Consider the following 57671-nt stretch of genomic DNA (forward strand, 5'->3'; position numbering starts at 1 on the left):
TCCTTCCAGCAAATCAATTACACGTACCGATCTTCATCGGTCATATCAAAGTGAGTAAGAGTAAGAAAGTTCAATCCGATAAAAGCAAAAGAAAGGCCGATCGAAGAGAGAAACGCAATCCATACCATTGTCGGAGTAGCTTCTGCGATCTCTTTGCCCCGTTTGTATCTCTGCCAGTCCTGGCTGCTGGATCTTGAAAAGCCATAGAGCATGACTGCAGCACAGACCAGCGACAAAAATGTTTCCATTACCCCCTCACTTCCACCTGCACCAGCGCCGGTAAAACCGTCTCACAGAAACCGCCTGCGGCAGCAGACGGGTTCTGTTTAGCCAGCATTTTTGCGCTGAACATACCACCGCGCATTTCTCGAGTCAAATTCCTCCTTTTTCCCGGTTGGGTCGGCCGGGGGCTCGGTTTTTCTTCGCCAAATTTCCTCACCTTTGAAAAAACGGCCGCGGTAGAGATGCCGGTTACCCGGCACCCCCCGCACGGATCCCGGCGAGCGGAATTCCCACAACCGGGCTCTTCCCTTGGGTGTTTGGCGTAAAAGCGCTGGTTCGGATGAGGGTGGTGGTTTCCCGGGATACCGTGGTATTGGAAGTAGCCCTGAACTGCCTTTTGGGAATTCCGGGGAATTCCGGGGACGTGATACCGAACTTAATAGTTCGGTATCACGTCCCCAGAATTGGAACACCCCCGAAGCCTGGCGGCTCCGGGGGTGTTCTATAGAATTCTTCATTTATTTGGGACTGGGGCGGGAACAGCAGCGGATGCCGGGGCGGCCGGTGCGGAAGCGGTCGCGGCCTGTGGTGGTTCGGGTTTCTTGCGGAGTTCGTCGGCGAGGTTGAGGATCGAGCTGTGAAGGAGGCGGGGGATGCGATACAGCTCCTTTTCCCCTTCGAGCTGAATAATCACTTCGATCTCCTCGTGTGCGCCGAAGAAGACGGTTCGCTCGGCCTTGTCGGATTTCAGAACAAGGCGGTCGCAGGTTTTCACATCGTCGAGTCCGTGCGCCTTTTTTTCGTCGTCAGAGAGGAACTCCTGGACCCGGCAGTTGGCGTAGGCCTGCAGCACGCTTTCGACATGGCTCTTGTCAATGGTACGGCCGTCGAAACTCCAGGTGTTGCTGGCGAGCGCGAGTTCAAACGTTTCGGTTCCGACACGCATCGACAGGTGCTTCACCTCGAGGGGCGGCATCGCGGGGAGGTTCTTGTTGCGCAGGGCCGTAAAATCCTTTTTCACCCGGGCCAGGGATGTCAGGGAAACGAGATACGCTTCATCGTCGCCCGAACGTTTCACGGCGGCGAACCCGTCTTTCTCGGCCCCGACAGCGAACTCGAAGGTCTTGCCGGCCGGCGTGCGCATCACGACCTTGTAGGAAGGTGTATCGAAGCCCTTGACCGCCGATTCCGGCGTGGACTCCTCGACGAACCGGTCGACTTTCAGATCGTGGATGCCGAAGATCAGGGACGACACCTCGCCTGCATCGGCAGGCATGGCGACCGGCGCCGACATGTCCCAGCCGGTGGAGGTCTTCGCGAGTTCGAACGTCGTCGATCCGTTCACGACGGTGACCGACGCGATATCGGTGAAGTCCTCGGTGAAGATCGCCTTGTCGCGAAGGTCTGACAGGCTTTTGCGGAAGGCCGTCACGACGCTGTTGTCGACGACGTAGACGTTCGGGTCATCCTTCCGCTGGACGTAAACGGAGCCGCCGACCGGGGCCTGCTGACCGAGAGTCAGCACCGTCGTGGCGCTTCCAGTCTCGATGGTGAGCCGGGGCGAGTCACTTCCGAAGCCAAACGAGAGGGTTTCGGTCGCCGTGATGGTCAGGTCGGACTGGAGGTCCGAGAAGGCCCGGATGATCCCGGCCGCCACGTCATTGTCAGCGCGAAGGGCGCGAGGCTTGACGATCGAAAACTTCTTCTCGGACCCCGTTCCGACGGCCTCGATGCGAATCTCCGGGGCGCCGCCCGCCTGCCAGGCGAGTGCGCGCACATCGGCGTTCGCGGTGGCGGCGAGCTGAACGGGCTTGTCCTTCCCGGGCTCGGGAATGACGTCGGCCTCGTAGATGTTTGCGTAGAGGAAGAGAAGAATGAACGCGATAACGGCGATGACGGTCGTCAGATATCGTTTCTTCACGGCTCACACCCTCCTGCGAGACCACCAGACGGCGCCGCCCAGCAGCATGACGAGCAGCGGGGAGACGACGACGCAGATGATCATGATGCGCTGTGACGCCTCGGCGTCGAGGACGATCTGGGCGAACTCGATCTGCTTGGGCCTGATCGAGATCAGCTGTTCCTGGCCGGCGAGCCAGTTGAACGTGTTCACGACGAGGTCGGCGTTGCCCTGCACCTGCAGCAGCATGTTCGTCGCGAAATCGGCGTCGCCGTAGACAACGACCCGGCTTCCGCTCGCCGTCCCCTTCCCTTCGAGGGCAAGGCCGAGACTGAGGGGGCCGCGCACGTCGGTGTTCGGGTCGAATTGGATCTGGCCCTGGAGCACGGCCGAGGGCGGCCGTTTTCCGTAGCAGTTCTCGTCGGTCCGGAGGAACGCGAGCGACGAGTAGGTCTCGCGCTGTTCGATGTTGAGGCCACGCGCGACCTGCATCAGGACGGCGGAGTTGCGTTCCATCTGTTCCTTCACGATCGGGTGTGGGCTGTAGCGGGGAATGACGATCGACAGGTCGCCGTTCATGCCGCGCGGGCTGATGATGATCTCCGAGTTGCAGGTGACGCTGAAGGTCTCACTCAGAAACTGCTCAAGCTCGGCGGCCTTGTTGTCCGGGTTCAGCGCGACCAGCAGGGCGCCCTTGCGTTCGGTTACATACTGCCTGAGATTTTTGATCTCGTCAGGGTGGAAGCCTTTCGCCGGAGACAGAATGGCGAGCACGGTGGTGTCGGTCGGAATGCCTTCCATCAACGAGATCTCGACCGTATCGTAGTTTTCGCGGGCGAGGAACTGCTGGGCCGCGGCGAGGCCGTCGGGCTTGTAGGAGGTCAGACCGGGCTCTTCGTGGCCTTTCACGAAGGCGATCTTGCGTTTGGCGCCGCTCGTCACGTTCAGCAGGGCCGAGGTGATGGCCTGTTCGCCCTGGAACTTCGGCGGTTCGCGTTTCTGCGCAAAGGGCGGCGGCTGCAGGAACAGCTCGTTCGCCGGGATATCCTTGCGTTGGTTCTCGCACTGGACGACGACGGTGCCGGCCGCATGCACGTTCATGGCCTTGGTCGTCATCGGGTCGCGGAACGGATCGACCATCTTCACGGAAAGTCGGTCGGTGTTGCGGCGGCACTCCCGCAGCAGATCGTCGACCATCGTGAACTCGAGCGAACCCTTCGGGTAGAAGGCGGTGATCTTCACGTCCTTCTTCAGGCCGCGCAGGACCTTGATCGTCGAGTCGGAGATCGAGAACAGCCGGTCGCGGGTGAAGTCGTACCGGATATGCCGCCGGAACCCGATGTAGGAGAGCAGCACGCCGATGCCGATGATGGCCAGCACCAGGATCACGTCGTTCACCACGAGCCACGAGGTGCGGCTGGTGGCGATCTCCTTCAGTGTGCGCGGCGAGGCGACGAACGCGCCGAGAATCAGAAACGCGCCAGCGGCAAGAATACCTAGCGCTATCGTTCCCTTGCTGGGGAACATCAGATACCCGATGCCGGAGGCGAGCAGCAGAAGAAGCCCGGCGATCAGGGCAAGAACGGGAAGAACGGAACGAGTGTCACGTCTGTGCGTCGTCATGGCTCATCACCTCCAGCGATCCGATTCGACGACGCGCGTGGCCATGAACAGCCACAGCACGATGAATACGACGAAGAATACGACGTTGCCCGAATCGACGACGCCTTTCAGAAACTCGGAATACCGCTCGAACAGCGAGAGCTGGCCGAGGACCTCCCCGAGCGCATTGTCGAGGGCGTATTTCGCCCAGCCGAAGACCCAGAAGCAGAGCATGGCGCCGAAGCTGAGCATCGCGGCGATCATCTGATTCTCGCACAGCGAGCTGGCAAACAAGCCGACCGAGATGAACGCGGCGCCGAGCAGGATCAGGCCGATATACCCGCTCATGATCGGGCCCATGTCGAGCTTTTCGGCATACATCGACATGATCAGCGGATACTGGAATGTCAATAGTATCAACAATAAATACAGAATGAAGCAGGCCAGGAACTTGCCGATCACGATTTCGGACGGCGAGATCGGCGAGGTGAGCAGCAGCTCCATCGTGCCAGCGCGGCGCTCCTCGCTGATGAGGCGCATCGTCAGCACGGGCGATACGAGCAGCAGCACGAACGCCGCGTTGTACAGCAGAGGTTCAAGAGTCGCGAGTTTGCTCGAGACGAGGACGATCCAGAACAGGTAGCCCACGACGAGCAGGAACGAGGCGAAGACGAGATACGCGACGGGCGAGAAGAAGTAGGTCTGCAGCTCTTTTTTCGTTATCGCGAAGACTTTCATGCCGCCTTCCCTCCTTCCCCATTGGCGTCGCCGTTGCCGTTGCCGTTCTCCTCGCTGCGCGTCAGGCGCAGGAACACCTCTTCGAGCGAGGCGCGCGCCGGCGTGATCTCGGTGAACACGTGGCCCTTCGCCACCGTGGCTTTGAAGACGCCGTCATAGGCCGCGTGATCCGGCAACGAGAGGTTGAACCGCACGACGGGCCCGTCGTTCTGCTCGCCCTCGACCTTGACGCCCTCGGTGCCGGTGAAGCAGGCCTTCCAGTCGAGCGAGGCGGGCCGCAGACCGATGCGGAACGATGTCGCCGCCCCGCCCTGGCGTTCGAGGTTCTCGACGCTGTCCTCCGCGACGATGCGGCCCTCGTTGATGATGACCACGCGCTTGCAGGTCATGCTGACCTCGGACAGGATGTGGGTCGAGAGAATGACCGTGTGGTCTTTCGAAAGGTCCTTGATCAGGTTGCGGATCTCGATGATCTGGTTCGGGTCGAGGCCGACGGTCGGCTCGTCGAGAATCAGCACGGCCGGGTCGTGAACCAGCGCCTGCGCGAGGCCGACGCGCTGCCGATAGCCCTTCGACAGCGTGCCGATGACGCGCATCTGGTGGTCGACCAGCCCCGTGCGCTCGATCACCGTGTCGACGCGCCTGCGGCAGTCTTTCGCCGGAACCTCGCGGATGTCCGCGACGAAGTTGAGATACGATCTGACGGTCATCTCGGGGTAGACGGGCGGCGTCTCGGGGAGATACCCGAGCCTGCGGCGCACGTCCATCGAGTCTTCGAACACGTCGAAGCCGTCGACGGTGACGGTGCCCGTCGTCGCAGGCAGGAAACAGGTGAGAATCCGCATCGCGGTGGTCTTTCCCGCCCCGTTCGGGCCGAGCAGACCGAGAATCTCACCCCCCTGCACCGAGAAGGAAATCCCGTCGAGCGCGCGGAAGTTCCCATAATACTTGGTGACATCCTTCATCTCGATCACGAATAGGTGCCTCCTGAGGGTGTGTAAACGGACGAATCGATCTCGTCCGGCGTGCATTGACTGCCGTCAGAGAAAAAAGTTCCAGAATTTTTTTGCGCTTCGGAACGGCCGCACGATCCTGTTCCCCGCCTTGCGGGTCCGGGGCGGATACGTTCTCATGCGCCGCGGTATCAGGCCCCGGCAGCGGTCTCCAGCTTGTCTGCCACGGTCGCGAGCTTGTCGATCGAGGCCAGATACCGCTCGAAATACGCCAGGAGATTGTGCTTCTGGGAAAGGCGCAGCAAGCCCATCTTGTGTCGCAGCGCGTCCGTCAGCACCCCGGTTTCGAGGCCAAACGCCTCTTCGGCCATGGCGACGACGACTTCCTTGCGGATCGACAACGTCTTGCCGGTGAGGGAAAGGAGCCCGCGAAGCACCGGATACAGGCTGTTGAAGGATTTCGCGATCATCGCCTCGAAGGTCTTGAGTGACTCGCCGGAAGCCAGGAACTCGGTGCGGGCCTCGGTCACCTTCCCCTTCAGCATCTGCTCGACCTGGAGGCGAAGCAGCGATTTGTCGATTTTCAACGTCATGAAGGGGTCGTCGCCCTTGATCATCTTGTGATTGTCGCGAATTTCCTGGAACAGCAGGGGAAACACGTCCAGAGAGCGTTCGAGATCCTCGGTCGTGAGAATCAGCGGGGCGGCAAACCCCTTGACCATCCATTTCTCGACGGGAATGGCGATCTGCTTGAGATGCCCGACGGTCACGCTCTTGAACAGCAGGGCCATGTTGATGTTCGAGTGGCCGTAGACGTAGTCGCCCGATGCCGCGCTTCCGTAGACGGCGATGGCGGTGAGGTCCGCGCCAAGCAGATTCGACATCTCCTGGGCGAACGGCTCGAAGGTCGTCTCCGGGTTCTGCGGCACATTTCTCAGCTTCAACAACAATGTTTCGAACATCTTGTCTCCTCCTGGGTGATTCTTCTCGTGATCAGACCGGCAACGCGCTCATCGGCCTGAATTCGGCGAGTTGGCGGGCGCATTCGACATATCGATGAGCGCATCAAACACGCTGCCGACATACTGGACCGACAACAAACTTCCAACGTAGCTGACATTATCGCGAACCGCTCGGCAATACCAGTCCCGTGTGCGGTGGAGCAGTTCCACGATCTCGCCTCGTGCGACGGTCTCTTCGCCGATGCGCATCAGCACATCGTTCAGGAACACGAGAAATTTCGCACCCGCACAGAGAATCGTTTCCTGCTGCAGGAAAGATACCGGCGGTAGAATTTGCTTGAGCCCGGGAGCGAGCACCAGGCCGCACCCCGCGCAAAAGATCTTGTCGACCCCCGGCAACCCGATATTTTCTGCGAGAACCAAGCCCGATGCGAGATGACTGAGCGACCAGGGGATCAAGTCTTTTTTCGTGGACGTCGTGTTGCGCCCCGAGCCCAGGTTCGCCGTCAGACGGCCTCTCCAGAAAGGGGCGCTGAGCCCCAGCGTGAACATGTTTTGCCTCCAGCCCTCAAACTCGCCAGGTTCGACCAGTCCGACGCGATTCGTCAGTTCGTGGAGTCGGCTCTCGAGGAGCGTGCGCAATTCTTCGCCAAACGATGCGGGAAAGCCGAGTTTCTCGGATACGGTCCGGAGAACGCTGCTCCGTATCTCGGGGCTGATGTATATGCCCTTGCAATAGTCGTCCCCGGTCGCTTTCGGCCAGTATCCCTCGGCCGACGCAAATTCGACAAGTAACAGGCCGGCGCGGAGATGGTTGCCTGGAGTCCGAAGTGTTTCGAGAGACTCCTCGAATTCAGGCATCGTGTCGGTAAAGAATTTCGGTTTATCGTCCGCTATCAGGGCGACGAGACCGGCCCTGGCATTGTTTTCCCAGTCTCCGATCCAGACCGACTTGTGCTCGACGACGTCCATCGGGCAGAGACCGATCCAGTCGGGAAAGTCGGCCCCTTTGTGATAATCGGTGTCGAGCATGAGGGAGATCAGGGAGGCGAGCACAGACATATCTCGCGGTTCGAGCGCCCATTCCCGCAACACAGACGGCAGGTTTGCCATGAGTGGTCCTCTGTATCGTATCAGATGGTCTCTTCCAGACAGCAACCTTAGTCGATACCCGCATCCCGTGTCAACCGCCTTGAAGATGCACTTCCGTTCTGCGATACTACGCGCGATACCTTGCGCGGTTTCATTTTGCAGAGACGGGAGCCCTTCGCTTCATGCCCACCATCGGAGTTTCGATCATCGCCCACAACGAGGAAGCGCACCTCGCCGGCGCCATAGAATCCGCCGCGTTCGCAGACGAGGTCATCGTCGTCGATTGCGCCTCGACGGACCGGACGTCGGAGATCGCCCGCTCGTTCGACCGGGTGCGGTTGTTTTGGCGGCCGAACGACGCCAATCTCAACGTGAACAAATCCTTCGGGTTTGACCAGCTCTCCACCGACTGGATCTTCTACCTCGACCCCGACGAGCGAATCCCCCCCCCTCTCACCGAGGAGATTCGCCGTTCGATCGCCGATACGCCCCATGCTGCGTTTCGTCTTTCCAGGCGCAACCACTTTTTCGGCCGCATGCTCGCTCACGGCGGCCAGTATCCCGACGCCCAGCTGCGCTTGTTCAGGCGCGGCAAGGCCAGCTTTCCCAACAGGCACGTTCACGAAAGCCTCGAGGTGCAGGGAAGCATCGGCATGCTCCGGGAGCCGTTCGACCATTTTCCCTACCCGTCGCTCGATGATTACCTGCGCAAAATGAACTTTTACACCTCCTTCCAGGCTGATTTCTGGCTCCGGGAAGGGCGTAGACCGGGCTTCGTCGATTCCGCCCGGTTCCTGTTCGCCCGCCCGCTCAGTCGGTTCCTCCGCAGATATCTGTTCAAGGGGGGCTGGCGCGACGGCTGGCAGGGCTACGTCGCGGCGCTCGGAGACGCGTTTCAGATCGTTGCCGGCTATGCAAAGTTTCTCGAAAGGAGCGGCCGGGGCTCATGAGAACGATTCAGATTCTCAACTCGCCCAACTGGAGCGGTGCGTCGAACTACTGCATCACCCTGTGCCGCAAGCTGATGGGCCACGGCCACGAGGTCCTCCTGCTCACCGAGCCCGGCAAGCCTCTCGAACGGGCACGGAAAGCCGGTATTCCCTGCGACGACACCATTCGGCTGAATCATCGGAACCCTGGCCTGTATCTTCATGCCATCAAGCGCATGGCGCGACTGTTCGCGGATTTCAGGCCAGATATTATATCAAGCCATATCAATGAAGGGGCCTGGATGGCCGGCATGGTAGCGCGCCGCGCGGTACCGGAAGCCACCGTCGTGCGAGTACGGACCGACATCGACCCGCCCAAGGGGCATTTCATCAACCGGTATGTCCATCATGCCTGGACCGACCATCTCATCGTCGGCTCCCAGCTTCACAAGCGGCTGTGTCGCCAGATCCTCGGGTTTCCCGACGAGGGCATCGACGTCGTCTACGGCGCGGTCGACACCGACGAGTACAGCCCCAATCCGAGCGCGGCGCACCGTCTGCGCGACGAACTCGGCATCGCGAACGGCAGTTTCGTGATCGGCCTCGTTGCCCGCCTCGATCCGGTCAAGGGCCACGAGTATGCGCTCGACGCGCTCCGCCTGCTTCTCGGGCTTCCGACGCCGGTCGTGCTCGCCTGCATCGGGTATGAGAGCAACCGCACGGTCGCCTGGCTCAAGGGCGAGGCCGAACGCCTCGGGGTTGCCGACCGACTCCGGGTCACGATGACGCGCCGCGATGACCTGCCCGTTCTGATCAACGGCTGCGACGCGGGCCTCGTCACCTCGATCGGTTCGGAAGCCAACTGCCGGGCGGCGCTCGAGTTCATGGCCTCGGGCAAGCCCGTCGTCGCCACGACGGTCGGGGTCATCCCCGAGATCATCCAGGACGGCGAACAGGGGTTTCTCGTCCAGCCCCGCGACGCCGTGGGCCTTGCGCATGCCCTCCAGAAGCTCGTCATCAACCCGGCGCTGCGCCGCCGCGCCGGCCTCGCGGCCCGTTCCCACGCCCTCGCGAACTTCAACCTCGACCTGTTCGCCAGCCGCACCGAATCGGTGTACCGCAAGGCCATCGCCCGAAAACAGCCTCGGATGTGAGCCTCGGGGCGGGTTTGAAACCCGCCCCCACACCCGATTGGGCTATGGTGCGTCCCCGGGTGAATGCATGGCGGGGGTTTGACAATTCGGGCGGGCTCGCCTAGAATCCATCAGCCGGAGGGCTGTGCACAGGTGGAACTGTTCCGCAACATCGGCATCAAAGGCCGTATCATCATCACGACGCTTCTGATCATGGCGCTGCCGATCGGGGTTTTCTGCTACATCCGCTGGATGGAGCTCGACGTCAACCTCTCAGTGTACATCTTCATCGGAAACGCGTTCCTCCTGCTCGGCCTCGCCACTTCCTGGATCATCGCGGTTTCGATCACCCGGCCCCTGGCCCGTATCAGGCACAGGCTCGACACGTTCATCGAAAAACGCGTCGCGAATCCGGTGAACGACACCGGCGACGACGAGATCGCCGACGTCGCCTCGAGCGTCTCGCGCGTGTTCGGCATCTGGAACGGCGAAATCAGCCTCATCACGAAAAAGCAGCGCTTGAAGAGCGAAGATGCCGCCAAGATCGAGGCGTCCCGCTCCGAAACCGACCGCCAGCTCCAGCTCACACGCTCGTGCCTGAAGGTCGCCCAGCTGCTCAACACCACGTTCGACTTCCAGAGCAACCTCAAGACGATCCTCGACGAGGCGGTCCGCACGATGAACGTCCAGTGGGCTTCGATCCTGCTGCTCAACCGCGAGAACCTCGAATTGACCGTCGCCTGCATGCGGGGCATGGAGCAATCTCTTCTCGACGACCTCGCCGAAGACCAGTATCCCGCCATCAAGCTCAAACCAAACGAAGGCCTCGCCGGCCAGGTTCTCAAAGGTGGCGTCCCGCTTCTCGCGAACAAGGGCCATAAGGATCCGCGGTTCAAGTCGTTCACCGAGTTCAAGGCCCGCGAGGAGAAGGTCGCCAGCATCCTCTGCGCCCCCATCAAATCCTCGGACGGAACGATCCTCGGGGTGATCAACTTCATCAACCGCATCTCGCCGCCGTTGTTCCGGAACGAGGACATTCCCTATGCCGAAGACGTCGCGATGCTCGCAGCTCTCGTGATCGAGCGTAATCGGCTGTACCGCAACATGTTCTGCGATGAGGCCACGGGCATGATCAGCCACCGCATCTGGAAAGGCTACTTCGAGGAAGAGGCCTCCCGCTCGGTCCGCTACGCCCAGCCGCTTTGCACCGTCGTCATGGATCTCGAGAACTACCGGGCGATCCTCGAACATACCGCTCCCGAGTTCGCCCTCCAGGTCGGGAACGACGTCGCAAAGGCTGTCCAGAACGCCCTGCGCGACACCGACCTCGCCTCCCGCGTCCAGGATCGCATCTACATCCTCCTGCCGAACACCGACGCGGCCGGCGGCGTATTCCTGATCGGCCGCCTGAAGGACTCGCTCGAACGGATGGCGTTCGAATACGGCGGAAGATCGTATACGCTCGGAGCATCGGCCGGCATCGCCGCGTTCCCTGAAACGACCCCCGACGCCCGCCAGCTGATCGCCCTTTCGATGGTCGCCCTCGACACCGCGAAAGCCGGCGGGCGCAACCGAGCGGTCATCCACCCTCCCGCGGGCTCGAAGGCCGTCGCACCCGCCAGCGCATGACGCCGCCGCCGGTTTGACGGCTACCTATATATTTATTATTATACAACACTCATCGAGGTGAACCGATGCATCCTGAACGCCCCTTTTATATCACGACCCCTATTTATTACGCCAACGCCGAACTGCACATCGGGCACGCGTTCACCACGCTCGCGGCCGACACGGCGAGCCGGTATCACCGGCTCATGGGCCGCGAGACGCACTTCCTGACGGGTTCCGACGAACACGGCCAGAAGGTCGAGCAGGCGGCGAAGGCGAAAGGAATCACGCCTCTCCAGCACACCGACGGTCTCGTCGAGAAGTTCAAGGCCCTCTGGAAGCGCCTCGACATCACGAACGACGACTTCATCCGGACCACCGAGGACCGGCACAAAAAGGGCGTCCAGAACGCGCTTTCCCTGCTGAAGGAGCGCGGCGAGATCTACGAGGACCAGTATCAGGGCTGGTATTGCACCCCCTGCGAGCGATTCTGGACCGAGAAGGAAGTCCCCGAAAAGCTGTGCCCCGACTGCAAGCGGCCGGTCGACCAGATCACCGAGAAGAACTACTTTTTCCGCATGTCGAAGTACCAGAAGGCGCTCATCGACTACATCCAGGCGAACCCCGGCTACATCAGGCCCGAGAACCGGCGCAACGAGGTGCTCGGCTTCCTCGCCCAGCCGCTCGGCGATTTGTGCATCTCGCGGCCGAAGAAGCGCCTGGCGTGGGGCATCGAGTTGCCGTTCGACCCCGACTACGTCACCTATGTCTGGTTCGACGCTCTGCTCAACTACATCACCGCGATCGGCTACCCCGAACACCCGGATACTTTCAAGAAGTTCTGGCCCGCCAGCGTGCATCTCGTCGGCAAGGACATCCTCACGACCCACGCGGTGTACTGGTCGACCATGCTGATGGCCCTCGATCTGCCCCTGCCGCAGATGATCTTCGCGCACGGCTGGTGGATCTCGTCGGGCGGCAAGATGTCGAAATCGGTCGGCAACGTCCTCAGCCCCCTCGATCTCGTCGACAAGTACGGCCTCGACCCGTTCCGCTACTACCTGTTCCGTGAAATGACATTCGGTGCCGACGCGCAGTTCACCGAAGACTCGTTCATCACCCGCTACAACGCCGACCTCGCGAACGATTACGGCAACCTCTGCAACCGCATGCTCCCCATGATGCGCAAGAACCGCGACGGCGTCTTTCACAAGGCCGAGCCGAAACTGCCCCAGACGCATGAGGTGGTCGCACTCGCGAAGGCCGTCATTCCCGAGTATCACACCGCGATGGACAACCTGCTGTTCCACCAGGCCCTCGAACGCACGTGGGACCTGATTCGTCGTCTCAACAAATACGTCGACGAGACCGCGCCCTGGGCCTTGGCGAAAGCCGGCAACACGGCGGCCCTCGACGAAGTGTTTTACACGGTCGGCGAAGGCGTCCGGCTCGTGACGCATCTCGTCCAGCCCTTCATGCCGCACCTCGCCCCGAACTTCCTCGATCAGCTCGGGCTGGGAAACCAGTTCACCCCGCTCCACCTCGTCGAGTGGGGCCAGCTGCCGGACGGCACGCGGTGCAACGAGCCCGCCCCCCAGTTCCCGCGCATCGAGACGGCCCGCATCGAGGCCCTCAAAAAAGGGGAAAAAGCGCCCAAACCGGAAAAGCCCGCAAAGGCCGAAAAAGCCGTTGAAGCCGCGATGGCCGCTTCCGCCCCAGCCGCCCCCGCGTCCGACGGACTCGTTGAGTATGACGAATTCATGAAGACCGAGCTGGCCGTGGCGAAGGTCGTGACGGCCGAAAAGGTCGAAAACGCCGACAAGCTGCTGAAACTGACGGTCGATCTCGGCACCGAGACCCGCCAGCTCGTCGCGGGCATCGCCCTCTTCTACAAGCCCGAGGAGCTGATCGGAAAGCAGGTCGTGATGGTGAAGAACCTGAAGCCGGCCAAGATCCGCGGCATCGTCTCGCACGGCATGATCCTCGCCGCGCAGACCGCCGATGGCGGACTGGCGCTCGTTCAGCCTGAAAAACCCGCCCAGGTCGGCTGCCGCGTCAAGTAGGCGCACAACACCTTGGGTTGCAGGACCCTGAGTGATCCGCAGATTACGCAGATGAGCGCAGATAACATAGAATACATTATGATATAATATTTTTGAGATATTCTCACCCCGGCTTGCGTCAAGCCCTGCAGGAGGAATACTTCCGGTTCGCCCCGAGCTTGCCAAAGCGCGTCATGAGCCCGCCGAAGGGGGCAAGAACTTCTTGGAATTTTCGAGCTTCGACGAGCTCGGCACGAACGGGAACACGAAATAGCCTTTTGTCATACAGGAATCCAAGAGGTATGAACGGATTGATCGACACACACGCACATCTGCAGGACGAAGCGTTCTCCGGTGATTTCGAGGCGGTCGTCGAAAAGATCGCGGCGTCGAAACCGGCGGCCGTCATCAATGCGGGAACGGATCTCGCGACCAGCCGCCGGGCGGTCGAGATCTCGCGCATGCGACCTTGGTTCTGGGCGCTGGCGGGGGTGCATCCGCACGACGCGAAAACGTGGGATGCCTCTTCGAGCGGTGAACTCAGGCGCCTTGCCGGCGATCCGCGTACGGTTGGCATTGGCGAGATCGGCCTCGATTACCACTACGACTTTTCGCCCCGCGACACCCAGCGCGAGGTGTTTCTCGCCCAGTGGCGACTCGGCGCTGAACTCGGGATACCTGTCGTCATCCACATCCGTGAGGCCTTCGACGACTTCTTCCATTTCATCGAGGGAGAGCCCCGGCCGTCCCGGGTGCTGCTGCACTGCTTCTCGGGCGATCTGGACACCGCGCGGAAAGCGCTCGATGAAGGGTTTTCCTTCTCGATCGGCGGGCCGCTCACCTACCCGAAAAGCGAGGAAACGCGGACGATCTTCCGGTTCCTGCCGGACGAACGGATTCATCTCGAGACCGACTGCCCCTATCTCGCGCCGATTCCCTTCCGGGGGAAGCGGAACGATCCGTCGCTGATCGAACATACGTTCAGGAAACTGTGCGAGGTGCGGCGCGCCGAACCGGAAGAGATGGCCCGCATCCTTCGCGACAATGCCCTGAGGTTTTTCGCCCCGAAGCTGACATTGCAGGGGTGAAACACGTTTCCGGGGCGAGATTTCGGGCGTTTTGCGAAGCGCCCTTACGTCGCGGATGTGCGAAGAGAGGGGGCAAACCCGCCCTCACAGACAATTTAGCGGGAAAGGGTACAATTCTCTGTTTCTTTGTGGCTCCGTGGTGAGGTTTGTCTCCCCGGGTTGGTCGAACCATTGCGCAAAATCGGGAGAATGGAGTATCTAAGGGGGGTATGGAAAGACAGAAACTTTCGTTCACGAGACAGATGTCTCACGATATTCTTCTCGGTCATGACATCCTTGGTGAGATCGTCGGCCGCATGTCGCGGCTGGGGGTACACAAAAAGTGCGTCGTCGTCACCAACGAGACCGTCGCCCGCTGGTATCTCCAGCCGTTGATCGCCGAACTCCGCACCAGAGGCTTTGAAGCCCATGCGGCGGTCCTTCCCGACGGAGAGACGCACAAGACGCTCGAAACGGCCCAGTCTCTGTTTCCGACGTTTCTCGAGGCGGGGCTCGACCGCAAGAGCCCGGTCATCGCGCTCGGCGGGGGCGTCATCTGCGATCTCGCAGGCTTCGCCGCGTCCGTCTACATGCGGGGGGTTCCGCTCGTCCTGATGCCGACCTCTCTGCTGGCGATGATCGACGCATCGCTCGGCGGCAAAAACGGCGTCAATCTTCCCGAAGGCAAGAACCTCATCGGCACCTTCCATCAGCCCACACTGCTCGGCATCGACGTTACGTCCCTCCGCACCCTCCCGCTCAACCAGCTCTCCTACGGCATCGTCGAGGCCGTGAAACACGGCGCGATCGCCGATGCGCCGTATTTCAAGTTCATCCAGAAGAATTGCGCCTCGATCAAGGCCCGCGACCTGCCGCTCATGCAGCGGCTCGTCCGCCGCTCGCTGCACATCAAAAAAACCTTCGTTGAAGCCGACGAACTCGACACGACGGGAAGCAGGGCAGCCCTCAATTTCGGGCATACGTTCGGTCACGCCTACGAAGTGCTCGGCGGCTATCTCCGTCATCACCACGGGGAAGCCGTCGGCCTCGGCATGCTGACCGCGCTGGCCGTCTCCCGCGCCCGCGGCCTTCTCAAGGAGGACTACACCGAAAGCCTCACCGGTCTGCTGAAGGAGTTCAATCTCCCTGTCGAGCTTCCCCGCGAGTACACGCCGGATGCCATCGTCAACGCTATTCTTCACGACAAGAAGCGCCAGCGGGATGCGATCAAGCTGATCCTGCCGGTTTCCCTCGGGACCGTGGAAAAAATCCTGGTTCCGATCTCGGAGCTCAAGCCCCTTCTCGAATCCGTCATGCGCTGATTCCTACGCGCGTGTTTTTCCCGACCGCCCAGACGTCATACAGGAGACCGACATGACCGCCACCGCCTCGACAAGCCTGATGCCCCGGATTTCGGCCAACGCCCAGAAGGTGCTCGCCAAGCGCTATCTCACCCGCGGCCCCGACGGACAGCCGACCGAAACCGTGGAACAGCTGTTCCATCGTGTCGCGAAGGCGATCGCGGAAGCCGAAGACCGATTCCCCGGCTCACCCTACAAGGCCGACCAGCTGGAACCGATGTTCTACGAGCTGATGACCGGCATGGACTTCCTTCCCAACAGCCCCACCCTCATGAACGCCGGAAAGCCGCTCGGACAGTTGTCCGCCTGCTTCGTGCTGCCGGTGGAGGATTCGATGGACGGGATTTTCGACGCCATCAAGCAGGCCGCCCTGATCCACAAGTCCGGCGGCGGAACCGGCTTCAGTTTCTCGCGGCTCCGGCCGGCGAACGATGCCGTGGCCAGCACCAGCGGGGTCAGCTCCGGCCCGATTTCGTTCATGAAGGTATTCAACGTCGCCACCGACACGATCAAGCAGGGCGGCGCCCGGCGCGGGGCGAACATGGGCATCCTTCGCGTCGACCATCCCGACATCATCGAGTTCATCAAGTCGAAGGAAGACAACAACAGCCTGACGAACTTCAACATCTCGGTCGCCGTGACCGACCTGTTCATGGAAGCCCTCGAGAAGGACACCGAATACGACCTGATCAACCCTCGCACGAAGGCGACCGTCGGCTCGCTCAAAGCGTCCAAGGTGTTCCACATGATCGTCGAGCGGGCCTGGCGAAACGGCGAGCCCGGCGTCGTTTTCATCGACCGGATCAACCGCGACCAGCCGACCCCAAACGTCGGGATGATCGAATCGACCAATCCCTGCGGCGAACAGCCTCTCCTGCCGTACGAATCCTGCAACCTCGGTTCGATCAACCTCGCCAACTTCGTCGTCCGTGAAGGCGGCGCCGCCCGTGTCGACTACGAGCGGATGACCGGGGTCATTCGGCTCGCCATCCGGTTCCTCGACAACGTCATCGAGGTGAACAAATATCCCATCCCGGCGATCGACACGATGACGAAGGCCAACCGCAAGATCGGCCTGGGGGTCATGGGCTGGGCCGACCTGCTTCTCCGCATGGGCGTTCCCTACAATTCCGAGGCGGCACTGACGCTGGCGGAAGAGTTGATGCGGTTCTTCAAGCGCGAAGCCTGGAACGCCTCGATCGAGCTGTCGCGCGAGCGCGGCCCGTTCTCCAACTACGCCGGCTCTGCGCTCGAGAAGCGCGGGATGCCCCCGGTGCGCAACGCGACGACGACGACGATCGCCCCGACCGGCACCATCAGCCTCATCGCTGGTTGTTCCAGCGGCATCGAGCCGCTGTTCGCGGTCGCCTACGAGAAACACGTGCTCGACAAGGAGCACCTGATCGAGGTCAACGAGGATTTCCTCGCGATTGCGAAGGAGCAGGGCTTCTACACTCCCGAACTTCTCGAAAAGATCGCGAAGCAGGGCCATCTCCACGATCTGACCGATGTTCCCGAAGCCGTGCGGCGGGTGTTCGTGACGGCGCACGAAATCTCGCCGGAGTGGCACGTGCGCATGCAGTCGGTATTCCAGAAATACACCGACAACGCCGTCAGCAAGACGGTAAATTTCCCGCACGACGCCACGATCAAAGACGTCGAGACGGTGTTCCGCCTTTCTCACACGCTCGGGTGCAAAGGCATCACGGTATACCGCGACGGCTCCCGCGAAGAGCAGGTGCTGAACCTCGGCGCGGGCCAGGGAAAAACGGCGAAGCCCGGACAGCCCGTTTCCGAAAGCCTGCCCGCCGGCGTTCAGATCAGCATCATGCCTCGGCCCCGCCCCGAGCGGACGATCGGCGCGACCGAGCGGTACAAGATCGGGTGCGGCAACCTGTATGTGACCGTCAACGCCGATGAGACCGGCCTTTGCGAGGTGTTCACCAGTCTCGGCCGCGGCGGCGGCTGCCCGTCACAATCCGAAGCGTCGGCCCGTCTCGCCTCGCTTGCCCTGCGCGCCGGCATCGACGTGCAGGAGATCATCGACCAACTCAAGGGCATACGGTGCATGTCGACGCTCAAGCGCGGCGGCCCGGCGAACGGCATCAAGGTGCTTTCCTGCCCCGACGCGATCGGCCGCGCCATCGAGGAATACTACCTTTCCTGCAAGGCGAACCGGCTGCGTCCCCAGACGCCCCCGCCCGCATCCGGCGCCGCCGCCGGAAAAGGCCAGCCGGCCGAGAGCCTGATCGACGGAGACCGAGCTCCGACCGGCTGTCCCGACTGCGGCGAGCGGCTCGAGCATGAGAGCGGCTGCGTCATCTGCAAGCGATGCGGGTATTCGAAGTGCGGCTGAACTTCGAGTGACGGGCAACCTTTTTTCATGTAACATACCGCCAAGACAATTCGTTTTTTCATTACAAGCGTGATAAAACACATGAGCCCACACAGGAAAAACAACGAAGGCCCTGCGACGAGTACGTTTCTCTTCCATGGAACCAACGCGGAAAGGGGGAACCCCATGAAGGCGATTCGCGGTACATATCGATCGACCATACGGCGGCTCCTGGCTTCGTATCTTGCCGTTCTCCTGGTCGGGTTCGGAAGCATCGGCTTCGCGTTCGACGAAGGGCTGGGCGGATTCGTTCCCGAACAGAACTCCTCCGAGACACAACAGACCTCAACCGTCACTTCGACCGGCGGTTCCGCCGGAACACCCGCAAATCAGTCCGATTCCTCCGTTCATTCCGCGTCATCTCAGTCCGTATCATCCGTTTCGACCCTCGTTACTTCCCTGATCAATTTTCTCGATGCCCTTGCCAACCTCTTCAACGAAATAGGGAATATCATTTCCGCTACCGGAACTCCGCCGGCTTCGACAACGGAACCCAGGACCCCGGCAACGACCGGCGGCACGCAGCGCTCCCCGGCGCCGGTCACTCCGACAAAACCTGCACAGGCGAATCTCGGCGTCGATTCGGCGGAACTCAACGCCTGGAAGGGCGGGAAACTCCCTCCCGAAAAGTTCGTCAGGCTCATCGGTCCGGCCGCGAAGCAGTCGATGGCCCGCACGGGCGTGCCCGCGTCGGTTACGATCGCCCAGGCAGCGCTCGAAACCGGTTGGGGCGGCTCGACGATCGGCAACGCGAAGAACCTGTTCGGCATCAAGGGAACCGGCCCGGCCGGCTCGGTGAGCAAGCCGACCCGTGAGTATATCAACGGCAGATATGTCACTGTCCAGGGAACGTTCCGCGCCTACAACACCTGGTCCGAATCTATCGACGACCACTCGAAACTGTTGCAAAAAGACCGCTATCGCCCGGCGATGGCATACAAGGACAACCCGGACATGTTCGCCGCACAGCTCCAGCGGTGCGGCTACGCGACGGATCCGTCGTATGCGAAAAAACTCGTGAGCATCATGAAAACCTGGAATCTGTATCAATATGACACCTGATCGTTTCTGACCTGTCGTCATTCACATGACCATTCCCGTCCCGCCAAGCCTCGAGTCCGCATCTGACGACGCCCTGATGGAACAGTTCCGCCAGGGAAATGTTGAATCCTTCAAACTTCTGTTTCTCAGGCATATCGGCCTCGTCGTCCGTTACGCCGCAAGCTTGTGCGGCAACTGGGAAACGGCCCGCGATCTGGCCCAGGAAGTATTTCTCAAAATATCACAGCACGCAGCTTCCTATGACGGACGTTCGAAGTTCAAGAGCTGGATGCTGACCATGACCAGAAACATGGTTATCGATCTGAAACGCAGGAAAACGGCAAAAACGGTGACGATTCCGGATAATCCCGACCGCTGGGCCCCGTTCGCAGACCCGAGAAATCCGGCGGACGCCGTCGCCGCCGAAGCCTCGATGGCGGAATGGCTGAAGGGATTGACCCCGGAGCAGCGCGAAGTCATGCTTCTCAAACACGTCGAACAGCTCTCTTACACCGAGATTTCGGAAATCACCGGCATACGCGAGGGAACGCTCAGACAAATCGTCTTCCGCGCTCTGTGCCAGTTGCGAAAGGAGGCCGGAACGAATGCCATGTGACACCTATCTCGAATGGCTTGACACACCCGCCTCCGAATCCGCTTCCCTGCCGGAACATATCGCGCGCCATCTTTCCGCCTGCGCCCAATGCCGGCAGGTTCACGCTGAGATCCAGGCGTTCCGGAACCATTGCGCCAGCATGTCGCCCGATTCGAAGGAAGCAATGCGGCTCTGGGAATCGCTCGCCCCGCTCATCCCCGCTCAACCTGCGTCTCCGACCACCCCGGCGGCCGGCCCCCAGTCATCAGGGGCAACGTCGACCGCCGTCAAAGCTTCGGTAGCGGTATCCGCTCCGGTTGGGATCGGCCCCATCGTCATCCTCGCCGCCGGCATCCTCTTCATCGGGGTGCTCGAATACGGCTTGTCCGCCCTGCGCTCCCGGCCGCCCTCCCCTTCTTCGATCCAATCTTCGAAACCCTCCGCCACCCCCGCGCCAGCCGATGTTTCCTCAACGCCGGCCGCCCTGCAACGCCCCATTCCCGCTGGAAAAGCGTCGGAAACGGTTTCTGTGCCTGACAAGCCGCAGCCTGTTTCCCCTCCCATACCCGCGGTCCGCCCCCCGGTGATTCCCGAACGGCCGGCAGCCCCCTCCGTGCCCCTCACCGTGCCGCATCCAGAAGCGTCTCCGGCATCCGGAAACGGAGACGAGCTGATTGACGGGTTCGTTCCCATGACGGCCCCTGCCGGCGGCCAGGACTGAGCGGCGCGTCATGAGATCTTCTCCTCCGCCAGGCGACGGGGCTTGCGGCCGTCTGCGAGCGCGGCGGGGATTCGTTTTTCCCCTCGTCGTCGGCATCATGCTCGTTCTGGCGATTTTCTTCGGGGCCCTCAGTTTCCTTTCGCGAGGCCAGGTGCAGAGCGCCGCGCATTATATTGAAAGCACGCGCGCCCTCGAGCTGGCCGAGGCGGGAGCGGCGTGGGCCTCGACGGTCCTGGCCAGCGGATCGTACAACCCGAGCCCGAGTTTTTTCTCGTTTGAACTGCTGAAGGCGATTTTCGCCCCTACCCCCGATGAAACGAAGGAACACGTGATCGAGATCCCAGAATCGCTCGACGACTACCGGAAATCGCTCGGCGGAACCCTGAGCATCGTCGCCAGGGTGACGAAGCCCCGTAAATTCGACCCGGTCGAGGGGTTTTGTTCCGATCCGATCGAAAAATACGGTGAAATGCAGATCGTCTCGACGGCCACGGTTGGTCGAAGCGCGCGCCGCGTCCGCGTTTCCCGCGGGTTCAAGGTCTTTCTCGCGGTTCACCCCGTTCTTTCGAAATTCACCCTGTTCGTGCGCGAATCGCCCCCGTCTGACCAGCTCAACTGCCTCATCCGCGGCGCTTCGACCGACAATTTCGACAACGGCGCCCCCCTCCTTCTCCAAAACCACGAAAACACCTACAACGCCGTCGACTCCTCGATTCACGTTCCGGCGTTCCCCCCCATCCCCGAGCTTGCGCGCGACTCGGGCTGGATATTCCTCAACTCGCCGTCGGCGTCGTGGACCCTCAACCTTTCCGGTTCAGCCGGCACGACAGGCGAATACGACGATCGGGTCCTGCTCCGGTTCGGGCAATACAGCGACCCCGGCATGAAAAGCCGTCTCCATGTTCCGGCTCCGCAGGTGCTCCGGGATATGTTGCGACGCTACCAGGGCATGAAAGCCCGGTTCCTCGTCACGACCCGCACGGGCACCGCCGAAAAACAGGTGAACGACATCCTGGGCATCAGGAACCTATTCAGCGATGTTCCGAAAGCGTCGCTGATTCGGCCGTTCGGCACCGGTTCTCGTCTGTCGCCAACGATCGTGTTCGGCCCGGTGTTCCGGAGCTACATCCAATATCGGCTCATCCAGGTCGATCTCGTCGATCCGAACTCGTATCCCCAGCGCGTGGTTCCGTTCAAACCGACCGTCATTCCGGGGTTCTCCGACCAGGCAGCGTTCGAAAGCATGTTCCGGAATCCTCCGCAGAACTACTCCGCCGATATCCATACGTTCGCCCTGCTGTTCGGCATCAACGTCAACGATCCCGCGCCGTCGTGGGGGAAATATCGGCCCATGGCGACCGAGATCACGACAGATTCCTTTCTCGACAGCCTGAATTACCTCTACGTCCAGGCGAAGGAGAGCGGGACGGTCAGCGACCCCGTATCCGCATCGTTCAGCGAGCCCCCTCCTGATGTAATTACGGGAATAGAACAATGGGACCCGACGGGAGGGAATCTCCGGGATTCCCTCCGTTCCGCCGCCGGCAAGGTGAGCCGCGGAGACGTTCCCGTGTTCGAAGGAAGGCTCGCCGATATCGAAGGTCTCAAGGAGCTGCAGCAGAAGATCACCGTGACCTTCCCGACCCCGGCGGATTTCGCCTCACGATGCATCCGGGACGGCAAGCTTCGGATCCCCGGGATCATCTATCTCACCCAAGGTGATCTCGATCTGTCGACCCCGCTCACGGTCGAAACGGGCGGGATCATCATCGTGAACGGCAGCATCGGGCTCAGGGCGGGCGTCATCGCCTCGGATCCCCTGACGCTGATCGCCACGAAGGACATCTCGGTCGAAACCTCCGCGGAAATCCAGGCTCGGCTCGTTTGCCTGCGCGGAGAATTCAAGGCTCGAAGCGGCTTTCGGATTCTCGGCGGCGTAGCGGCGGGAAAACTCGATCTGTCCGGCATGCTGAACGGACAGGAGAAGCGGATCACCTTTGACGGCAGGTTCGACCCGTTCCGTCTCGACACGGCGGGCCAGCCGAACCCGCTGTACCGGTACAAGATTTCCGAGGAGGAGGAATACGTCATTGAACCGGGCAGGTAGCGGCGGCGTTACGCTGGTCGAAGTGATGATCGTGGTCGCGATGCTCGCGATCCTGACGGGCACATTCCTCTACATGCACTTCCGATCGAGTTCGACCATCGTCGATGACCAGCAGACCTCGGCCTACTATCTCGCCATGGGAACCTTTCTCGAGTCGTTCCTGTCGGACGTCAGAATGGCTCGGCAAATCATATCCGTCCCCGGCGGCTGCGTCATTCATGCGATGGAACGCGGCGGGGATCTTTCTATATCATACACGATTTCCGGAAACGGCATTCTGCGCGAGGCGAAAGGTACCCGGCGGCTCTTCGATTTCGGCCGGCCGTTGAAGCCCGGCGCGAAGATGATCTTCAATCTTGCAACGGAGGCGGACTGATGCAAAAGCCGATGCGGATATACGTCAGGAAATTCGTCAGCATCCTGGTGCCCCTGATTCTAACCGGGGTTCTGGCCGGAGTACCGGCGTTCGGGGAAAAGATCAACGGAACGGTCGGCTTTGAAGGCCAGGAGTTCAGGTTCACGTTCAGGGCGGGCCGGGCGGCATCGGACGCCCCCAGCCTCCCCGATCCGAAGGATCCGGCAATCGATGCGTCGATTCCATCGCCGCGCCCCGTATCGACGGCCGTCACGAACGTTCCCCCGAAGCCGGCGGCGAGCGACCTCGTCGGTGGAATCTCGCCGGAGATCTCGAAAGACGGTTTTCTCATACCTGAGGAATGGGGACTCGGTTCGGCCGTGAACGATCTGCGGCAGGACAGCCGCATCGTCTTCAGGGACATCACTTTCGACCTGAATAGCTCCACGATCAAGCCGGAGTCGTATCCAACTCTCCAGAGACTTCTATTTCTCATTCAATCGAACGCCGAGTCAAGATTTCTCATCGAAGGCCATACGGACAGCACTGGCGACGCATCGGTGAATCAGCAACTTTCAGTGGAGCGCGCGGAGGCTGTCAAAACCTGGCTTGTCAACAACGGCATCGCCGGCGATCGTCTCGAGACCGTCGGCTTCGGAGCATCGCAACCGACCGCATCGAACGATACGGAAGAGGGGCGTCTTCAGAACAGGCGGGTCGAGGTTGTCAGAAAGTGACGGGATGATTCGACGACGCGGTTTTTCGTTCGTGGAAGTACTGGTCGCAATACTGGTTCTTTCCTGCTTTCTCCTTCCCCTGACGCGCCATATAACGCATGTCCGGCGAATATCCCTCGGTGCCCGCGACTCCGTCATGGCCAACACGCTTCTCGCCTCGTGTCTTGCGGATTTTCGTTCCGTTCCGTTCGATGACCTGGGAAATCCCGACAGTGCGACATACACCCGCATTCTCGACCGGTATCGCGGCGTCCAGATCGTCGGCCAGTTCATCTGTGAAATCAACATCACCATTCAACCCGGATCGGACCATCGCATCAAGGTCATCTCCCTCGATTCGACGTTCCGCATGCCCGGGATCCAGGTCGCTCAAAGAGCACTCGAGTTGAAAGGATTCATGGTTGCACCGCCTCAATAGAAGACTCACCAAAGGGCACATAGTGCCCCCGCTCGTTCGTTCACGCAAGGCCGGTTGGACGATCACCGAGGCCTTTTTCGTCGCCCTCATCGTGGCGCTCGTTCTGACGGTGTTCGTTCGCTTCATGTTCTCGGTGCGCCGTCAGCACGATCTCCAGACCTCCGGCTTCGCCGGTCAGAGCTCGTTCATTCACCTCTGCGACGACATCCACCGCGATCTTGCCGGGAGCCAGGACCACTCCGCCGCCCGCAGTTCGAGCGGACGGTACACTCTCGTCATCGCGAGAAAGGACGGCGAGATCACCTACGATTTTTCGACCTCGACGAGAACCGTCACCCGCAGCCGCCCGAACGGCAGCCGGTCTTATCTTTTCAGCGGAGACCGGAACGAAGCCGTCGAGATGCGACTCGCAACCGATACGCTGGGAAAAACACCCTATATTTCCCTGTTCATCGACATCGATTCGAACCCGCCCCTCCATCTCGAGCGAAGATTCGACGCAAAAAAGGCAGCGCAAGACGGAAAATTCTTCCCAGCCACGGAAATTCCCTGATTCTTCGGCTCCTTCCATTGACACCCCCCCGCTAAATTTGTACAATCTACGAGTAATCGCATCATTGCCAGCTTGTTCACGCACGATCCCATAAGGAGCACAAGAGTATGAAGAATCGATCGATGCGCCGCCTGATTCCAGCGTTTCTGCTGGTCTTTCTGCTTGCCGCGGCGGCTTTTGCAACAGGCGAACCCACCGTACGGGTCACCGTCCTCGACGTCGGGCAAGGCGATGCCATTCTCGTTAGAACGGCTGAAAAGACCATTCTTATCGACGCTGGCGACGACAAGGCAGATGCGGCGAACGCCGCCATCATTCCGTATTTCAAAAAAGAAGGCATCAAGAAAATCGATGTCGCGGTCATTTCACACCCTCACCGCGATCACTTCGGAGGCTTCATCCAGTTGGTCCAGTCGTTTCCGATCGGCGAGTTCGTGTATTCGTCCGATTCGATGGGCAGCGGCGACCCCGAAGAAAGCAGCACCGATGCACAGCTGTACATGAAACTTCACGATGCCATCGTCGCCAAGGGGATTCCCTACAACAAGGCAAAGATGGGTGACAAGCTCGATTGGGGCTCGGACATCAAAGTGGAAGTCCTCCACGCCGAGGATAAATCTGCCATCAAGCGGAGATTCGATCTTCCGGACGTCGCCACGATCGATCGAGCCGGGTCGGACACCGTGAAAATTTCGGCCAACGAGCAGTCCCTGATCATCAAGCTCACGGCCGGCAAAATCAGCTACCTGTTCACGGGCGACGCCGAGCGCGGCGCCGAAGCGACAGCGATCAATGTGTTCCGCGACAAACTCCAATGCACGGTTCTCAAATCCGGACATCACGGCAGCAAGACCTCATCCGGCAATCCGCTGATGGATCTGGCCCGTCCCGAATACGGCGTTATCTCCGTCGCCGCGAAGAACTCGTTCGGCCACCCGAACAAGGAAACCCTCGAAAAATATGCGTTCTACAAGATGAAGGTGTTCCGCACCGACCAGGACGGCCACGTCGATAGCTGGACCGACGGCAAGACCATTCATTTCAGCAGCAATCAGAGCCCACTCGAGTTCACGAAAAAGCCTGAGATCGTATCGCTCACCCCGACGTCGGCCACGCTCCAGTGGGTGACGAACAAGCCGTCCGACACCCGCATCTACTACGGTATTTCCGACCTCGGCCAGTCGAAACTTATCGCCAACGCCGCCACGATCCATACCGTGACGCTGACGGGACTCAAACCCGGCTCGGTCTATTCCTTCAGGGCCACCTCCATGGACGCCCGGATTCCCGACCAGTATGTGACGTTCGACGGAACGATCACGACCCCGGCCGGCGACGGCGTTCCCCTGCCCCAAATCGACGCCTTCACGATCAACGCAAAGCAGGTGTATGCCAGAAAACCCTTCAAGACCCGGGTGAAGATCGTCAATCCGAGTTCAGCCGAAACGAAGAATCTGAACGTGATCCTGTATCACACGGCGATGTCGCCGGATAACATCCTGGGCCAGACCGGCATCAGCCGTCTCAAGGCGACCGGCACCTCCTCGATCGAATTCCCCGTCGAGATCTCCTGGCTCGGCCAGGTGGAACTCCTCGTCGTCCTGATGAAAGGGAAAACCATCATCGATACCGAGACATATACGATCGATGTCCAGCCGAAGATCATCTACGTCGATTGCTCTCACGGCAACATCGAGTATTTCACCGGGAAGTTCGGGGGCATGAAAATGGATCTCTTCAACAGCCTCGGTTTCCAGCTAAGAAGCGTCTCGAAGGCCATCACCTACGATCAGCTGAAAGACGGGTTCATTTTTATCTTCCCCGAGCCCACGAAGCCTGTGACCGCCGAGGAACTGGCGGCACTGAAGGAGTTCGTTTCCAAAGGCGGCTCGATCATGCTGTATTCCCGTTCCGACTTCGGCAACCGGAGCGTGCCTGAACTGCATAACGCCATTCTCGAGGGAATCGGCAGTTCGATCAGGTTCAACGACGACCAATTCTGCGACCCGACGAACAATATCGGCGCCCCGTGGCGCGCGTGGGTTCAGACGTATCCCTCGCCCATCATCAACGGCGTCTCGAACATCCTCGTCAGGAACTCCTGTTCGCTCATCGCCAAGGGGAACAAGGGCCTCGAGGCGACCAAGAATATCTCCCTGCTCGCGACCGGCGACGATGACTCGTATAACCAAAACGCCGACAATCTCGATGACGCCTACATCTACGCGTCGCACACCCCGAAGCTGCCCGTTCCGATCGCCGCATGCGAAGATCTCGGAACCGGCCGCGTGGCCTGTTTCGGCGAAGTGCTCTATGACGACAGCCTGTATCAGCCGAACGCCCAGATTCACGCCCCCCAGTTCAACCGGTGCGTCGTCCAGTGGCTCGAAGCATCGCATGAGAAGTCCCTCAGAGATCTCGTGCGCTTCGTCGACGAGATCGCCGCCGACCAGGACGCCGAAACCCGCGCCGTTCGCTACGAAGCCCTCCGCGACCGGGTGACCGAGATCGTTCGCACCCACCTCGAGAATGGCGATGCCTCCATCGTTCGCGACGCATTCGCGGGGTTCGACGGCAAGGCCGTGAGCGATCTCCGGGAAACGGTCCGCGGTCAACTCGAGTTCCGCGTTCTCCACGGAGAAACCGCGCTGAGCCGAGAGTCCCTGACGTCTTTCTGACGGTCTCCTTCACGACCAAGACAACTCTCATCTGAACGAAGTTCGATCCTCGTTCCGTTCGTGCTGAGACTGTCGAAAGACGAGCGACAGGTCCAAGGGAAACGAATCGGGAAGGACATTCGGCAGAGCTCATGACTGCAACGCCCCCGAACCAGGGTTCGGGGGCGTTGCTCTTCGTTTCGACAGGTCAGGCAGCCGGCTTACCGGACTGATTGCCCGACTGAGGTGCAGCCTGGTCTTCGGCGGCAGATTCCGTCCCGTTCTTTTCCCCGGCACCGGCCTTTCCGGCTTCGCCGGCGGCTTCTCCCGCCGGGGGAGCGTCTTCCCGGATCTCCAGCACGAAGTTGGTCAGCATGCGCTTGAGTTCTTCGGAAACCATCGCCAGGTGTTTGGTGATCCGGGCCATCTCGAAGATATTGTCTTTCTGGAGCTTGATCGAGTCGAGGACCTGGTCGATTTCGCTCGTCGTGGTCTTGGTCGTGAGCGAGAGGTTTTCAATGGCGGAGCTGACGGCCTCGATGTTCCTGCTCTGCTCTGCGCTCGACTTGCTGATGTCCTGCACCTGGACGTTGACGGACTCGGATGCCATGCCGATCTCGACGAGCAGGCCGCCCGCCCGGTTGATGATCCCGACGCCTTCCTGAACCTTCTCCTTCCCCTGGGTCATCTCGTCGACAGCCTTGTTCGTCTTGTGCTGGATTTCGCCGATGAGGGCGCCGATTTCCTCGGCGGCCTTGGCGCTCTGCTCGGCAAGTTTCTTCACGTTCTCGGCTACGACGACGAAGCCTTTGCCCTGCTCGCCGGCCCTGGCGGCTTCGATGGCGGCGTTCAGCGCAAGCAGGTTCGTCTGGCGGGAAATCGCGGTGATCGTCAGAACGATCTTCCCGATGCGCCGGGACTGGGATTTCAGCTCCTCGAGAACGCGCGACGAGTCACCGACGGCACGCTCGATTCCCTTGATCGTCGCCGACGCTTCGCGCACCGATTCCATGCCCTGGTTGGCCTTGGTCCGGTTCTGGACAGATTCTTCGTAGGCGCGGTTCGAACGCTTCGCGACGAGTTGGGCGTTTGCCGAGATTTCCTGTATGGCGGCGGCGGTCTTTTCGAGCGTCAGCGCGGATTCGCGCGTCGCCTTCGTGATCCGCTGGGTGTTTCCGAGAATTTTCTGGACCGACTCGTTGACCTGGGAGGTCGCGTCGGAAATCTGGTTCGACATGCCGAACAGGCGGTTGATGACGTCCTGTATCTGGAGGAGAAGCCGCTGGATATACCCGATGAACTTGTTGAACCGGTCGGACACTTCTGACATCTCGTCACGGCCCTGCACCGCGATGCGTTTCGTCAGGTCGCCTCGGCCGCGGGAAATCTCCTCGAGGCCCATCGACACGCCGTTGATCGAAAAGACGACTCCTCGAATGACCATCATCGTGATGGCCGTCATGGCGAACAACCCGAAAAAGATCAGGAACATCGAAAACTTCTGGGCCTCGTCGAGCGCCCCGAGCATTCCCTTCGAGTCGACGATCCCCAGCATGACCCAGTTTGTGTTCCGAATCGGGGAAGCCGCGACGAACAGGTGATCGCGCTTCCCCGTCATGAACTTGGCGATCGCCGCGCTTCCCTGGAGGATGCGGTCGGCGGCGTCCTGGATGTCGATTTCATCCGTGTTGATGCAGATGTTCTGTTTCGGGTCCAGGACCACACTCATATCAGAGTGAGCGATATAAAATCCGTAGTGTATTTTGTCGGATGTTACGAGCGAAGCTTTGCCGTTCAAGGAATCGAGTGCCGTGGGCACGCCGTTCAGAAGATTTTCGAGATCGATGCCGATGAGGGCGGCGCCGATGATGCGCCCTTCGGAAACGACCGGCAGGCCGCAGTACATGATCCGTTGTTTGAGTTCGTCCGACGGGCGGGAGTCGGCGGAGCCGCCCGCCTCGTCGGTCGAACTCTGCGATGACGAGCGCGAATCTGCCTTCCCGGACGGCGAAAAGGCCGACTCTTGTACAAGTATAATTGGCGATTTATAATATGTATCCTCGGTCATGGACGCGATGTTCATATCCGAAACGAACGGTTCGTACGGCGCAGAATTCACGGGGAGCACCGTCCCCCCCTTGCCGATGCGGTAGCGGGTTTTCCCGTCGACGGAAAGAATCGCTATTTCGGCGATTTCGCCGGTTCCCCGGCCGCCGATTTTCGACATCTGGGCCATCGGCGAATGTAGCGCCTTGCGCCATTGTTCGATCACATCGACCGCATCCGGCTGCTGGAGCGTCCACGAGAGAAACTGCACGGTGGCGTCCAGTCTCGAAATGAACCGGGTCAGTTTCTCGTACGACTCGACGATCGTTTCGAGGCGGTTGGTTTCGGACGTCAACAACGTCTGGACCTGCAGGGGAATCTGCGATTTGACGGTATTGCGGATCATCCCGGTGATGTACAGGTTCAGGCCAAGCAGAACTGCGGACACGATGATCATCGTGATGAAAAGGCGCGTCTTGATTTTCAGGTTGCCGAGCAGACTCAAAACACCCTCCTCCGCCCCGGACGCCCGGGGCCGGATACGTTCTTCCGGTTCATGTCAGCGACCCGGGATGCGAATGGTTTCTCCGACTTTCAGCGCGCGTTTTTTCCCGAACTGGTTGAGGTCGCGGACGGCCGCGACGGACACTTTGAACTTTTTCGCGACGGAAGCGACCGTATCACCCTTATTCACGGTATACGGTTTGCTTGCCGCGATCGCCTTCGCTCTTCGCTCCTGTTCCTTCCGGAGGCGCTCCGCACGGGCCCTTTTCTCTTCCTCGACTTTCTTTACGTATTCGAGGTATCCGGCGTCGTATCCCTGCTGGATTCCGCCTTCGAGAAAATCTCGCACTCCGAGATAAACCGCCTGGGCGAGCCGCGTCTTGGCATCGGACGAGCGCATCTTCGCGGCATCCGACGGGTTCGACATGTAACCCAGTTCGATGAGGACCGATGGCATCGCCGTCGAGTGGAGAACCTTGAAGCCGGCGCGTTTCACTCCCCGGAGAGAGAGGCCGGGAACGGCCTGTCCGAGGCGCATAGCGGTCTTTTCGGCGAGCTGGCGGCTCAGGAACATGACCTCCGCCTGCTTCTGGACGATCACCTGCTTGGTGCTGCCGCCCAGCGAGGCGCCGACCCCGCCGACGGCGTCCTGGCGGTTTTCCGCGTCGACGAGCAGGCGCTCAGCTTCGCCGGAGGCGCCTTTCGGTGATTCGTAATAGACTTCGAGTCCGGCAATGTCGCGCTTCCTGTTGTAATTGCCATGCAGACTCACGAACGCATCGGCACCGTACCGGGCGGCGATCTGGCTCCGCCGTTCGAGCGGGATGATATAATCACCGGACCTGGTGAGAATAGCTTTGTATCGGGGATCCCGGTCGAAGTAGGCCTTGACCAGACGCCCCATCTGGAGAACGAAATCTTTTTCGATGATGCCGTTATGCCGGGCGCCGGGATCTTCGCCGCCATGCCCGGGATCGATCACCACGATCTTGACGTTACCGGCTTTCAGCCTGCTGATCTCCTCGACTTCCTGGACCCGCCTCGATTCGGCCGACCGCGCCGGTTCGCCAAGGAACACGACGATCCGGTCGGGTTTCTCGGCGTTCGCAGGAAGGACAAACGTCCGGTTGATCACGCCCTCCCCCGGCTTGAGAAAAACCCGTACTCCGCCGCGCACGCGCTCCTGCACGCTCAGCGTCTGGACGAACGCATTGTTCAAAGGATAACTTTGCCGGCCCGGTCTGAACGCGACGTTTTCAATATCGAAGAATATCGTTCCATCCATCAACGACTGGACGGGCGTCACGCGGGGCACGCCGTTCAAATCGAGAACGATCTGGGCTTCTTCCGGACTCTGCCAGAATCTGATGTCCGTAATGCGCAGATCTTCGCCATGAGCCACTGGAAGGAGGCCGATGACGAACGCACAGACGGAAAAAAGGAGGATAACAGTTCGTACCAGCCGACCGGGAAAAAACGCCATGGTCCTTCGCTCCTGGGTGTCGATCGTTCCGTCTCTTATCATCGAGTCTGAACGGGAGGGAATTATAACAGACTCGTCAATCGCTGAAAAGATGCGGATAAATTTTCGCAACTCGATTATTCAGGGGAAGTCGCAGGGTTTCCGGAGCGCGGACGAAAGCAGTCGGAGATACTCGATCCGGGGGATCTCGAACGCGCCGAGTCGTCTGGTGTGCGGAGTGATCACCTGGGTGTCAAAAAGCGTGAACCCGCGCAGCTTCAGACGCGCCATGAGGGCACCGAGGGCCACGTTCGAAGCGTTTGGAACCGTGTGAAACATCGACTCGCCGGCGAAAAAACCGCCCAGGGCGACGCCATACACGCCGCCGACGAGCTTCCCCTCCATCCGGGCTTCCACGCTGTGCGCGAATCCCATCCGGAACAACCGCGTGTAGGAAACGACGAACCCCCTGCTTATCCAGCTCTCTTCACGGCCGGGCGCAGGCCTCGCGCACCCTTCCATGACGCTCTCGAAGGCCGTATCGAACGTTATCTCGAACCTGCCCGATCGCAAATACCGCTCGCCGCGTGTGGAAAGCCTGAAAGAGGCGATATCGAAGATCGCCCTGGGATCCGGAGACCACCAAGTGATCGGATCCGAGGTCCAGGGAAAGATGCCGCGAGCATACGCACGGATCAGCGTTCCCGGGAGCATGTCGCCGCCGACGGCGAGAAGCCCGTCCTTCCGCGCCCGCCGCGGGTCGGGAAAGGTGACAAGACTCGGGAACAGGGCTTCCAGCTCGGGAATTCCGCCGGGAGACTGCTGGTTCATCCGGTGCCCCGATGATGGTGGTCGTTGCTTTTCATTTCACGTTATGTTACCTTGCGGTTCGTCTTTTATTCTACAGTATTCGCGAATTTCATTCGCCGCATTGGTACAACAACATGAGTCATTCGATTCTCACGTATTGCCTGCTCGTCTACCTTCTCGGGTCGATCCCGTTCGGCGATATTTTCGCAAGGTTGTTCCGGCACGGGACCGTCATAAAGGACGGAACATGGACGACGAAAGCCTCGGGAGACGTTTTCGAACTCCTCGGCATGAAACTCGGCATCGTCGTGACGGCGCTCGACATTCTCAAGGGCTGGCTAGCGATGTCTCCCCTGCTGAACCGGTTCATCCAGCCTTCCGACGATGCGTATGCTCTCGTCGTGTGCCTCGGCGGCATTTTCGTCGTCATCGGCCATTGCCATTCGGTTTTTCTCGGGTTCAGGGGCGGAAAAGGCCTCGCGCCGACGGCCGGCGTGCTCTTCACGATTCTTCCGATCCCCGCGTTCATCGCGTTTCTCGTCTGGGCGGCCCTTTCTTTCTGGGGCCTCTCGGTCAGGCCCGGTGCGGTAAGCGCAGCAGGCGCCATGCCCGTCGTGAGCATTCCCTACATCTGGTTTTTTGCGCCGGACAAACTCGTTTACCTGTATGTCGTGGGCGCCCTTTCGATCTGCACGATGTGGGAGTATCGGACCAGCCTGGTGAGTTACATGGGCCTCGGCCCGTCCTGCCCGCCGCCTGCTCCTCCTGCAGATCAGGCGAAACCGAAATCCTGACGGCCGTTCCTACTTCTTTTCCGTTCCCGCGTTTTGCGGGGGCGGTTCGAACAAGATGGATATTTTCTCCGGCGTGATGACCGTTTGAAACATCGCCGGATCGATGCCGCTCAGGAACGTCTGCGTAAAGAACGCCTGGGCGTTCGTTCCGATGGTCCGTATCGGCGCTTTCGGTTCGACGATGATTCCGCCGACACGCCGGAACCGGTCGAACCGGATCGTGATCAGATACGCAGCCAGGAGCATACGGCTTTCCTTTCCGAACACGTAGGAAAACGGCTTCGCGCCGTATGCACGCAGCATCCGCTCGACGTCCTTCACGGGAAGGCCGAAGACGCCCTGCGGCTTCTGCGGCGCCAGAAGGCGGTTGTCCATGAACGGATCGTAGGGCAACAGGGCGCCCGAAGCGATTCTGGGAGAATACGGAACCGAGGCCGACACCGACGCGGAGGTCACCTGTTGATCCGCCGGCGCGGCGGGAGGATATCCTGAACCGGTGAAATCCCCGAGAGCGCCCCAAGCAGGGACCGCAATACATATACCTAACGATATATATATTGTTTTCCAGGATGCTGTCGGGTTCTTGCGGGCCCGCGGGCGATGCCGATCATTCATCGGTCCTGAGAGTAGCACACCGGCGGCCATTTTGTCTTTTTCCGGATTTTTGACGTGGAACAATCCCAGATGATATCCTGACATCAGACAGGTGGTCATACAACGAGACGGAGGATCCCATGAAGAACAAGATGGTAGCGGTTCTTGTCGCACGGAAATTCAACGATGACGAGGTGAGCAGTCCTGTTTCGCATCTCCGCGAGCACGGGGCGGACGTCAGGTTCATCGGCATCCAGAGGGGCTCGGTCATCGGGCAGAACGGCTCGGTGGTCACGATCGATGCGACCGTACAGGACGTGCATGCGAGCGAGTTTGATGCGCTTCTGATTCCGGGCGGAGGCGCCCCGGAGATTCTTCGTCTCGACCCGGGCGTCATCGCCTTTGTCAAGGAGTTCATGTTGCAGGCCAAGCCCGTCGCTGCCATTTGCCATGGGCCGCAGGTGCTGATATCGGCGAAACTCGTCGGCGGAAGGAAGATGACCTGCTATCCCGGTATTCGCGACGATCTCACAAATGCCGGCGCCCTGTATCGCGATGCCGAGGTAATGGTCGACGGCAATCTCATCACCTCGCGCACCCCGGAAGACCTCCCCGCCTTCAACAAAGCCCTCGCGGCAAATCTGATCGACTACGACCGCATCCGCGCCCCATGGATTTACGCCGCACCCAGCAGGGTGCTCGAGTATGCCATGGGTATGGAAATCAAAGCCCAGGCCCTTTATGAGACCCTTTCAAAGCTCAGCAAAGATAAACTTTCCAAGGCAAAGCTCAAGTTCCTGGCCGAGACGGAGCGCGCTCACAAGGAAATTCTGGTCGCCCTGTTCGAGAAAATCGTCCCCGGGAAAAAGCCCACCCCTCGTTCCTTTGAACACGCGGGCGAAGATTCGATGAAAATCGATCCGGGCGTCGGATTCATGGAACTCCTCCAAACCGCCCTCGAGGGCGAGGATGCGTCCTATCGCCTGTACAATCATGTTGCCGAGAAAGTGAAAAACCCCGAATCCAAAAAGCTGTTCAGACAACTTGCGGAAACCGAGTTGCAGCATCGCCATCATCTCGAGCAGGAAATCGCAATTCTTTCCGAATGCCCGCTTCCCTCCGCCATCGAAAAAGAACCTTGGTGGCGCGAAGAATTGGACTGAGAGAAAAAAAGAACCCCGGCGTTGAAAGGCCGGGGCGAAAGTGAGAGGATCTTTTGAGAGGAAATCGCGTGCCCCTCGAAGAGGGGCGAAATATATAAAGAGTTTCCGGGTTATGGAGCAACGTTCGTGCGATGTGTAGATGAACGGGTGTGTTCGGTGCGTCAGCCGTAAGAGTGAGAGAGAAGGGTGTTGATGGCAAAGCAGATACTGCATCGGTAGAGCGGCTGGAGCTGCGACGGTGCGATGATTTCAGTCAACTTCGGAGAAAGCCCCGAAATCTCCTGGTTAGAACCCGGAAAGCTTCTTTTCAATGAACTGCAGATATTAGAGCAAGGTTCGTGCCAACTTCGGAATCAGCTTGAACTCAGGTTTTCTCTAGATTCTCCAGATGTTCACTTTCTGCAACACGTGTGAAATTCGCACACACATCGTTATTCCTCTTCCCATGCGCATTTTGAGGCCATGGTATACCTTCCGGCACTCCAGTGTCCGGAACATAAGCTGATAACGGGAGTCTTCCGGAAGACATTTCGGGCATCACGATGTGTCATTTCCGCACATCCGTGCTTTCCAGGAGCACTCAGAATGTGCTTCCAATGCCCACTTTGAGGCAAGTGAATAATTTCCCATAACAGAAAGCTGTTGCGAGAGCAGGGACACCTGCTATGGGGTGGCTAGACATGAACCGAGAAGGCGACACCTGATGAAAAACCATCAGCAGAGCGATGAAATATCACGTTCCATGCTCTGCATCATCTGACCATGGGAGCGAAAGCATTGCCGCAAGGTCGGAAGCCAGTTCCCTGGCTTTCTCTCTGTCGTGTCTCGTCGATGATAGAATGCGAAGCGCATCCCCTTTTTTCAATCTGATGGAAACGACCCAGTCGGAAACTGTCCGTTCGAGAACGACGCCGGTCATGCTGTCGAGGAACACCGTCACGACGGCATGTTCCTCCCCCCAGAGCGACCGGCCTGGACGGTCGTAGATGACGACTTTGCTTTCCTCCGGGAGATACTCGACCACAGGGTAGAACCCTCGGGCACGCAGGACGGGAATCAGAAACCAGCGGACGAGAAGCCACACCGCATATCCGCTCAGCAGTGCCGCAAGACTCCCGACAATCGACGCTCCCATTCCCCAGCCGAAGCGTTCCGCAATCGCACACCATGCCGCCGTAGTCAATATCGTCAGGAACGCGAGCCCGAACGGAAGCCACGAGGGATATTCCCGTTCCGAAAGAAACAGCTTCTGCGGAACCCTTCGCAGAAGATCGGCCGAAAAAACGCGCTCCCCGGCACGTTCTCGAGATTCATCGCCCACGGCTCGCCGCCCCCTCGAATAGCGTTCCACATCATGCCGGAACGGCGTTCGGCCGATCCGACGTCTTGTCTGTTGCAACGGAATTGCATTATACTATGGGTTCCGAACCATGAAGAATCCGATCCTCGTTTCGCTGAACACGCGCCACACCCACGCCGGCCTCGCCTGTGCCATGCTCCAGGGCTTCTGGCAGAGAGTTCCCGAGAGACGGCAGATCGACCGCATCGACCACGACCTGAACATGGGAACCGACTCCCTCGTCCAGGAGCTCATCCTCCGCTCGCCGCTGCTCGTCGGTTTTTCGACCTACATCTGGAGCCTCCAGCATGTGCTTGCCGTCAGCGGGGCCCTCAAAGCCGCCTGCCCCGACACGTTCATTCTGCTCGGAGGCCCCGAAGTGACACACCAGGCCGAGCTTCTGATGCGGCGCCACTCTTGGATCGACGCGGTCATTCGAGGCGAAGGCGAGGCGACATTCGAGGACCTCATGCTCAAGCTCGAGTCGGGAAGCGGCATCTCGGGCGTCTCCGGCCTCACTCATCGGAAGAACGGCGAGATTATCCACGAACCCGACCGCGAGTTCATCTCCGATCTCGACATCATCCCCTCCCCATTCCAGATCGGCCTGTACGGCCGGGGGAACGGTTTCACCTACTACGAGGCTTCGCGCGGCTGTCCCTATCGCTGCACCTACTGCCTCAGTTCCGTGAACGGGCCGTGGAGGTCGTTTTCCCTCGACCGCGTCCGCGCGGATCTCGACTGGTTCATCGACTCCGATTACAAGCAGGTGCGCTTCGCCGACCGCACGTTCAACCAGGACCCCGGCCGGGCGGCGGCGATCATCAGACATATTCTCGAACGGCAGAAAGGGAACGTTCAGTTTCACCTCGAGCTCAAGGCGGACATCCTCGACGACGAACTTCTCGAGCTTCTCGGTCAGGCGCCCGCCGATCTGTTCCATCTCGAAATCGGCGTCCAGTCGACCGACCCACAGACGCTCAGGGCGGTTTCCCGGGCCCCCGACGTCCCGCGACTCGCCGAAAACATCAAACGCCTGCGCGCCCGCACGCACTGTCACATCCACCTCGACCTTCTGGCCGGCCTCCCCGGCGAATCCTACGAACGGTTCCTCGCCTCGCTCGACGAGGCCGTTTCCTGGAACCCCGACACCGTCCAGGTCGGCTGGGTGAAGGTGCTTCGCGGAACGGCGCTCGAACGGAACGTCGAAGCCGGCGAACTGGTCTGCGCCCCCCTTCCCCCGTATGCCGTCGTCCGAACGAACTGGCTGTCGGCGGAAGAGATGGTGAAAATTCAGGATATCGGCAAGATCGTCGAGGGAATCGGCAACCCAGGCCGTTTCGCCCTGACGCTTGACACCCTCATGCGAATGCGCTTCAAAAGCGTGCCGTCAGCGATGTATGAGGCGCTCGCCACGTTCTGGCGCACGAGCCGGAGGCCGTTCTACCAGTTCGGCCCCGACGCCGTCAGGGACGGTCTATCTCTCTTCATCGCGAGCCTCGATCTCTCGAGATCCGAACAGACGATCGTGTCCGACGTTCTCGCGCACGAGCATCGCCTGACCCAGAAAGTGCCGTCGGGGAAATCGCTTCCGGCGCCCGCGTTCCCGGCCGGCGAAACAGGCTCGAAACTCAAGCTCGTCCCCGGACTGCGAGTGTTCTGGTACGCGACCGACCCTCTCGCGGAGCACTCGTTTCCCGTTACGACCGTCCTCGCCACCCCCCCCTGCCCCGTCGTCTACGCTCACGAGACAGACCTGTCGAAAACGCCCCGCACAGTCGTTCCGGCCCTCTCTTTCATGGACAGGTTTCTTCTCGCCGGCGCGGTTGAAGGCGCCGGGCTCGATGCGATCGTCTCGACCTGGAACGATCTCGGCTACGCTGAACAGCCGCTATCCGTCTGGCAAGCGCGGCAGGCCGCCCTGCTCGCCGCCGGCCACCTGTTCGATCCGAAACTCCGGCGGAAGCCCCGTAACGATTCCGCCGTCGTCTCCATCGATTCCTGAGGGAGCATTATATATGCCTACATATACGTATCGCGCCAAGACCCCCGAGAAGTCCTGCGACACCTGCCGCGAATGCTACGAAATCATCCAGCGGATGAGCGAGAATGCCCTGACGGCCTGCCCCGACTGCGGCAGCGAGATCGTCAGGTTCATGCACGCCACCCCGACCGTGCGCGACGACTCGACGAAGAATATCCTTTCCGACGACAACCTGAAAAAGCACGGCTTCAAAAAACTCGTCAACCGCGGCGGGGGCAAATACGACGAGGTGGTCTGACGTCCGATGACCGACGTTCCCTATCTCGGTAACCGGCTCGCGCTCGACATCCGTCGCACGCCGTTCGCCGAGGGGCGCCTGATCGAGCATGAAGGCGTCATTCGGGCTGGCGTTCCGGCCTTCGTTCCCGACCACCGGCTGAAGGCCGTGGTTCGTCGCATGGTCGAGAATTGGCTTCGTGCCCAGGCCGGCCGCGTGCTTGGCGAACGCGTCCGCGCCATCTGCCGCCGGCACGGGCTCAGCATCGGCACCGTCACGATCAAGGATACCCGAAGCCGCTGGGGAAGCTGTTCGGTCCGCCGCAATCTCAATTTCAACTGGCGCCTCGTCATGGCTCCGCCCTGGGTGATCGACTACCTCGTCGTCCACGAGACGGCCCACCTCGACGAAATGAACCACTCCGAACGCTTCTGGCGCCTCGTCGAACAGCGCTGCCCCGACTATCGCAGCCACGAAGCCTGGCTGAAGGTCTGCGGCGCCTCCCTCCTCACCTGGCAAACAATCACGGGTTTCGCCTCAGGGGCGGGTTTCGAACCCTGATTCTTACTCAATGCGGGGTACGCTTGAATGGCACCTTCACCAAATGCCACACCGGCTATTGATAGAAACGGTTTTTCGAAATTCGCAGAGTGAGACTCTTGACGCCGGCCGAACCGATCCGTAAGCGAATCCCATGGCTTGCCATGCCCGCCCAGAAAGGACGGGCACCCCGCAGATCGCCAGGATGGCGATTCTAAGGTGTTCTGGCAAAGCCATGGAGATGAGCGGGAAGCAATCGGTTCGAGCTGGCGGAAAGGTGTTCCGCACACGAAGTGCCTATCCCCGAAATGCGTCAGGATGACGCGCTAATGGAGGGGACACGGCGCGATTTTCGAAAAACGGAGACCCGCCCTGCAAGTCTGCATTTGAACGGTCTTTGCGAAGATGCGGGCAAGAATGAGGGTTTCGCACCCGCCCCTACAGCCCCGTTCGGATGCACAGGGCAAACCTCTGTGACTCCGATGTTCGTCTCTCTGTTCGTGAGGCCGAAATGGACAATCGGGGGCGGACGTGTTATTCAGAAAAGAGAGTTCACCGAGGGAGGAAAGGTATGGCAACCGGCAGCACCGCTCTGTTCGCGTCCGATCATGCAATGGAACCCCTGAACACGTGGGATAAAATAATAAACAAGATAATTGCATCCCGCGAAGAGCCTGTTCAGGAGAGGAAGATCGACATCATCATCGCCGTCCTGGTGAACATCCGGCTTCTGGACAAGGAAGACAAGATCTACGACGGCAGGGACGTCAAGGAAAACATCGAAACCATTTATCAACGGGTGCATGACGAGACCGTGCGGACCCTCAACAGCATGGAGTCCCCTTCCAGCGAGTATATCTACTACTTTAGGGAACTCCTGAAAAAGCTCCCGATCCGTTCGGGCGGGAGCGACCTCATCGGCGACATTCGGAGCGCCGCCGAGCAGTTCGAGGAAGCCCGGCCCGGGAACGACCCGCTGCTCTCCTTCGCCGGCGACCTCCGCAAGGAAGTCCACAGGCGTCTCTCTCCGAGAATCCTCACAAAATATATCGATCCTTATCTCAAGCTCGTCATCGACAACGATCCCGAGCCGATGAGGCGGGCCGGCTACATGGCGCTCGCGAACCGGTATGTCCGCGGCTCCGAAGACCGCGAGTTCATCGATCTCGCGAACGAGATGAACGAGAAACTAAGCTACCTCTGGGACTACCAGAACGGCGACATCCCCACCGTAAAGGCGAACCTGGCGAAGCATCTCGACCTGTTCGAGAAATGCTTCCTCAGGAAGGAGATGGAAACGTTCCTAGAAATATGTACTCCTGTCTATATTCACGACAGGCACAACCTCTTCGACTGTCTCAAGCGCCTCGCGAGTTTCAAGATGCTCCTGAAGAAGTCGTATTTCGAGAAGCGGATCGCGCTGTTCGACTTCCTGAACCTCGACCTCGACCTTGGTAGGCTCGTCTTTCTCTTTACCAACGACCTGACCAACAACCACTACGAGACGATTACCTTCGCGAACATCAAGGAGTGCATCCTCCTCGTGAAGGAGGTCCTCGAGCTCCTCAATCAGAAGGGCATCATCACCGAATCGAACGAGAAGCTGCTCAAGGACCTCGGAACCCTCTACGCGATGGAGACCATCGAGATCCTCAAGACGAAACGGACGATGCAGACCATCTCGATCGAACTGCAGCAGCACATGCAGAAGACGACCTTCCTCCGCCTGGGCCAAATGCTCAACTACGTGCTCGAGGCTTACAAGATCCCGACGTCGAACCTGTCCCCCATCAAGGACCGGTTTTTCAATAATTTCGTGCGCACGACCGAGTTCCACGCGCTCAACGAGTTCATCGAAAAAATCATCTCGTTTCTCAACCGGGAGCTCGCGTCGAAGAACGCCGAAAACAGCCTTTACGGCAAGTATCGCGCGCTCGAGGTCCCGTCCGTCCGCGGCAACTACGACGAGTTCATCGCCACGACCTGGACCCCCACCCCCGATGCCGTCCGGCCCTGGCTGGGCGGCAAGGGAAACGGCATCATCGACATGCACGATCTCGGGGTCAACATCCCGCACGCGTTCATCCTCGGCCTCCCCATCTGCAAGGCGATCTTCAGCGACAACGCCGACGTCGCGGGGTTCAGGGCGGCCGTCAAGACCTACCTCCACCAGCTCGAGGAGAAGACCGCGAAAAAACTCGGTTCCCCGGAAGAACCCCTGCTCGTCTCGGTTCGCTCCGGCACCACCATTTCCCTCCCAGGCTCGATGTGCACGATCCTGAACGTCGGTATAACACCTGATATTTTAAAAGCCCTTGCCGCCAGACATGGAGAAACCTTCGCATCCAGCATCTACCTCCGATTCCTCAAGAACGTCATCGTGGCGCTCGAAATCAACGCCGAAAAAGAGGAAAACGAGCCGATCAAAGCCATGATCGCGCGTGCCGAACAGATCGTCAGAAAAGAACTCGGCGACTCGTTCCTGACGGACCCGTTCGAGCAACTCGTGAAGTGCATCAGGCTCGTCTTCGCCTCGAGCCGTTCGCAGACGGTCAGGGAGTATCTGAAGGAGCTCTCGATCGACGTGCTGTACGGCACCGCCGTGACGGTCCAGCAGATGGTGTTCGGAAACAAGAACCCCTCCTGCCTCAGCGGCGTGCTGTTCACCCGCAATCCGATCACCGGAAACGACGAATTGTTCGGCGAATACAAGGAAATGACCCAGGGCGAGGACGTGGTGATGGGGAACATCATCACCCACTCGATCTCCGAGATCCCCGAGCATATCCGCGCCGAGCTCCTGAAATACAAGACCACGCTCGAACGCGAGCTCAAGCACGATCTCGACATCGAGTTCACCGTCGAGGACGATCGCCTCTATCTTCTGCAGACGCGCCGCGCGAGCATCAGCAACTACGCGAAGCTCGTCGTCGGCACCGACATGCTCAAGAAGGGCATCATCACGATCGAAGAGTTCATCAAGCGCATCGAACGACTCTGCACGTCGAATCCCTTCATTTCCGTGCCGCGAGTCGAAGGGGAGTATCGCGAATGGAAGCCCCCGGTCTGCGAAGGTGTCCCGATCAACCACGGCATCGTCCTGGGCACGCTGGTGCTGACCCCCGAAAAGCTCGAGGAAATCAGGGGCAACCGAGAGAACATCGTGTATTTCGCGCAAAACACCAAGCCATCCGATTTTTATATCATCAACAATTCCCATGCGATCGCCACGATCTTCCCCGGCCGGACTTCGCACGCGGCCATCACCTCGATCACCCTCAACAAGCCGTGCCTCGTCGGCTGTTCGAACGCGGTCATCGACCTCGAACAGCGAACCGTGACGTTCAAGGGCGAGACAGACGTCGTTTTGAAGGAAGGCGAACTCGTGACCCTCGACGCGAACGGCGGTTACCTGTATCGAGGCTCGGCGCCCCTCTCCAACAGTTTCATCAAGACTCATAACATCCTCGATACGATTCGAAAGGCCGGCTCCTCGGTCGATGCGGCGAAGGAGGTCGAGCGGATCATCCAGGAAAAGATCTCGATCCTCGAAAAGGAAACGGGGTTCCGCAAAAAGGTCATCACCAGCGTTGGCAGGGAGGTGCTCGGCGGCCACAACGTGCTGGTCCGTCTCGATCTGAACGTGCCGCTGTCGAAGGGAAAGATCACCGACTCGACCCGTATCGACGCTGCGCTTCCGACCATCAACTATCTGCTCGAGCAAGGCGCCACGCCCATCCTGTGCTCGCACTTCGGCGAGCCTGACAAGCAGGAGAAAAAGGGGAAATCCCGCGAGGAGATTTACTCGGAATACAGCCTCAAGCCGGTCGCCGCCTATCTCCGAGACCGGTTCGACGATCTCGTCTTTCACGAGAACAGTATCGCCTCGTCGGGCGTGCTCATCCAGAAGAGCGACATCGTCAAGGGCAAGGTCAACATTCTCGAGAACCTGCGGTTCGCGATCGGCGAGAAGGAGAACGACTCGATCTTCTCGCGCGGCCTCGCCGGACTTTCCGACGGCATCTACGTGAACGACGCATTCGGAACGAGCCATCGGAGCCACGCCTCGATCACGGGCGTGACCAGGTTCGTCAGCATGAAGCTCGCCGGCTTGCTCGTCGAGAAGGAGCTGAAGTATCTCGGCACGGCGGTCAGCTCCCCGAAACGGCCGTTCGTCGGCATTACCGGCGGCTCGAAGATCTCTACCAAGCTCGGCATCATAGAATCACTACTCCAGAAGATCGACCAGCTGATCGTCGGCGGCGGCATCGGCTACACCTTGCTCAAAGCCACCGGCTTCGACGTGCAGAAGTCGCTCGTCGAGGAGTCGATGCTCGACACGGCGAAGAAGCTGATGGAGAAATACGGCGACAAGATCGTTCTGCCGCGAGACTTCGTGATCACCGACAAGTTCGACTTCGCCAACCAGAAAGTCGGCAATCTCGAGCGGAACGTGACAAAGATCAAGGAAGGATGGGAATCGTTTGACCTTGGCGAAGCCTCGATCGATCATGCCCTCTCGATTCTCGACAAGGCCGGTACGGTCCTCTGGAACGGCCCGATCGGCGCCTTCGAGATCAAGGAGGGCTCGGTCGGCACGACCCGGCTTTCGATCGAACTCGCGAAGATGGCCGAAAAGGGCAAGATCGTCATCATCGGCGGCGGCGACTCGGCCGCGGCCGTGAAGACGGCGGGCGTCGCCGACAAGATGACCCACGTCTCGACCGGCGGCGGCGCCAGCCTCGAGTTCCTCGAACGCCTCACCCTCCCCGGCATCTCCGTCCTCGACTCGGACTAACCGCACCGATCGCATGCGTTCCTGTAGGGGCGGGTTTGAAACCCGCCCCTACGGGCACTTTCAACCGATTGTTGCATTGGGCAATTGATTTCAAAGAATTATATTCATGGGTTTATTTTTCGGACAAAACCACGCCGGTCAACCCGTGACCGGCGTGGCTTGGGAAAGCGTGAGAATCAGGCGGTGAGGTCTGTAATGTAGGCGTCGAGGTCGGTGCGGTTGTTCTGCATCGACTCGAACCGCAGGAAGTCGATCAACCGGGTGCGTAGGCCGGCGAGATTCTCGCGGGCGGTAACCCCGGCGGCCTTCCAAACTTCGACGAAATCGACGAGCGTGCCCATCTTGCCGTCGATGACATCCTGGCGGATGTCCTCGAACAGAGCAGTCTCCTCGTTCTTCTGGTTTTCGTATTCGTTGTTCACGGCGGAGTTCGTGATCGCGGCGATCACGTTGCTGCCGTCGGAAAGCACGCGGGCCATTTCCTCGCCCAGCGGCTTGCGGGCGGCCATCTCCTCGATTGAGCGGCGGACGGTGGTCCGACGGGCCGAGGTGCGCGGCTTGACCGTCGTGCGGCGGGCGGCGGCGACGGCGGTCGTGCCACCGGTGAGGCCGACCGAGTATGCGAACGGAGCCGGCGGGACGGCCTTGGCGAAGGCGAGTTCCATGTCGCCGCCCTCGTGACCGCGATTCACGAAAACGAGCATCAAGGTGTCATGGACGCCGGCGGACGTTTCGAGCTGCTGCTCGCCCTTTCCGGCCTTCAGTTTCAGCCATTCGATGCCGGTTTTCGCCTTGCCCTTGGAATCGATCATCACGGCCGCGACCGACCACGCATTGGAGACGTTCTCCTCGGCCTTCTGAGTCTGCCCGGCGAACGCGACCGTGATCTTGCCGGTCGCCTTCGAGATGTCGAACGTCACCGAGCGCGAGGACCAGCACTTGACCGTGCCCTTCCCGGTGAAGGGGGCGTTCTTGTGGTGGATCATCGGGTCGAGTTTCAGCTTGCCGAGATTCTTGTCGTAGCCGTAGAGTCCCGAAGCGATCCTGGGGTCGTTCAAGTGGTTGGCGACATTGAACGCGTCGAAATACTGAGAGAATTTGAGGGTGCCGCCGTGCTTTTTGAGGGTGCGTTCGTATCCGTCTGTTCCGTGAACGTCGCTCTCAACCAGGTCGCGGATGAATTGCTTGCGGGCTTCGTCGGTCTTGGTAACGGCGTGGTTCATCATGTAATAGGCAAACAGATAGACCTGGCCGTAATTGGCGATCGGCGTCTCCTGCGACCAGGCGCACATGTTGTTGTCGGGGGCCTTGATGAAGGCGAACACCTGCGAGGGGTGGTCGAACCCGTTCAGGAACGTGGCGAGCTGCGACATGCTCTCGTTGACCCAGGTGTGCTCCTTGGGGTCATTGTGCCAGTGGATCATGTGCTGGAACTCGTGCGCCACGACTCCCAGGTAGCTCTCTTTCGTCGGGTCGGCCGGGTCGATGTCGAGATACAGCATCTCGCGCTCGTTGCTCTGGGGATTCTTCTCTTTGGAATACTCGTCGCCCGCGTAGAAGTACCCGGCGACGTAGCCCTTGTTGGGGCCGTCTTTCTGGTAGCCGTCCTTGATGTCGAGGAACAGCAGGGTGATCTTCTCGTCGCCGTCGATGCCGGGCTTCCATTCCGAGCCGAACGTCGAGGTGTTGGTCGGGTAGATCTTCTCGTCGAAGGTCTTGACGATCTTCTCGATCGCGGCGGCCGAAACCGTCTTGCCCTTTTCGACGAACACGTAGCAGTGCTTGCCGATCTTCTTCAGGACGGCCGGAGTCTTCTCGGGTTTCTTCTCGGCCACGTTCATCGTGGTGAAGGTGACCTCGTCGCCGACCTCGGCAGGCTTGGAATCGGCATACATGACCATGCCGCGCGTGCGCAGCATGTATTCGCCGCGCGTCTCTTTCAGCGCATTGTCTGCCAGCCACTTCGTCTCGTCTTCGAACAGGTGCGTCGCGTCCATCCATTCCTGGGCGGCAGCGGGCATGACGGTGGCCGACCAGATCATCATGCCGGCAAGGATCGTCTTGAGGGTGCGTTTCATGGGCATACTCCTTACTCGATGGAATGCAACGCTTTTCGTTCATTATACCAACCTCTCCCCGGGCCCGGAAGCCCTCAAATGGCACAAATTTGCCCATATTCCGTCGCAAGGTCATTCCATACCCGCCCTGACGCCGCAACCAATGATCAACATGCACGCGGCCGGATAGGTTTGAGCCATGGAATCGAATGGGAGTTGTGAAAATGCTCGGGAATTCGTATGCTGATACTATGTGCCAGCATTTGCGTTGAGGAGAACGAATCATGTTTTCGAAGGCTGTACGAGTCCGAATGATTTTCATTTCGGTTCTCTGTCTCGGTATCGCCGGTATCGCCTTGAGCATCGATCGTCAGTCCTACCAACAGATCGTCTTCGAAGCCGAACATACGAACGATCCGGCGGTGAAACAAGCCTTGCAGACCCTTATCAGCAAAGGCATCCTGCGGGCCGAGGCCGGCGGCACCTCCAGAGTTTCGCAGGTCTCAGCAGACTGTCAGGTCCTGGTCGGCGAGGGACTGGTGCGCAGCGCTCTGATGCGCGACTTTTTGAAGAAAGAGCTGCCGAAAGAAATTCTGGAACTCAATCTCCGATTCGATGCTTCCTCTATCGGCATCAACGGCCGGCTTGACGGCCCCCTGTTCATCAACCCGAGATTCGAGTCGCGCATCGAATTCGCGTTTTTGAAGGAGAATTCCTTTCGCATGAACATCATCGGCCTCAAGGTGATGGGCTTTGAACTCACTGTTTTTTCCCGCCTGCTCAAGAAATACGTCGACGATGCCCTGAAACGGGTGTTCATCAAGGGCTGCACAACTCGAGCCACAGACGGCGCCGACGGCTCGGTTGCCATCGACGTGACGATCAATCCCGAAGGGTTTGTCCCGGGAATCGGTCAGAAGGCCGTTCTTTCCGGTTTTGAAATGAGCGGGAGAATGCTGCGTTTCTCGTTCACATTAACGAAATAGCGAAGGGTGCCTCGTCGCCTATCGTTCGCGACATCTGCTGCGATTCCCCGGTCTGCTGACAACAGCCAGCCTCCGGCTGATCTTCCGACGCGCCTTGTATTGCCCCGAATTATTTCAGGTCGGCGCATCTGTTCGTCGGCGTTGACGCGGCGGAGTTCATCGATCGCCATGGCCAGCTCACGTTCGGCCCCCTGACGAGCAAATCAACAACCTTTGGCCCTTTTCACATGTTCGAGGCCATCTTGAGTCAATCCCGTTGCCCGTAGAATCATCGCATCCTCACACCCCATATCGAGCATACGTCTTGCGACCGATGCACGCTCGTCACTGATTCCTTTTGCGATTCCCTTCTCAATTCCACGGGATTCGGCAGCTTTGAGGCGGGTGAGTTGGATGCGTTCTTCTTTATCGCGTTGTTCGAGAATGGCGCGCATCTGTTCGTCGGCGTTGACGCGGCGGAGTTCATCGATCGCCATGGTCAGCTCCCGTTCGGCGGTAATATCGTCGGGCAACGGCTGGTCGGCCGCATACCGCTCGCCGAACTTCAGGATATATAACCATTTTTCCAGGCGGGTCCGCAAGGCCCTGCGGCGCACCTGGTATTTGGGAAGCTCGACGAAATGCAGTTCCATGAGATCGGGCAGGATTTCGCCGGTGTCCATCTCACGGAATACGTACCCCGACTCGAACCGCTCGCGACAGGGGAAGAGCACGAAATCGAGCACCGCAATTCCGTAGGCGGGGCAGAGGCCGTCGAAGGGCTCCCCTTTCCGCAGTTGACCGGCGTAGAGAAGCGCCAGGTAGTAGGCCATGCGCTTCTCGAACACCGGGTCGGCACTCACCTGCATCTCGATCGAGAAGCGGCGGCCGCGGCGGTCGAAGGCGCGCACATCGACGATCGTGAACTTGTCGTCGCGGCACTGCTGAAGGTTCAACGGCGAGATCAGCTCGAGCTCCTCGATGCACCTGTCGCCCTCGAAGTGCAGCAGGGCATCGAGCAGGCGCGCCAGAATGCCCTCGTTCCCCGGTTTCCCGAACACGAACTTGAACACGAAATCATCCCTGAGCGGGTAAATTTTCCTTCTCTCCACGCCGGTAATCTCCCTCTGATATTCCGAGGAGACTGCCGGAATTGATAGCGCTCGGCGAATCCCCTACAAAAAGACATCAGCCGAACAACCCACCTGGGGAAAAAATACTTTCGGATTGCGAGCCGAGTGTTGCATATTATATATATTATTTATTATATTAGAATATATGACAGCGCCGCATAATCCCCTTCTGTCGACCTGATATTCATGCCCGACAAAGGACTCTTCAGATCGATCGAGGAGTATTACGCGACATTGTTTCACGATATCGCCCACTCGACGGGTCACCCGTCGCGACTCGGCCGGCAGCATTTTTCAGAACCGATCGTCAGCAGGGATCTCTATTCGAAGGAAGAACTGGTCGCCGAGATGGCGAACTGTTTTCTCTGCGGCGAATCAGGCATCAGGACCCCCACCGTGATCGAGAATCAGGCGGCCTACCGTTCCTCGTGGATCGGCGTGCTTCGAGCCTCCCCGCGGCTCCTGATCGCAGCTGCCGCAGACGCCGACGCGGCAGAGTTCATCGATCGCCATGGCCCTGCCGTTCGGCGATTTGATGCGAAGTTGACATCCCCCCCCCCTTGTATGGTTTTACATAAATCATCGCAGTTGCCATCGAATCGTTCGGGGCTGCGGGGCTTAGAATCATTATCAGTATCATGAGAAGGCCGGAGGAAACCCATGGCTGCATGGCGTCGAGTCATCATCGCCCTTGTTGCAGGATTATCGTTGCTCTTTCACCTGGGGGTGCTCCCGTTGTTTGCCGAAGACTCGTATGACGAGCAGGTCAAGCTCCTGAAATTGCTTCAGGGTTCGAAAGAAGAGATAACGAGGATTCTGACGCTGGCAAACACGGCCTACGACCATCAGGAAGCGATCGTCCGGCAGATGCAAGATCGATACGATATCGAGTCGAGCGGCCTCCAGGAACTGAAAAACCAGGCCCGGGCGATCGAACAGAAAATGGCCCGGGTCAGGGCGCCGTATGACCTGGCAGACGCTTATGCGGTATACAAGAAATCGCGAAAGACAGTCGAGGACTTCAAGGAATTTTACAGGGTGGTCCGGGGCAAGAATCCAGACCAGGCGACGATATCCCAGTATCATATCGAAGAGGTCATCCTCGAGAAGGAGATTCGCAACAAGGTTGCGGTCGCCATCGGTCCTGCGCTCATCGAAATCGGCCGCCTGATCACCTCCTTCGTCGATTTTGCGCGAAACGGTGCCCCAGGCACGATCCGGCTCAAGGAAGCCGTCGATCCCTCCGGGTTTCTCGAAGGTGCGAAAAAGCCCATCTTCAAGGGGCTGGCCAACCTTCAAAAGACCGCGATGGTCGCGAAAGACTCGATGGACCTGTATCAAACGTTCCCCCAGGTCCAGGAACTGGTGCATGGGGTGAGAGACGCGGCGCTGGAATTGGCGGACTTCTCCGGCATCATGCCCGAATCGACGAGAAAAATCCTCTGGGAAAAAAGCAAGAATGCATTGTATTACCTGCCGCAAGTCGGGATGATCCTTGTACAGAACAAGGTCAACGACATGGCATCATCGATGCTCGACCAGGCGAATGAAGCGTTGTACGGCACTCCGGATAGAGATAAGGCCTTTCGGGATTTTTCGGTGACGCTCGAATCGATCAACCAGGCCATCGCTCAGGTGGAGCCGCAGTTGGCCCAATTGTATAACGACGTTGCATCCGCCAGGAATGAGTTCGAGCGCAAAAAGTCGCGACTCGTCGCCATCACCAAGACCCTTTCCGACATCGACCAACGAATCAAAGACATCGAAGCGAAGATTACCGAGGAAAATACTCGAAGGCACATCGAGGCCACCAGGCAAGCGAATCAAGATGCCGAGCCGCCGAAAGGCGAACTCCTTCCCCCTTCCATCACGGAGTTTTCCGTCTCATCGAATGACCTCGCCATCGACGACGCGACTCGTGAACTGAAGCCTAACACAAGGCGAAACGCGCGGGTCTCCTACACCCTCATAAGAAGCGGCAGTGAAGGCGGCGTGAAATACATCGCCAATAGTGGCGGGTCTCTGAGTGCCGAAGGGGCAGTCGGCCTCGACGGTCTTGATATCATTCCGATAAAACCAGGCATCGGGAAGGTTCATCTGACCGCAGGCAAAGAGAAACAAACCATTACCGTTCGCGTATGGGGGGTCAAATCGCTCATCTTAGGTAGCCCGCAGACCATAAATCTGATCGTCGGCTTGGCACAGCGAGTATCCACGACGGTCATAGCGCAAGTCCAAGCCGCCGATGAGACCCAGGGCGAGAACATTCCCGTTCCAAGCGATATGATTCAGTTCAAGCAGACCGGTCCCGGAGCTGCTGTCATTTCCCGCACTTCGGATCGACATGCATTTGCGATTATGCCTGGTGAGGCTGTCGGAGTCGACAGGGTCACCATGTGGCTGAAATCGAACGAAAAGGGACCTCAGATCCAGTTCAACATCGCCAGCAGTTTGTTTCACCCCGTAGCAGTCATCAATCCAGGACTTGCAGCTCCGTCTACGTCTTCCGCGCAGAGCGTGATTTCCGCCGTCGTCGGTGAACCTGTAAAGTTCAGGGTTTTCGCCGAGGGAGGCGTCGACATGTCCGCCTACAAGGTGAAAATTACTCTTGGAGGCAATTATAAGAGCGCGTACAAACTCGCCCACTCGGAAAAACTCAGTCGGTCTGCCGGTGGCTGGGAAGCGAACGGCGCGATAACGATCGATCCCAGCACCGTCCCCCTCGATGCAAAGAATGCGAGTGTCGAACTGCCATTCGTCAACGGCAACATCGAGATTTTCGACGACCTGGGGCAGACGGTGTATCAGGCCGTTCTTCCAGACATCGTAGGGCATGCACGGATCACCCGCCTGACATTTGCGCAGAAACTCGGCTCTGGTGCGATTGGCATCATGGCAGCCGATCTGTTCGCGCCAGCGAAAAAGGAGCATTGGGATTTCGGAATCGGCCTTCAGATCGGCTCGTCCGACGGTCGAACGGCTTATTTGCCGCTCAACTTCGGCCTCCTCGATCAGCCTGGTTCGCCGTTCGCGCTCGAGCCGGATGGCGCCTTCCGAGCCGCTTCGCTCGAAAAAATGCAGACGATGGCGCCCTTCGAGAGCGGTCTGTTCAGAATCGGGGTTGCCCCGGCCATTCAGGCCTGGGCCAAGCGCGGCTGGCTGATCGACGGAACGAACGTTCTCAAACCCGACAACATGCAGGTGACGCTGAACGTTTTGCGTCTTATTCAAACGACGCTCGACAAGGGCACAATAACGGCTCTTCGTTGCCATGGCCCGGCGAACATGAGCGGTTTCAAGGTGCAATGGCGTCGCGTCGGCGATAAAACCGAAATGCGCGGTTTCGAGCGAAAGGGCGAATTTTGGGAAAGCACGTCGACGTTCTCCTCGGGACTGTGGACCGCCAAAGTGTTCAACGCCCAAGGGAAAGAAGTCGCCGAACTCGACGTCCGATCGGCCGCAAAGCTCGATGCAGAAAAGGATCTTCAGGCGTCTTTGGCCACGTCCGACATTTCGCCGGTTGAGCCCGGGAAAACGGTGGCCGTGCCGGTCGTCGTTACCTGCGCCCCGCAGGATATCGAGTCGCCGCACCGACTCATCTTCTCGACCACATCCGCAGAGAGCGGATTCAGCCGTTCCGAACTTTCGATCGGCCAAGGACCTCGAGGATACAAGGTATACGGCGTTCTCCAGGTCGGCCAAGCGGCGAGGCCCGGCTCGGTCATCCCCGTCACCGTTCGCCTCGAAGCCGAAAAGATGAAGCGTCAGTGGGAAGAGACGGCACGATTGAACATCAGTGTTTCGGTAAGCGGCCGGGAAGCGGCCGGGACTACCAGAACCCCAGCAGGTTTCGACGCGATACCTCCAGGCGGCACGGTCGAGCCACCTCCGGCCGGACCGGACCGAGCAGACGGTGGGTTCGACTGGGACTTCGAACTCGTCCAGGTGGTGCCGGGCCGTGGCAACAACCCGTTCGATGCGGTTGACCCGGTTGCCACCCATGCCGTGTCACTTCCGGGCGGTTCCACCGGCTCGAGAGAACCTGCCGAGATCATCCCGATTGGAAAGCCCGGAACTGGAACGGACACCGGCACTGGGACCGGAACTGGGACTGGCACGGGAACTGGCACTGGGACTGGCACCGGGACTGGCACGGGAACTGGCACTGGAACCGGAACTGGCACTGGCACCGGAACTGGCACTGGCACCGGGACTGGCACTGGCACCGGGACTGGCACTGGAACTGGGACTGGCACCGGAACTGGCACTGGGACTGGCACTGGGACTGGCATGGGTACAGCAGTCAGCGGTTCCATTGCATTCAATAACAACACCGGTCTTCAGACGTATTTTCCAGAAGCGCTGTTTGCGCTGATAGCCGGAATTGAGCTTGATCCTAACACCGGCAAGGGATATCTGCGCAACGATGGCTCTGGAAATGCCCTGATTCTTCAGACGCCGCCCGATGGAGACCTCGTTCCGTCGGATGAAATCATGATTTTCCCCGACTTCGGTAGTATCGCCCAAGGCGGAAGTTGGGACTTCGAAACCAAGAACTTCACTTCTTCCTTCAACCCAATGAGCGGAGCCCCCTGCATCCGCACCGGCCAAAGCTACACGATCAACATGGTATCGGTGGCCGGCCGCAGAGTGCGTCTGCAGTTGCGTGTCAATTCGAACGGGAAGGCTCCGGCCGACCGCAGGGCGGGCGGCGATCTGACCCTCGTCATCGAAAGTTCGGAGGTGCTCCAGTGAATCGTTCACATATAATTATATATATACTATTTATCGCATTCATTACGATCGGCATCGCGAACGTTTCTGATGCGTCTTTTCGCAGTCTTCAGCCGGTTGCGGCGCCGCGTGAAACATGGTCATCGGATCGTCAGGCCACGGGTGCGCTCCCGGGGGAGGACACCGAACGTTTGGCGCGCGAGGCGCGCGCCCGGTCACCTCAGCTTGCTCGGGAAGCCATGCAGAGGCTGGTGAACTCATGGAATCAAGGGGACACAGCACGCTTTCTCAGTCCCTCGTTCGTCGATCGCGACCGTTTCCTCACCAGCTGGGACGGTCAGGTTCCGCGCGATGCGCGTATTCGCCTGCTTTCGGTGGAAAGCGCCCAGGCCCTCGACCAGGACAACCGCATCGAGGGCTCTCCCCCAACGTCCCTGCATGTCAGCACGCGCGTCTCAGTCCGGGCAACGACCCAGATCGAATTCAACGATCCGGCCCTCGGGTTTCAGCGTCGCGAAGGGCGTAACGAGTATTTCTTCGTCATCCGTCAGCGGATCCCGCTGAACCTTGGGAAGTGAGGCTGCCACATGAAAGCATCGAATTTCGATACCCGTCCTGCGGCTCGCCTTGGCTCTCATCGCCCGATTCTTGCCCTCCTGTTTCTGCTGCTCGCCTGCGCGGCCGGGGCCGCCGAACCAGGGGAGTGGCACCTCATCGGCGACACCATGCTCAGGACAGAGGAATACCGCTCGCTCGGCGACCCGAATTCCGCCCCGTATCAGAACACCGGTCGCCATACGTATCAGAACCTCGCGCTTCAGTTGTCTCAGGAGAACACCCCCTACGACCGCTGGCTAATAGAATATGCTGGCTTATGGAATAATTCTTTCTATCGCAGTCGCTATTGGGGTGGTGAGACGGAAAGATTCAGGCTGGTTCGTGAAAAAGGTGATTCAGGTCTTCCCTACCGTCTAGAAGCTGGCGATATCTATGCGAGCTTCAGCAGTCGCACCTTCCAGCGTTCGCTCAAGGGCGTCATTCTCGACCTTCAGCCGAAACCGCAGGGGGATGTGAGCCAGTCGATGCAAATTGTCTACGGTCGATCACAGCCGGACTGGAAGTATCTCCACGAGTCAGATGACGCCAATCTCGGATTTTCCTGGCTGTATCAGAACGAGAGCCGTTTCCGTGCGGCTCTCAGTTCCGTCTGGAATACCCGGGATGCCGATCCGTCAGTGGGGGCACTGGAGCGCAGGCAGAATACCACGGGGCTCGCTTTCGAACATCGGATCGGCGACAGCGCAACGCTCGAAGGTGAGCTCGCCAGGTTCGTCGGCGACCACGACGGAGTTTCCGGGCCAGCAAGCGGCCTCGACCACGACGACTGGGGACGGTTCCTCCAGTTGATCGGCGGCCGACGGGATTTTCAGTACCGGTTGAGTCACGAGTCGCAGGGCGGCGATTTTCGGCCCGTGGGCGGAAGCGTCGCCGCCGACAGGCGCTCCTGGGAAGGGTTTTTCACCTGGAACCTCGAGCAAGGCAGAAGCGCCGTTTTGCGCCTCCAGCGTTTCCAGGACGCCTGGGAGTCTGATAATGCCCGCTGGACCAACCTTTCTGGTCTGACCCTCAGGGGCCCCGTCAATCACGAGAAGCGCATCACGGGCGGCATCAACTTGTATTCCGAGATGTTCTATGATGACAAGGACACTGCTCGCACCTCGACGCGCGGGCTGAATGTGGATCTGAGCCGCATCTATTCAGACCGTCTCACGGTCCGCCTCGGCTGGGCCCTGCGCACGTTAGACAACGCCAAAAACGACATTGGCGACAATCGCCTGAACCAGCTCACGGCTGGATTCGATAGGGCCGTCGATATTTCTTCGTTCGCAGGGCGGTTTGCCTTTGACGTCGGACAGCGTCTCATCGATGCCGGCGGTGAGCAGAGCCGGGAGTGGTTTCCCGCGCTGGGCCTTTCCCTGCACCGCCGGGAGCACGACCTTGGATTCTATTACCGTTTTCAGCGTCATGACCGACCGAATCCTCTTCGTGTCGACGTCGACACGGCGGATCTCACGACCCGGTATTCCTGGCGAAAGGGAGACCACCAGTTCGGCATCGACTACCTGCAGATCAGGCGTCACGACTCGAACGGTCTCTGGACTCGGGCCCATCAGACGTCATTCTGGTATCAATATGCCTTCGACACCATGCTCGGCCGCCGAACCGCACCGCTCATGGTCGCATCGGCCGACGGGGTCGCCGCCCCCGCTGGCCGGGTCGATATCTGGAGAGGTCTGAAGCTCGGCGCCGATTATGCCGAAAGCATGATTGCCGCCCGCTCAGCCCTGGGGAACGAATCGCGCCAATGGAACAGATATTCCGTGTTCGAGGGCACCTTCATCGACGAGATCGCCCAGCGGCAACGCTTGGTTTTGTCAGGGAGTGACGGTCGCCTCGAGCGTCTGACCATTCTGATAGACGCCGATTCGCTGACCGGACTCGACGTCTATGAGCGGGTTCGACGGGGTTTGCTCAACCGCTACGGCGCGCCGGCCGAAACATACGAGTTCGGAAAGCCGAGCGCAGATGTTGCCGCGGACGTTCAGCTCGGCCAGGTCATCAGGGCGATGGAATGGCGCCTGCCCGACGGCGTGTTGCGCCTGACCATGCCCAGGAGACTTGACGGGCGCCTCAAGATCGAAGTGTCGCTTGCCGACTCCTTCCCGCCCCTGCGCAACAACGACTGGGGTCTCGACCTGCCTGACTGATATTCAACTACATCTGTACTCTTATCCCGACCATCCCGCCGGCGGGCCTCTGGCATTCGGAGAGGTTCACTCGCCGGACGGGTGATCGGATAGCTGGTATGAACGTTGGATATTCCCCATGGAATGTCATCTTGTGTTCGCCTGTAACGGCCTGACTCGAGGAAAGCATCTCTTGCCGTCCGGCTATTGTAGGGAATGATCGAGTGGATGAATCTTCAAGATTCCCCCCTATAGCAAGGGTTCACCTCGCTGTCAACTCTACGCCTTACCAGGCTGTGGATACTGCTCAGCTCACAAGTAACACGACAATCACTCGCATGCTCGATACCGTTCGTGCTGCTCCTATCGAAGCACGTGTGCTCTCGCCCTTCGACAGGCTCAGGGCGGACGGGAGCATCATGTCGATGCGGATATAATATATATTGCAGTTGATACTATTGAGTCCTGCATATCAAAAACCAGCTTCGTGTCTCCGTTCGTGCTGAGCTTGTCGAAGCACGAACAGCCAACTTGCCGATGATTCCTCATTTTGCCCTTCGACAGGCTCAGGGCGAACGGGTAGTATTCATTCTGCAGGAATCAATAGTCGTCCAACACCTGAGACGCATAGTAGTGCTTCATATAGTTGCATCTCCTTGCAGCAAGGCTGATCTGACAAGTGAAGCTTGTGCGGCGTCAGATGACGATTTCGAGGAAATCGCCGGTGGTGAAGAAGCCTTTGCGGAGGCCGGTGAGGCACCAGAAGCAGAAGTCTTCGGAGTTCTCGAGGGTACAGCGGGTATCCATGGCGGCGTTGATGCGTCTTTCGATGTTGTCTCTCGACGAAAGGCGCTCCGGCATGGGGACGGGGACGAGGTGATCCTCGGTGTGGCCGCGTTCTCGGGCAAGCTCGAGGAACTGCGTGAAGGTCAGTTCGGTGACCACCGATTTGTTCTGACCGGCGCCAGGGCGGCCGGCGGTGATGAAGACGAATCCCCAGCCGTCCGCACTGCGTTTCATGACGGCAAAGGGGTTCCGCGAGCCGAGGAACGAGCCGTCGTCGAAACAGACCATCAGGTGGTCGATGCCGGGGATCATATATTTGCCCGCAAATGCCGACGCTCTGATGTTCGCCGAGCACTCTCTCTCCGTCCTGTGAAGTTCCTCCTTCACCATGTGTATATCATCAAGTATTTTCTGCCGGTCAATGACGTCCTCCGTAACAGCGGCGTCCGCGGAGCGCTCGATTTTTCCTTTTTTCCTGATGAAACTGATCTTTTTCAGTCGTTTGGCGTCCATTTTCGTTCTCCTGTCGAAGTATTTGAAGGCCTACAGAACGAACATAGCCGCTTTAGTATAGAATGTAAAATTGATAGTTGTTATTTCACGTATCGAAACCTGTTATACTTCCCGCAGAATTCGTATCACCCGGTCACTGTCAGGAGAGGCGTATGGATCTCAGGCTTTTGCGATTTTTTCACTCCGTCGCGCGCATGAAGAGTTTCACAAAGGCTGCGGACGCCCTGGCCATTTCCCAGCCGGCCCTGAGCCAGGGGGTGAAGAATCTCGAATCCGAGCTCCACTGCAGGCTGTTTGTCCGGGGAAAGACGCTCCAACTCACCGCTGAAGGGGAGAAGCTCTACGCCCACTGCGAAGAAGTGTTCCAGGTTCTCGAGAAGATCGTCGACGATATCGCCAACGCAGGAAATCCGCGCAAAGGCGCCATCAAGGTCGGGGTTCTCGAAAGCGTCCTGATGTACTGGCTACCGAAGATTCTCGGGGAGTATTTTCAGAAGCATCCGGGCGTGACGATCGCTTTCGAAAAGGCCGAAACGACGACCATCGAAAGCGGCGTCATCGACGAGAAGTTCCACCTTGGAATCATCTCGAGACCGGCTTTTTCCCGCAAACTCGACGAAGTCGAACTCGGCTCGTTCCCGCACAAACTCGTCGTCTCCAACGCGTTCACGGATGACATCGAAACGCTCGCATCCCGGCTTCCCCTGTATCTGCTCGGCACCTGGCAGGAACAGGCGCTGACATCGGGAACCACGCTTTTCGCGAGAATTCCCGACGTTCAGCGGCTCAATCCCATCAACTGCGCCGGCCTCGTGCGCCAGATCGTCGCCAACGGGCTGGGCATGGCCGTACTGCCGTCCTATATCGTCGGACCGGACCTGCGAGTGATCGAAGAGTTCCCCCAGATGCGGATGCGCCTGCACCTCATCCGGAGGAAAAGCCGACGGCCGGCTCCAATTGCCGACCAGTTCGCCGCTTTCATAGAACAAAGCGCACGCTCATAATCCGGTATCACGTCCCCCGAATTCGGAGAGCGACGGCGGCATTCCGGGGTTGGAATGCCGCCGTTCGGTTCAGTGGATCAGAAGTTTTTGAGGGTTTCGATGCGGCTGGTGAGGGCTTCGGAGGAGTTCTGGGAAGCGGCGAAGCGGAGCTGGTCGGCGAGGCGGGCGGCCAGGGGGCGGAGGGCGGCGCGGCTCTGGGAATCGGCTGCCCGGCTGATGAACTCGTCGACGAT

Annotated in this window: 44 protein-coding genes and 1 pseudogene (1 of these 45 running past the window's edge); 28 read left to right on the forward strand and 17 right to left on the reverse strand. The window is 59.5% G+C overall.

The window, feature by feature from the left end:
- Positions 1 to 17 precede the first annotated feature (17 nt).
- The 7 genes from PLU72_11255 to PLU72_11285 form a co-directional block, all read right to left on the reverse strand.
- Entirely contained in the window at positions 18 to 248 is a 231-nt protein-coding gene (locus PLU72_11255) for a hypothetical protein (protein ID HOT28758.1), read from the reverse strand.
- A 488-nt stretch (positions 249 to 736) separates the two neighbouring features.
- Positions 737 to 2143, reverse strand: coding sequence for a DUF4340 domain-containing protein (locus PLU72_11260; GenBank protein HOT28759.1), 1407 nt, complete (start codon positions 2141 to 2143; stop codon positions 737 to 739).
- Positions 2144 to 2146: 3 nt separating this feature from the next.
- On the reverse strand, positions 2147 to 3745 hold the full coding sequence (locus PLU72_11265) for a Gldg family protein (protein ID HOT28760.1): 1599 nt from the start codon (positions 3743 to 3745) through the stop codon (positions 2147 to 2149).
- Between the two features lie 6 nt (positions 3746 to 3751).
- Complete coding sequence (locus tag PLU72_11270; GenBank protein ID HOT28761.1) at positions 3752 to 4462, reverse strand: ABC transporter permease; 711 nt, start codon at positions 4460 to 4462, stop codon at positions 3752 to 3754.
- Positions 4459 to 5427, reverse strand: coding sequence for an ATP-binding cassette domain-containing protein (locus PLU72_11275; GenBank protein ID HOT28762.1), 969 nt, complete (start codon positions 5425 to 5427; stop codon positions 4459 to 4461). Before PLU72_11275 ends, PLU72_11270 begins: the two co-directional genes overlap by 4 nt.
- A gap of 179 nt (positions 5428 to 5606) precedes the next feature.
- Positions 5607 to 6377, reverse strand: coding sequence for a hypothetical protein (locus PLU72_11280; protein HOT28763.1), 771 nt, complete (start codon positions 6375 to 6377; stop codon positions 5607 to 5609).
- 48 nt (positions 6378 to 6425) lie between these two features.
- On the reverse strand, positions 6426 to 7490 hold the full coding sequence (locus PLU72_11285) for a hypothetical protein (GenBank protein HOT28764.1): 1065 nt from the start codon (positions 7488 to 7490) through the stop codon (positions 6426 to 6428).
- A 161-nt stretch (positions 7491 to 7651) separates the two neighbouring features.
- Here PLU72_11285 and PLU72_11290 point away from each other — a divergent pair, with 161 nt between their 5' ends.
- The 16 genes from PLU72_11290 (at position 7652) to PLU72_11365 (ending at position 27209) form a co-directional block, all read left to right on the forward strand.
- Positions 7652 to 8419 (forward strand): glycosyltransferase family 2 protein, encoded by a 768-nt coding sequence (locus PLU72_11290; protein HOT28765.1) that lies wholly within the window; start codon positions 7652 to 7654, stop codon positions 8417 to 8419.
- Entirely contained in the window at positions 8416 to 9552 is a 1137-nt protein-coding gene (locus PLU72_11295; protein ID HOT28766.1) for a glycosyltransferase family 4 protein, read from the forward strand. The genes PLU72_11290 and PLU72_11295 overlap by 4 nt, the downstream gene beginning before the upstream one ends.
- Positions 9553 to 9684: 132 nt before the next feature.
- Entirely contained in the window at positions 9685 to 11160 is a 1476-nt protein-coding gene (locus PLU72_11300) for a diguanylate cyclase (protein ID HOT28767.1), read from the forward strand.
- Between the two features lie 65 nt (positions 11161 to 11225).
- Positions 11226 to 13202, forward strand: coding sequence for a methionine--tRNA ligase (metG, locus tag PLU72_11305; GenBank protein ID HOT28768.1), 1977 nt, complete (start codon positions 11226 to 11228; stop codon positions 13200 to 13202).
- 281 nt (positions 13203 to 13483) lie between these two features.
- Positions 13484 to 14269, forward strand: a complete 786-nt coding sequence (locus PLU72_11310; GenBank protein HOT28769.1) for a TatD family hydrolase — start codon at positions 13484 to 13486, stop codon at positions 14267 to 14269.
- Between the two features lie 242 nt (positions 14270 to 14511).
- Positions 14512 to 15570: a 3-dehydroquinate synthase gene (gene aroB / locus PLU72_11315; protein ID HOT28770.1), complete on the forward strand. Its 1059-nt coding sequence runs from the start codon at positions 14512 to 14514 to the stop codon at positions 15568 to 15570.
- Positions 15571 to 15622: 52 nt separating this feature from the next.
- On the forward strand, positions 15623 to 17965 hold the full coding sequence (locus PLU72_11320) for a vitamin B12-dependent ribonucleotide reductase (GenBank protein HOT28771.1): 2343 nt from the start codon (positions 15623 to 15625) through the stop codon (positions 17963 to 17965).
- 165 nt (positions 17966 to 18130) lie between these two features.
- Entirely contained in the window at positions 18131 to 19066 is a 936-nt protein-coding gene (locus PLU72_11325; GenBank protein ID HOT28772.1) for a glucosaminidase domain-containing protein, read from the forward strand.
- A 25-nt stretch (positions 19067 to 19091) separates the two neighbouring features.
- Positions 19092 to 19661, forward strand: a complete 570-nt coding sequence (locus PLU72_11330; protein HOT28773.1) for an RNA polymerase sigma factor — start codon at positions 19092 to 19094, stop codon at positions 19659 to 19661.
- On the forward strand, positions 19651 to 20361 hold the full coding sequence (locus tag PLU72_11335; GenBank protein ID HOT28774.1) for a hypothetical protein: 711 nt from the start codon (positions 19651 to 19653) through the stop codon (positions 20359 to 20361). The genes PLU72_11330 and PLU72_11335 overlap by 11 nt, the downstream gene beginning before the upstream one ends.
- 10 nt (positions 20362 to 20371) lie before the next feature.
- Entirely contained in the window at positions 20372 to 22468 is a 2097-nt protein-coding gene (locus PLU72_11340; protein HOT28775.1) for a hypothetical protein, read from the forward strand.
- Positions 22452 to 22844 (forward strand): prepilin-type N-terminal cleavage/methylation domain-containing protein, encoded by a 393-nt coding sequence (locus tag PLU72_11345; protein ID HOT28776.1) that lies wholly within the window; start codon positions 22452 to 22454, stop codon positions 22842 to 22844. The genes PLU72_11340 and PLU72_11345 overlap by 17 nt, the downstream gene beginning before the upstream one ends.
- Positions 22844 to 23560: an OmpA family protein gene (locus PLU72_11350; protein HOT28777.1), complete on the forward strand. Its 717-nt coding sequence runs from the start codon at positions 22844 to 22846 to the stop codon at positions 23558 to 23560. The genes PLU72_11345 and PLU72_11350 overlap by 1 nt, the downstream gene beginning before the upstream one ends.
- 4 nt (positions 23561 to 23564) lie before the next feature.
- Complete coding sequence (locus PLU72_11355; GenBank protein ID HOT28778.1) at positions 23565 to 23978, forward strand: prepilin-type N-terminal cleavage/methylation domain-containing protein; 414 nt, start codon at positions 23565 to 23567, stop codon at positions 23976 to 23978.
- A gap of 22 nt (positions 23979 to 24000) precedes the next feature.
- A complete protein-coding gene (locus PLU72_11360) occupies positions 24001 to 24531 on the forward strand; it encodes a hypothetical protein (protein ID HOT28779.1) in 531 nt (176 codons plus the stop codon).
- Positions 24532 to 24638: 107 nt separating this feature from the next.
- Positions 24639 to 27209 carry an MBL fold metallo-hydrolase gene (locus PLU72_11365; GenBank protein ID HOT28780.1) on the forward strand — a complete coding sequence of 857 codons (2571 nt, stop codon included), beginning with the start codon at positions 24639 to 24641 and terminating at the stop codon, positions 27207 to 27209.
- Positions 27210 to 27396: 187 nt separating this feature from the next.
- Here the strand turns inward: PLU72_11365 and PLU72_11370 are convergent, their stop codons facing one another.
- From PLU72_11370 to aat, 3 genes are all read right to left on the reverse strand, one after another.
- Entirely contained in the window at positions 27397 to 29739 is a 2343-nt protein-coding gene (locus tag PLU72_11370) for a methyl-accepting chemotaxis protein (protein ID HOT28781.1), read from the reverse strand.
- 54 nt (positions 29740 to 29793) lie between these two features.
- A complete protein-coding gene (locus PLU72_11375) occupies positions 29794 to 31221 on the reverse strand; it encodes an N-acetylmuramoyl-L-alanine amidase (GenBank protein ID HOT28782.1) in 1428 nt (475 codons plus the stop codon).
- 120 nt (positions 31222 to 31341) lie between these two features.
- On the reverse strand, positions 31342 to 32031 hold the full coding sequence (gene aat / locus PLU72_11380) for a leucyl/phenylalanyl-tRNA--protein transferase (protein HOT28783.1): 690 nt from the start codon (positions 32029 to 32031) through the stop codon (positions 31342 to 31344).
- Between the two features lie 113 nt (positions 32032 to 32144).
- Between aat and PLU72_11385 the strand changes: the two genes are divergently transcribed.
- A complete protein-coding gene (locus PLU72_11385; protein ID HOT28784.1) occupies positions 32145 to 32804 on the forward strand; it encodes a glycerol-3-phosphate acyltransferase in 660 nt (219 codons plus the stop codon).
- A gap of 9 nt (positions 32805 to 32813) precedes the next feature.
- Here PLU72_11385 and PLU72_11390 read toward each other — a convergent pair whose 3' ends face one another.
- Entirely contained in the window at positions 32814 to 33260 is a 447-nt protein-coding gene (locus tag PLU72_11390) for a hypothetical protein (GenBank protein HOT28785.1), read from the reverse strand.
- A gap of 278 nt (positions 33261 to 33538) precedes the next feature.
- On the opposite strand from PLU72_11390, the pseudogene PLU72_11395 reads away from it, so the two are divergent.
- Positions 33539 to 34042: pseudogene (locus PLU72_11395) on the forward strand (type 1 glutamine amidotransferase domain-containing protein).
- 51 nt (positions 34043 to 34093) lie between these two features.
- On the forward strand, positions 34094 to 34561 hold the full coding sequence (locus tag PLU72_11400; protein ID HOT28786.1) for a ferritin family protein: 468 nt from the start codon (positions 34094 to 34096) through the stop codon (positions 34559 to 34561).
- A 733-nt stretch (positions 34562 to 35294) separates the two neighbouring features.
- On the opposite strand, the gene PLU72_11405 is transcribed toward PLU72_11400, so the two are convergent.
- Positions 35295 to 35882 carry a hypothetical protein gene (locus PLU72_11405; protein HOT28787.1) on the reverse strand — a complete coding sequence of 196 codons (588 nt, stop codon included), beginning with the start codon at positions 35880 to 35882 and terminating at the stop codon, positions 35295 to 35297.
- A gap of 109 nt (positions 35883 to 35991) precedes the next feature.
- Here PLU72_11405 and PLU72_11410 point away from each other — a divergent pair, with 109 nt between their 5' ends.
- The 4 genes from PLU72_11410 to pgk all read left to right on the forward strand — a co-directional run bounded on the left by PLU72_11410 (position 35992) and on the right by pgk (position 43499).
- Positions 35992 to 37905 (forward strand): DUF4080 domain-containing protein, encoded by a 1914-nt coding sequence (locus PLU72_11410; GenBank protein HOT28788.1) that lies wholly within the window; start codon positions 35992 to 35994, stop codon positions 37903 to 37905.
- 13 nt (positions 37906 to 37918) lie between these two features.
- Positions 37919 to 38182, forward strand: a complete 264-nt coding sequence (locus PLU72_11415; protein ID HOT28789.1) for a zinc ribbon domain-containing protein — start codon at positions 37919 to 37921, stop codon at positions 38180 to 38182.
- Between the two features lie 6 nt (positions 38183 to 38188).
- Positions 38189 to 38722, forward strand: coding sequence for a M48 family metallopeptidase (locus PLU72_11420; protein HOT28790.1), 534 nt, complete (start codon positions 38189 to 38191; stop codon positions 38720 to 38722).
- A gap of 550 nt (positions 38723 to 39272) precedes the next feature.
- Positions 39273 to 43499, forward strand: coding sequence for a phosphoglycerate kinase (pgk, locus tag PLU72_11425; GenBank protein ID HOT28791.1), 4227 nt, complete (start codon positions 39273 to 39275; stop codon positions 43497 to 43499).
- A 176-nt stretch (positions 43500 to 43675) separates the two neighbouring features.
- Here the strand turns inward: pgk and PLU72_11430 are convergent, their stop codons facing one another.
- On the reverse strand, positions 43676 to 45577 hold the full coding sequence (locus tag PLU72_11430) for a hypothetical protein (GenBank protein ID HOT28792.1): 1902 nt from the start codon (positions 45575 to 45577) through the stop codon (positions 43676 to 43678).
- Positions 45578 to 45867: 290 nt separating this feature from the next.
- On the opposite strand from PLU72_11430, the gene PLU72_11435 reads away from it, so the two are divergent.
- Positions 45868 to 46542, forward strand: a complete 675-nt coding sequence (locus PLU72_11435; GenBank protein HOT28793.1) for a hypothetical protein — start codon at positions 45868 to 45870, stop codon at positions 46540 to 46542.
- 203 nt (positions 46543 to 46745) lie between these two features.
- Here the strand turns inward: PLU72_11435 and PLU72_11440 are convergent, their stop codons facing one another.
- Together PLU72_11440 and PLU72_11445 are read right to left on the reverse strand one after the other, a co-directional pair.
- On the reverse strand, positions 46746 to 47633 hold the full coding sequence (locus tag PLU72_11440) for an Rpn family recombination-promoting nuclease/putative transposase (protein HOT28794.1): 888 nt from the start codon (positions 47631 to 47633) through the stop codon (positions 46746 to 46748).
- 723 nt (positions 47634 to 48356) lie between these two features.
- Positions 48357 to 48995 (reverse strand): hypothetical protein, encoded by a 639-nt coding sequence (locus PLU72_11445; protein ID HOT28795.1) that lies wholly within the window; start codon positions 48993 to 48995, stop codon positions 48357 to 48359.
- Here PLU72_11445 and PLU72_11450 point away from each other — a divergent pair.
- From PLU72_11450 to PLU72_11460, 3 genes are read left to right on the forward strand one after another with little or no spacing between them, the layout of a single operon-like run.
- Positions 48981 to 52409 (forward strand): hypothetical protein, encoded by a 3429-nt coding sequence (locus PLU72_11450; GenBank protein HOT28796.1) that lies wholly within the window; start codon positions 48981 to 48983, stop codon positions 52407 to 52409. The two genes, PLU72_11445 and PLU72_11450, sit on opposite strands and share 15 nt — an antisense overlap.
- Entirely contained in the window at positions 52406 to 52966 is a 561-nt protein-coding gene (locus PLU72_11455; GenBank protein HOT28797.1) for a hypothetical protein, read from the forward strand. Before PLU72_11450 ends, PLU72_11455 begins: the two co-directional genes overlap by 4 nt.
- 9 nt (positions 52967 to 52975) lie before the next feature.
- Positions 52976 to 55156 carry a hypothetical protein gene (locus tag PLU72_11460; GenBank protein ID HOT28798.1) on the forward strand — a complete coding sequence of 727 codons (2181 nt, stop codon included), beginning with the start codon at positions 52976 to 52978 and terminating at the stop codon, positions 55154 to 55156.
- 675 nt (positions 55157 to 55831) lie between these two features.
- On the opposite strand, the gene PLU72_11465 is transcribed toward PLU72_11460, so the two are convergent.
- Positions 55832 to 56434, reverse strand: a complete 603-nt coding sequence (locus tag PLU72_11465; GenBank protein HOT28799.1) for a hypothetical protein — start codon at positions 56432 to 56434, stop codon at positions 55832 to 55834.
- A gap of 152 nt (positions 56435 to 56586) precedes the next feature.
- On the opposite strand from PLU72_11465, the gene PLU72_11470 reads away from it, so the two are divergent.
- The gene (locus PLU72_11470; GenBank protein HOT28800.1) at positions 56587 to 57438 is read left to right on the forward strand and encodes a LysR family transcriptional regulator; all 852 of its coding nucleotides are present in this window, start codon (positions 56587 to 56589) and stop codon (positions 57436 to 57438) included.
- 77 nt (positions 57439 to 57515) lie between these two features.
- Here the strand turns inward: PLU72_11470 and PLU72_11475 are convergent, their stop codons facing one another.
- Positions 57516 to 57671 carry the end of a hypothetical protein gene (locus PLU72_11475; GenBank protein ID HOT28801.1) on the reverse strand. 1683 nt of this gene lie beyond the right edge of the window, so the window shows 156 of its 1839 coding nt (coding positions 1684-1839); its start codon lies off the right edge, out of view; the stop codon is at positions 57516 to 57518.

The organism is Candidatus Ozemobacteraceae bacterium (assembly GCA_035373905.1).
In the GTDB taxonomy this organism is placed as follows: Bacteria; Muiribacteriota; Ozemobacteria; order Ozemobacterales; family Ozemobacteraceae; genus MWAR01.

Bases quoted from the DNA above. Each gene is read 5' to 3' on its own strand.
- PLU72_11255 (HOT28758.1), bottom strand. From the start codon at position 248: ATGGAAACATTTTTGTCGCTGGTCTGTGCTGCAGTCATGCTCTATGGC.
- PLU72_11265 (HOT28760.1), bottom strand. From the start codon at position 3,745: ATGACGACGCACAGACGTGACACTCGTTCCGTTCTTCCCGTTCTTGCC.
- PLU72_11270 (HOT28761.1), bottom strand. From the start codon at position 4,462: ATGAAAGTCTTCGCGATAACGAAAAAAGAGCTGCAGACCTACTTCTTC.
- PLU72_11275 (HOT28762.1), bottom strand. From the start codon at position 5,427: ATGAAGGATGTCACCAAGTATTATGGGAACTTCCGCGCGCTCGACGGG.
- PLU72_11280 (HOT28763.1), bottom strand. From the start codon at position 6,377: ATGTTCGAAACATTGTTGTTGAAGCTGAGAAATGTGCCGCAGAACCCG.
- PLU72_11285 (HOT28764.1), bottom strand. From the start codon at position 7,490: ATGGCAAACCTGCCGTCTGTGTTGCGGGAATGGGCGCTCGAACCGCGA.
- PLU72_11290 (HOT28765.1), top strand. From the start codon at position 7,652: ATGCCCACCATCGGAGTTTCGATCATCGCCCACAACGAGGAAGCGCAC.
- PLU72_11295 (HOT28766.1), top strand. From the start codon at position 8,416: ATGAGAACGATTCAGATTCTCAACTCGCCCAACTGGAGCGGTGCGTCG.
- metG (HOT28768.1), top strand. From the start codon at position 11,226: ATGCATCCTGAACGCCCCTTTTATATCACGACCCCTATTTATTACGCC.
- PLU72_11310 (HOT28769.1), top strand. From the start codon at position 13,484: ATGAACGGATTGATCGACACACACGCACATCTGCAGGACGAAGCGTTC.
- aroB (HOT28770.1), top strand. From the start codon at position 14,512: ATGTCTCACGATATTCTTCTCGGTCATGACATCCTTGGTGAGATCGTC.
- PLU72_11320 (HOT28771.1), top strand. From the start codon at position 15,623: ATGACCGCCACCGCCTCGACAAGCCTGATGCCCCGGATTTCGGCCAAC.
- PLU72_11325 (HOT28772.1), top strand. From the start codon at position 18,131: ATGAAGGCGATTCGCGGTACATATCGATCGACCATACGGCGGCTCCTG.
- PLU72_11330 (HOT28773.1), top strand. From the start codon at position 19,092: ATGACCATTCCCGTCCCGCCAAGCCTCGAGTCCGCATCTGACGACGCC.
- PLU72_11335 (HOT28774.1), top strand. From the start codon at position 19,651: ATGCCATGTGACACCTATCTCGAATGGCTTGACACACCCGCCTCCGAA.
- PLU72_11340 (HOT28775.1), top strand. From the start codon at position 20,372: ATGAGATCTTCTCCTCCGCCAGGCGACGGGGCTTGCGGCCGTCTGCGA.
- PLU72_11350 (HOT28777.1), top strand. From the start codon at position 22,844: ATGCAAAAGCCGATGCGGATATACGTCAGGAAATTCGTCAGCATCCTG.
- PLU72_11355 (HOT28778.1), top strand. From the start codon at position 23,565: ATGATTCGACGACGCGGTTTTTCGTTCGTGGAAGTACTGGTCGCAATA.
- PLU72_11365 (HOT28780.1), top strand. From the start codon at position 24,639: ATGAAGAATCGATCGATGCGCCGCCTGATTCCAGCGTTTCTGCTGGTC.
- PLU72_11375 (HOT28782.1), bottom strand. From the start codon at position 31,221: ATGGCGTTTTTTCCCGGTCGGCTGGTACGAACTGTTATCCTCCTTTTT.
- aat (HOT28783.1), bottom strand. From the start codon at position 32,031: ATGAACCAGCAGTCTCCCGGCGGAATTCCCGAGCTGGAAGCCCTGTTC.
- PLU72_11385 (HOT28784.1), top strand. From the start codon at position 32,145: ATGAGTCATTCGATTCTCACGTATTGCCTGCTCGTCTACCTTCTCGGG.
- PLU72_11410 (HOT28788.1), top strand. From the start codon at position 35,992: ATGAAGAATCCGATCCTCGTTTCGCTGAACACGCGCCACACCCACGCC.
- PLU72_11415 (HOT28789.1), top strand. From the start codon at position 37,919: ATGCCTACATATACGTATCGCGCCAAGACCCCCGAGAAGTCCTGCGAC.
- PLU72_11420 (HOT28790.1), top strand. From the start codon at position 38,189: ATGACCGACGTTCCCTATCTCGGTAACCGGCTCGCGCTCGACATCCGT.
- pgk (HOT28791.1), top strand. From the start codon at position 39,273: ATGGCAACCGGCAGCACCGCTCTGTTCGCGTCCGATCATGCAATGGAA.
- PLU72_11430 (HOT28792.1), bottom strand. From the start codon at position 45,577: ATGAAACGCACCCTCAAGACGATCCTTGCCGGCATGATGATCTGGTCG.
- PLU72_11435 (HOT28793.1), top strand. From the start codon at position 45,868: ATGATTTTCATTTCGGTTCTCTGTCTCGGTATCGCCGGTATCGCCTTG.
- PLU72_11450 (HOT28796.1), top strand. From the start codon at position 48,981: ATGGACCTGTATCAAACGTTCCCCCAGGTCCAGGAACTGGTGCATGGG.
- PLU72_11460 (HOT28798.1), top strand. From the start codon at position 52,976: ATGAAAGCATCGAATTTCGATACCCGTCCTGCGGCTCGCCTTGGCTCT.
- PLU72_11465 (HOT28799.1), bottom strand. From the start codon at position 56,434: ATGGACGCCAAACGACTGAAAAAGATCAGTTTCATCAGGAAAAAAGGA.
- PLU72_11470 (HOT28800.1), top strand. From the start codon at position 56,587: ATGGATCTCAGGCTTTTGCGATTTTTTCACTCCGTCGCGCGCATGAAG.